56 protein-coding genes and 1 pseudogene (2 of these 57 cut by a window edge) are annotated in these 56,906 nt (G+C 52.0%); 27 read left to right on the top strand and 30 right to left on the bottom strand.

Annotation, left to right across the window (positions count from 1 at the left end; genetic code table 11):
* Positions 1-790, bottom strand: the 5' portion of a protein-coding gene (locus K5Y30_RS19345; RefSeq protein WP_255606725.1) for a hypothetical protein. It extends 536 nt beyond the left edge of the window; the window shows 790 of its 1,326 coding nt (coding positions 1-790); it begins with the start codon at positions 788-790; its stop codon lies beyond the left edge, outside the window.
* Between the two features lie 168 nt (positions 791-958).
* Positions 959-1,747 (bottom strand): sulfite exporter TauE/SafE family protein, encoded by a 789-nt coding sequence (locus K5Y30_RS19340; protein ID WP_222212928.1) that lies wholly within the window; start codon positions 1,745-1,747, stop codon positions 959-961.
* A gap of 117 nt (positions 1,748-1,864) precedes the next feature.
* Between K5Y30_RS19340 and K5Y30_RS19335 the strand changes: the two genes are divergently transcribed.
* Complete coding sequence (locus tag K5Y30_RS19335; protein WP_222183456.1) at positions 1,865-2,635, top strand: helix-turn-helix transcriptional regulator; 771 nt, start codon at positions 1,865-1,867, stop codon at positions 2,633-2,635.
* Between the two features lie 121 nt (positions 2,636-2,756).
* Here the strand turns inward: K5Y30_RS19335 and K5Y30_RS19330 are convergent, their stop codons facing one another.
* Positions 2,757-3,635, bottom strand: coding sequence for a LysR family transcriptional regulator (locus K5Y30_RS19330; protein WP_222183458.1), 879 nt, complete (start codon positions 3,633-3,635; stop codon positions 2,757-2,759).
* Positions 3,636-3,757: 122 nt separating this feature from the next.
* Here K5Y30_RS19330 and K5Y30_RS19325 point away from each other — a divergent pair, with 122 nt between their 5' ends.
* The 7 genes from K5Y30_RS19325 to yddG all read left to right on the top strand — a co-directional run bounded on the left by K5Y30_RS19325 (position 3,758) and on the right by yddG (position 11,781).
* A complete protein-coding gene (locus tag K5Y30_RS19325; protein WP_222212926.1) occupies positions 3,758-4,609 on the top strand; it encodes a Vmh family MBL fold metallo-hydrolase in 852 nt (283 codons plus the stop codon).
* 337 nt (positions 4,610-4,946) lie between these two features.
* Positions 4,947-6,485 (top strand): ABC transporter substrate-binding protein, encoded by a 1,539-nt coding sequence (locus tag K5Y30_RS19320; RefSeq protein WP_255606724.1) that lies wholly within the window; start codon positions 4,947-4,949, stop codon positions 6,483-6,485.
* Positions 6,482-7,207, top strand: coding sequence for an aspartate/glutamate racemase family protein (locus tag K5Y30_RS19315; RefSeq protein ID WP_222183461.1), 726 nt, complete (start codon positions 6,482-6,484; stop codon positions 7,205-7,207). The genes K5Y30_RS19320 and K5Y30_RS19315 overlap by 4 nt, the downstream gene beginning before the upstream one ends.
* Positions 7,207-8,241: an ABC transporter permease gene (locus K5Y30_RS19310; protein WP_255606723.1), complete on the top strand. Its 1,035-nt coding sequence runs from the start codon at positions 7,207-7,209 to the stop codon at positions 8,239-8,241. The genes K5Y30_RS19315 and K5Y30_RS19310 overlap by 1 nt, the downstream gene beginning before the upstream one ends.
* Positions 8,238-9,104 (top strand): ABC transporter permease, encoded by an 867-nt coding sequence (locus tag K5Y30_RS19305; protein ID WP_222212922.1) that lies wholly within the window; start codon positions 8,238-8,240, stop codon positions 9,102-9,104. The genes K5Y30_RS19310 and K5Y30_RS19305 overlap by 4 nt, the downstream gene beginning before the upstream one ends.
* On the top strand, positions 9,104-10,780 hold the full coding sequence (locus K5Y30_RS19300) for an ABC transporter ATP-binding protein (RefSeq protein ID WP_222212920.1): 1,677 nt from the start codon (positions 9,104-9,106) through the stop codon (positions 10,778-10,780). The genes K5Y30_RS19305 and K5Y30_RS19300 overlap by 1 nt, the downstream gene beginning before the upstream one ends.
* 113 nt (positions 10,781-10,893) lie before the next feature.
* The gene (yddG, locus tag K5Y30_RS19295) at positions 10,894-11,781 is read left to right on the top strand and encodes an aromatic amino acid DMT transporter YddG (RefSeq protein ID WP_222183464.1); all 888 of its coding nucleotides are present in this window, start codon (positions 10,894-10,896) and stop codon (positions 11,779-11,781) included.
* A 158-nt stretch (positions 11,782-11,939) separates the two neighbouring features.
* Here yddG and K5Y30_RS19290 read toward each other — a convergent pair whose 3' ends face one another.
* Positions 11,940-13,142 carry an FAD-dependent oxidoreductase gene (locus tag K5Y30_RS19290; RefSeq protein ID WP_222212918.1) on the bottom strand — a complete coding sequence of 401 codons (1,203 nt, stop codon included), beginning with the start codon at positions 13,140-13,142 and terminating at the stop codon, positions 11,940-11,942.
* Between the two features lie 54 nt (positions 13,143-13,196).
* The gene (locus K5Y30_RS19285) at positions 13,197-14,132 is read right to left on the bottom strand and encodes an AraC family transcriptional regulator (protein ID WP_222212915.1); all 936 of its coding nucleotides are present in this window, start codon (positions 14,130-14,132) and stop codon (positions 13,197-13,199) included.
* A gap of 111 nt (positions 14,133-14,243) precedes the next feature.
* Here K5Y30_RS19285 and K5Y30_RS19280 point away from each other — a divergent pair, with 111 nt between their 5' ends.
* On the top strand, positions 14,244-15,077 hold the full coding sequence (locus K5Y30_RS19280; RefSeq protein ID WP_222212913.1) for an oxidoreductase: 834 nt from the start codon (positions 14,244-14,246) through the stop codon (positions 15,075-15,077).
* 102 nt (positions 15,078-15,179) lie between these two features.
* Here K5Y30_RS19280 and K5Y30_RS19275 read toward each other — a convergent pair whose 3' ends face one another.
* Positions 15,180-15,506, bottom strand: coding sequence for a DNA-binding transcriptional regulator (locus K5Y30_RS19275; RefSeq protein ID WP_101761582.1), 327 nt, complete (start codon positions 15,504-15,506; stop codon positions 15,180-15,182).
* Positions 15,499-15,882 carry a type II toxin-antitoxin system RelE/ParE family toxin gene (locus tag K5Y30_RS19270; RefSeq protein ID WP_222183472.1) on the bottom strand — a complete coding sequence of 128 codons (384 nt, stop codon included), beginning with the start codon at positions 15,880-15,882 and terminating at the stop codon, positions 15,499-15,501. Before K5Y30_RS19270 ends, K5Y30_RS19275 begins: the two co-directional genes overlap by 8 nt.
* A 274-nt stretch (positions 15,883-16,156) precedes the next feature.
* On the opposite strand from K5Y30_RS19270, the gene ycgZ reads away from it, so the two are divergent.
* A complete protein-coding gene (ycgZ, locus tag K5Y30_RS19265; RefSeq protein ID WP_110866812.1) occupies positions 16,157-16,408 on the top strand; it encodes a regulatory protein YcgZ in 252 nt (83 codons plus the stop codon).
* A 117-nt stretch (positions 16,409-16,525) separates the two neighbouring features.
* Positions 16,526-16,816: a hypothetical protein gene (locus tag K5Y30_RS19260; RefSeq protein ID WP_101761585.1), complete on the top strand. Its 291-nt coding sequence runs from the start codon at positions 16,526-16,528 to the stop codon at positions 16,814-16,816.
* Between the two features lie 199 nt (positions 16,817-17,015).
* Here the strand turns inward: K5Y30_RS19260 and K5Y30_RS19255 are convergent, their stop codons facing one another.
* From K5Y30_RS19255 to K5Y30_RS19240, 4 genes are all read right to left on the bottom strand, one after another.
* Positions 17,016-17,366: a DUF3147 family protein gene (locus K5Y30_RS19255; RefSeq protein ID WP_210080402.1), complete on the bottom strand. Its 351-nt coding sequence runs from the start codon at positions 17,364-17,366 to the stop codon at positions 17,016-17,018.
* 26 nt (positions 17,367-17,392) lie between these two features.
* Positions 17,393-18,256 carry a substrate-binding domain-containing protein gene (locus tag K5Y30_RS19250; RefSeq protein ID WP_192413134.1) on the bottom strand — a complete coding sequence of 288 codons (864 nt, stop codon included), beginning with the start codon at positions 18,254-18,256 and terminating at the stop codon, positions 17,393-17,395.
* Positions 18,257-18,378: 122 nt separating this feature from the next.
* Positions 18,379-19,020 (bottom strand): LysE family translocator, encoded by a 642-nt coding sequence (locus K5Y30_RS19245; protein ID WP_101761587.1) that lies wholly within the window; start codon positions 19,018-19,020, stop codon positions 18,379-18,381.
* Positions 19,021-19,245: 225 nt separating this feature from the next.
* Positions 19,246-19,599 (bottom strand): DUF1428 domain-containing protein, encoded by a 354-nt coding sequence (locus tag K5Y30_RS19240; protein ID WP_222212911.1) that lies wholly within the window; start codon positions 19,597-19,599, stop codon positions 19,246-19,248.
* A gap of 178 nt (positions 19,600-19,777) precedes the next feature.
* On the opposite strand from K5Y30_RS19240, the gene K5Y30_RS19235 reads away from it, so the two are divergent.
* Entirely contained in the window at positions 19,778-20,464 is a 687-nt protein-coding gene (locus tag K5Y30_RS19235; protein ID WP_192235577.1) for a hypothetical protein, read from the top strand.
* A 38-nt stretch (positions 20,465-20,502) separates the two neighbouring features.
* Here the strand turns inward: K5Y30_RS19235 and K5Y30_RS19230 are convergent, their stop codons facing one another.
* The 6 genes from K5Y30_RS19230 to K5Y30_RS19205 all read right to left on the bottom strand — a co-directional run bounded on the left by K5Y30_RS19230 (position 20,503) and on the right by K5Y30_RS19205 (position 27,560).
* A complete protein-coding gene (locus tag K5Y30_RS19230; protein WP_222212909.1) occupies positions 20,503-21,936 on the bottom strand; it encodes a 6-phospho-beta-glucosidase in 1,434 nt (477 codons plus the stop codon).
* Positions 21,937-21,954: 18 nt separating this feature from the next.
* Entirely contained in the window at positions 21,955-23,463 is a 1,509-nt protein-coding gene (locus tag K5Y30_RS19225; RefSeq protein ID WP_222212907.1) for a PTS transporter subunit EIIC, read from the bottom strand.
* A 117-nt stretch (positions 23,464-23,580) separates the two neighbouring features.
* Complete coding sequence (locus K5Y30_RS19220) at positions 23,581-24,339, bottom strand: MurR/RpiR family transcriptional regulator (RefSeq protein ID WP_222212905.1); 759 nt, start codon at positions 24,337-24,339, stop codon at positions 23,581-23,583.
* A gap of 158 nt (positions 24,340-24,497) precedes the next feature.
* A complete protein-coding gene (locus tag K5Y30_RS19215; protein ID WP_222212904.1) occupies positions 24,498-24,980 on the bottom strand; it encodes a glutathione peroxidase in 483 nt (160 codons plus the stop codon).
* Positions 24,981-25,085: 105 nt separating this feature from the next.
* On the bottom strand, positions 25,086-26,267 hold the full coding sequence (locus K5Y30_RS19210) for an MFS transporter (RefSeq protein ID WP_222212902.1): 1,182 nt from the start codon (positions 26,265-26,267) through the stop codon (positions 25,086-25,088).
* 156 nt (positions 26,268-26,423) lie between these two features.
* Entirely contained in the window at positions 26,424-27,560 is a 1,137-nt protein-coding gene (locus K5Y30_RS19205) for an alpha/beta hydrolase (RefSeq protein ID WP_222183488.1), read from the bottom strand.
* 173 nt (positions 27,561-27,733) lie between these two features.
* Between K5Y30_RS19205 and K5Y30_RS19200 the strand changes: the two genes are divergently transcribed.
* The 3 genes from K5Y30_RS19200 to K5Y30_RS19190 all read left to right on the top strand — a co-directional run bounded on the left by K5Y30_RS19200 (position 27,734) and on the right by K5Y30_RS19190 (position 31,215).
* Entirely contained in the window at positions 27,734-28,618 is an 885-nt protein-coding gene (locus tag K5Y30_RS19200) for a LysR family transcriptional regulator (RefSeq protein WP_222213050.1), read from the top strand.
* A 305-nt stretch (positions 28,619-28,923) separates the two neighbouring features.
* Complete coding sequence (locus K5Y30_RS19195; RefSeq protein ID WP_222212900.1) at positions 28,924-30,099, top strand: glycosyltransferase family 4 protein; 1,176 nt, start codon at positions 28,924-28,926, stop codon at positions 30,097-30,099.
* Between the two features lie 210 nt (positions 30,100-30,309).
* A complete protein-coding gene (locus tag K5Y30_RS19190) occupies positions 30,310-31,215 on the top strand; it encodes an alpha/beta fold hydrolase (protein WP_222212897.1) in 906 nt (301 codons plus the stop codon).
* 45 nt (positions 31,216-31,260) lie between these two features.
* Here K5Y30_RS19190 and K5Y30_RS19185 read toward each other — a convergent pair whose 3' ends face one another.
* A complete protein-coding gene (locus K5Y30_RS19185) occupies positions 31,261-32,463 on the bottom strand; it encodes an MFS transporter (protein WP_222212895.1) in 1,203 nt (400 codons plus the stop codon).
* 66 nt (positions 32,464-32,529) lie between these two features.
* On the opposite strand from K5Y30_RS19185, the gene K5Y30_RS19180 reads away from it, so the two are divergent.
* Both K5Y30_RS19180 and K5Y30_RS19175 read left to right on the top strand, forming a co-directional pair.
* Entirely contained in the window at positions 32,530-33,552 is a 1,023-nt protein-coding gene (locus tag K5Y30_RS19180) for an AraC family transcriptional regulator (protein WP_222212893.1), read from the top strand.
* 241 nt (positions 33,553-33,793) lie between these two features.
* Positions 33,794-34,234: a GNAT family N-acetyltransferase gene (locus K5Y30_RS19175; RefSeq protein WP_222212892.1), complete on the top strand. Its 441-nt coding sequence runs from the start codon at positions 33,794-33,796 to the stop codon at positions 34,232-34,234.
* Positions 34,235-34,367: 133 nt separating this feature from the next.
* Here the strand turns inward: K5Y30_RS19175 and K5Y30_RS19170 are convergent, their stop codons facing one another.
* A complete protein-coding gene (locus K5Y30_RS19170; RefSeq protein ID WP_222212890.1) occupies positions 34,368-34,742 on the bottom strand; it encodes a VOC family protein in 375 nt (124 codons plus the stop codon).
* Between the two features lie 353 nt (positions 34,743-35,095).
* On the opposite strand from K5Y30_RS19170, the pseudogene K5Y30_RS19165 reads away from it, so the two are divergent.
* Both K5Y30_RS19165 and K5Y30_RS19160 read left to right on the top strand, forming a co-directional pair.
* A pseudogene (locus K5Y30_RS19165) lies at positions 35,096-35,443 on the top strand (cupin domain-containing protein).
* Between the two features lie 289 nt (positions 35,444-35,732).
* On the top strand, positions 35,733-35,948 hold the full coding sequence (locus tag K5Y30_RS19160) for a YdgH/BhsA/McbA-like domain containing protein (protein WP_008102115.1): 216 nt from the start codon (positions 35,733-35,735) through the stop codon (positions 35,946-35,948).
* A gap of 105 nt (positions 35,949-36,053) precedes the next feature.
* On the opposite strand, the gene K5Y30_RS19155 is transcribed toward K5Y30_RS19160, so the two are convergent.
* Together K5Y30_RS19155 and K5Y30_RS19150 are read right to left on the bottom strand one after the other, a co-directional pair.
* Complete coding sequence (locus tag K5Y30_RS19155) at positions 36,054-36,410, bottom strand: DUF4440 domain-containing protein (RefSeq protein ID WP_222212888.1); 357 nt, start codon at positions 36,408-36,410, stop codon at positions 36,054-36,056.
* Positions 36,411-36,500: 90 nt separating this feature from the next.
* Positions 36,501-36,971 (bottom strand): DUF1203 domain-containing protein, encoded by a 471-nt coding sequence (locus tag K5Y30_RS19150; RefSeq protein WP_222212885.1) that lies wholly within the window; start codon positions 36,969-36,971, stop codon positions 36,501-36,503.
* A gap of 327 nt (positions 36,972-37,298) precedes the next feature.
* On the opposite strand from K5Y30_RS19150, the gene K5Y30_RS19145 reads away from it, so the two are divergent.
* Positions 37,299-37,751, top strand: a complete 453-nt coding sequence (locus tag K5Y30_RS19145; protein ID WP_222212883.1) for a GNAT family N-acetyltransferase — start codon at positions 37,299-37,301, stop codon at positions 37,749-37,751.
* A gap of 242 nt (positions 37,752-37,993) precedes the next feature.
* On the opposite strand, the gene K5Y30_RS19140 is transcribed toward K5Y30_RS19145, so the two are convergent.
* Complete coding sequence (locus K5Y30_RS19140; RefSeq protein WP_222212881.1) at positions 37,994-39,589, bottom strand: bifunctional aspartate transaminase/aspartate 4-decarboxylase; 1,596 nt, start codon at positions 39,587-39,589, stop codon at positions 37,994-37,996.
* A gap of 34 nt (positions 39,590-39,623) precedes the next feature.
* Positions 39,624-41,315 carry an aspartate-alanine antiporter gene (gene aspT, locus K5Y30_RS19135; protein WP_222212879.1) on the bottom strand — a complete coding sequence of 564 codons (1,692 nt, stop codon included), beginning with the start codon at positions 41,313-41,315 and terminating at the stop codon, positions 39,624-39,626.
* A 511-nt stretch (positions 41,316-41,826) separates the two neighbouring features.
* Here aspT and K5Y30_RS19130 point away from each other — a divergent pair.
* Positions 41,827-42,351 carry a phenolic acid decarboxylase gene (locus K5Y30_RS19130; RefSeq protein WP_222212877.1) on the top strand — a complete coding sequence of 175 codons (525 nt, stop codon included), beginning with the start codon at positions 41,827-41,829 and terminating at the stop codon, positions 42,349-42,351.
* A 228-nt stretch (positions 42,352-42,579) separates the two neighbouring features.
* Here K5Y30_RS19130 and K5Y30_RS19125 read toward each other — a convergent pair whose 3' ends face one another.
* Complete coding sequence (locus tag K5Y30_RS19125; RefSeq protein WP_222212875.1) at positions 42,580-43,047, bottom strand: hypothetical protein; 468 nt, start codon at positions 43,045-43,047, stop codon at positions 42,580-42,582.
* A gap of 614 nt (positions 43,048-43,661) precedes the next feature.
* Here K5Y30_RS19125 and K5Y30_RS19120 point away from each other — a divergent pair.
* The 3 genes from K5Y30_RS19120 to K5Y30_RS19110 all read left to right on the top strand — a co-directional run bounded on the left by K5Y30_RS19120 (position 43,662) and on the right by K5Y30_RS19110 (position 48,731).
* Positions 43,662-45,362, top strand: a complete 1,701-nt coding sequence (locus K5Y30_RS19120) for an ABC-F family ATP-binding cassette domain-containing protein (RefSeq protein WP_222212873.1) — start codon at positions 43,662-43,664, stop codon at positions 45,360-45,362.
* Positions 45,363-45,624: 262 nt separating this feature from the next.
* Positions 45,625-46,797 carry an efflux RND transporter periplasmic adaptor subunit gene (locus K5Y30_RS19115; RefSeq protein WP_222212871.1) on the top strand — a complete coding sequence of 391 codons (1,173 nt, stop codon included), beginning with the start codon at positions 45,625-45,627 and terminating at the stop codon, positions 46,795-46,797.
* A complete protein-coding gene (locus tag K5Y30_RS19110; RefSeq protein WP_222212869.1) occupies positions 46,794-48,731 on the top strand; it encodes a MacB family efflux pump subunit in 1,938 nt (645 codons plus the stop codon). The genes K5Y30_RS19115 and K5Y30_RS19110 overlap by 4 nt, the downstream gene beginning before the upstream one ends.
* Before the next feature lie 56 nt (positions 48,732-48,787).
* Here the strand turns inward: K5Y30_RS19110 and K5Y30_RS19105 are convergent, their stop codons facing one another.
* Positions 48,788-49,615 (bottom strand): MurR/RpiR family transcriptional regulator, encoded by an 828-nt coding sequence (locus tag K5Y30_RS19105; protein ID WP_222212867.1) that lies wholly within the window; start codon positions 49,613-49,615, stop codon positions 48,788-48,790.
* 152 nt (positions 49,616-49,767) lie between these two features.
* Between K5Y30_RS19105 and K5Y30_RS19100 the strand changes: the two genes are divergently transcribed.
* Both K5Y30_RS19100 and K5Y30_RS19095 read left to right on the top strand, forming a co-directional pair.
* Positions 49,768-51,327, top strand: a complete 1,560-nt coding sequence (locus K5Y30_RS19100; RefSeq protein WP_222212865.1) for a PTS transporter subunit EIIC — start codon at positions 49,768-49,770, stop codon at positions 51,325-51,327.
* Positions 51,324-52,013, top strand: coding sequence for an N-acetylmannosamine-6-phosphate 2-epimerase (locus K5Y30_RS19095; RefSeq protein ID WP_222212863.1), 690 nt, complete (start codon positions 51,324-51,326; stop codon positions 52,011-52,013). The genes K5Y30_RS19100 and K5Y30_RS19095 overlap by 4 nt, the downstream gene beginning before the upstream one ends.
* A 202-nt stretch (positions 52,014-52,215) precedes the next feature.
* On the opposite strand, the gene K5Y30_RS19090 is transcribed toward K5Y30_RS19095, so the two are convergent.
* The 5 genes from K5Y30_RS19090 to K5Y30_RS19070 all read right to left on the bottom strand — a co-directional run bounded on the left by K5Y30_RS19090 (position 52,216) and on the right by K5Y30_RS19070 (position 55,516).
* Entirely contained in the window at positions 52,216-52,527 is a 312-nt protein-coding gene (locus K5Y30_RS19090; RefSeq protein ID WP_110866789.1) for a cupin domain-containing protein, read from the bottom strand.
* A gap of 142 nt (positions 52,528-52,669) precedes the next feature.
* Entirely contained in the window at positions 52,670-52,885 is a 216-nt protein-coding gene (locus K5Y30_RS19085) for a YdgH/BhsA/McbA-like domain containing protein (RefSeq protein WP_110866788.1), read from the bottom strand.
* Between the two features lie 195 nt (positions 52,886-53,080).
* Positions 53,081-53,296, bottom strand: a complete 216-nt coding sequence (locus K5Y30_RS19080) for a YdgH/BhsA/McbA-like domain containing protein (RefSeq protein WP_007890154.1) — start codon at positions 53,294-53,296, stop codon at positions 53,081-53,083.
* A gap of 121 nt (positions 53,297-53,417) precedes the next feature.
* Positions 53,418-54,311, bottom strand: coding sequence for a dihydrodipicolinate synthase family protein (locus K5Y30_RS19075; protein ID WP_222183526.1), 894 nt, complete (start codon positions 54,309-54,311; stop codon positions 53,418-53,420).
* Positions 54,312-54,427: 116 nt separating this feature from the next.
* Positions 54,428-55,516 (bottom strand): YncE family protein, encoded by a 1,089-nt coding sequence (locus tag K5Y30_RS19070; RefSeq protein ID WP_222212861.1) that lies wholly within the window; start codon positions 55,514-55,516, stop codon positions 54,428-54,430.
* Positions 55,517-55,967: 451 nt separating this feature from the next.
* Between K5Y30_RS19070 and fhuE the strand changes: the two genes are divergently transcribed.
* A protein-coding gene (fhuE, locus tag K5Y30_RS19065; RefSeq protein WP_222212859.1) for a ferric-rhodotorulic acid/ferric-coprogen receptor FhuE crosses the window boundary here: on the top strand, positions 55,968-56,906 show its start. The gene runs 1,215 nt beyond the window's last position; the window shows 939 of its 2,154 coding nt (coding positions 1-939); the start codon lies at positions 55,968-55,970; its stop codon lies off the right edge, out of view.

The raw sequence follows: 56,906 nt of genomic DNA, 5'->3' as shown, positions 1-56,906 counted from the left end.
TCTCCAGCGAAGTATGGCCGGTAGAGACTTCGCCGCGATGGTCAATTGCCGCCACCCAGCGATCAAACCACGGACGGCGTCCTGCCACATCACCCGAACCTACCGGCGTCCAGATGTAAACGTTAAGCGGCGTGCTCACCGCATGCTGACTCAGCGGCGGATGCACATACCCTAATCCGTGAGGCGCACGCAAACCGGAACGCGTAAACAGCGGCAATGCGGTGACGCTGGTGTTGACGGGCAAGGCGTGGATTTGTGCTGTCATCATTAACAGATTGATACCCCAACCCAACAGCAACAGGGCAAAACAGAGCGGCACAATGGCATGCGGTGATAACGGCCAGCTGGTGGCAATCATCACGCTGAACACCAGTTCGGTACAGCCAAGCGTTAATTTGCGCGTCCAGCGCCGACAGCGCATCAGGCAACATGAGATGATGCGGAATCCGCCATCGAGTAAAAACACCGCTGCGAATGCCAGTGAAAGGCAAACGCCGCTGTCGTGGGGGGCAAGAAACACCAGCGCGCCAAACATTAGCAATACGGTCGATTTCAGCAGTGACGGCCAGGCGATACCGGCAGGCGCATAGAACGCATTCAGCGCCTCCGCTCCGGCTTCTAACGTGAGAAACATCCCTAATAGCTGCAAGGGAAATGAAACCGTTCCATGTTGCAGCAGATCCATTACGATCCCGGCACTTGCCCCGACACACATCACACCTAACGCGGCGAGATACGGCCAGCCGGATCTCAGTGCCGGCCCACCCATCAGCAGAAACAGTAATCGCAACAAATGAACACTCCAGCGCTTAACTCAAAGCTCAGTACGCTCTGTAGACGCGGGCAATCTGCAGGAGTTCAGCGATCGCCCTCTAATTCTGACTTCGTTTACTGATGGTTGTAACAATGAAGGCAATGTACGTGGCGAAGCTTAGAATTGGCTTAACGATCGCTTTTTTTAAACTGCGATAGCCACCAGCACCATGCACAACAGCAGCACATAGATACGCGCATGCCAGACATCGGGCACCGCCGGAATACAGCGGCGGGCAAAAAGAAACCCTAAAAATCCAGCGACCACCAGCAGCAACAATATCTTCAGGCTGATAAAACCGAGATAACCGCTGGCGGGAATCTGCTGCCAGCCGCTGATGGCGTACGTCGTAGCACCCAAAATGGCCACCGGCAGCGACAGCGGATTGGCCGCGCTGACGCAGTCGCGCATGGCATAGCCATGACGACGCAGCAGCGGCACGGTCATCACGCTGCCGCCGACGCCGAGCATCGCAGCAATAACACCAATCATTGTGCCGCCCACGCTGGCGGTTAGGCGCGACAACCTTCGCGGTGCCGCGCGGCTGAAGAAACCTTTGCGCAGCAGGCAATCGGCGATGGTTACCACCATGTAAACCATAAACAGCCTGCGCACCCACGTATCGCTGATCATGCCTGCCAGCCAGGATCCAATCACCGCACCCAGCGCGATAAACCTGATTAGCGGCAGCAAAATGTCTGTATGCAATTTGCCCGCCCGCCAGTTTTGATAGCTGGCCCAACCGGCGTTGAAAATCATCACCGCCGTTGAGGTCGCCACCGCGATATGCATCGCCTGCGCCGCCAGTAATGGCTGCTGCGACAGCAGTTGATAGACAAACGGCACCACCACAAAACCACCGCCAAAGCCAAACAACACCGTGGTGATGCCGGTGGCAAACCCCGCCAGCCCAATTATTAACAGCTCGTTCATCGCCTTTCTCTACGTCATGAAAAGAGTGATGCAGCTTACGCAGCAACCTACCCGCTTCCCATTTGTGCAGCGCTCAATTACCCTTGCAAATCAGTCAATTTGCGGTGGATGCCGGGTATGCGTAATAGCCACATTGATAAATACGACAAGATTGATCGTGACGTGGTGGCGCTGGGGAATGACTATGCGCAGGGATTTGTGCTGCCAGCGCATCGCCATCGCCGCGCGCAGTTGCTGTATGGCGCGACGGGTTTGATGCACGTTTCGACCCAGGCGGGCGAATGGGTGGTTCCGCCGCAACATGCGGTGTGGATTCCGCCTGACACCGCGCACAGTGTGAAGTTTGTCGGCGTCTCAACGCGCAGTCTGTATATCGAGCCGGTTTGCGCGGCAGATTTGCGCGATAGCGATCGCTGCCGCGTCATCAGCGTCTCGCCGCTGCTGCGACAGCTATTGATTGAAGCCGTTGATTTACCGCTGTTATACGCATCGGATCGCGATCGATCGCTGGTGCAGTTGCTGCTGCTGGAGTTAGCGGCAATGCCTGTACGGGAATTTGATATTCCACTGCCGCAGCATCCGGCGCTGTTGGCGCAATGCCAGAACTTCTTGCAGGCGCCAACCATTCATGACGCGGCTGATCGCTGGGCCAGCGCACTGTTTATGAGCCTCAGCACCTTCCGCCGCCATTTCCTTCAGCAGACCGGTTTATCCTTCTCCGCCTGGCGACAACGCGCCTGCGTGGTAACGGCGCTGGCGCGGCTGGTGGCGGGCAAATCCGTCAACGACGTGGCGCTCTCGCTCGGCTATGACAGCAGTTCGGCCTTCTCCACCATGTTTCGCCGCGTAACCGGTCAGGTTCCGTCGTTCTATAGCGATCACAGCTGAGCAAAGTTTCACCACGTATTTGGCGATTTCAGGCTGAAAACCGGCTCTCTAAAGCTACCTTTACTTGCTTAACACACTGAATATGCTCTGATTACTTGCACACCAATTGCGTGTCGAACGTTTAGGCGGTTAACTGCTGTTGCACCGCATCGAGAAACGCCCGCAGCGCCGCCGGTTGCCGTTCCCGTGACATGTAGAGGCCATAGATCGCCAGCGTTTTTGGCTGATATGCCGGCAGCACGGTTTGCAGCTGTCCATTGTCGATGGCGTGGCGCGCTTCCATCTCCGGCACCATCGCTAAACCGCAACCGGCGACCGCCGCATCACACAACACCGACGAGATACCGGCGCTGAAATTGCCGTGTACCGCCGCTGAAATAGTTTCGCCCTGCGCATCGGAAAACTGCCAGCTCTGCCCGGCGAAACGGCTGTAATGCAGGCAGTTATACTGCGTAAGATCGGCAGGCGTTTGCGGCGCACCGCGCGCCTGCAAATAGTCTGGCGATGCGCACACTACCGAAACACACTCGCCTAAGCGGCGCGCAATGGCGCCAGATTCGGGATCGTCGGTAATCCGTACCGCCACATCAATGCGCTCGCCGATTAAACTCACCGGCTGATTGTTGATCTCCAGCTCGATGCGCACCGCCGGAAAACGGGCGAGAAATGCCGGAATCATCGGGCCAAGAATATGCGTGGCGGTGGAGTGCGCACAGGCGACGCGCAAGGTGCCGTGTGGTTCGCTATCCGCGCCCTGATCGGCAATCTCTTCAGCCAATCTCGCCAGCGCGCGCGATTTTTCGAGGATCTTCTCGCCAGCGGGCGTGATAGTTAGTTTGCGCGATGATCGGTGCAGTAAACGCGCACCGGCCCACTTCTCCATTTCATCCAGATAGCGGCTGACCATCGGCCGCGAAATATCCAGCGCACGCGCCGCAGCACTTAAGCTGCCTAGCTCGCAAATGCGGTTGAACACCGTTGACGCCGTGACTCTGTCCATGTTGGCTCCATCTGATCGTTTTATGAAACTGATCATATCCAGTTTCGGGAATTCTACCAGCCAGCAATTTCTCTACAATAAAGCCCTCAAAGACGGCAAGGTGCCGGATAAAGGAAAATTCGATGAAAATGAAAACGTTGACGCTGGCATTGGCCTTTGCCGCCCTGCCGGCCTTCGCTGCGCCGCTCAATTTAGAAGTGTATAACCCGCAGGAGAACGGCATTTTCCCGGTCTCTTCGACGCTGGTTTCTGGTCCGCACGAAGCGATACTGTTTGATGCGCAGTTCAGCACCAAAGACGGCGAGAAGCTGGTGCAGATGATCAAAGCCAGCGGCAAAAAGCTGACGCAGATCGTTATCACCTCTGGCGATCCTGACTTCTATTTTGGTCTGGAACCGATTGTAAAAGCGTTCCCTCAGGTGAAGATCGTGGCAACGCCGGAGGTGGTAAAACACATCGAAGCCAGCAAAGCCGCCAAGCTGGCGTATTGGGGTCCGCAGATGAAGGACGGCGCGCCAAAGCAGCTGTATGTTCCGCAGGTTACGCATGCCACCAGCTTTAAAGTCGACGGTGAAACGCTGGAACTGCGTCACGCCAATGATTACGCGGCTTACGTGTGGATCCCGGCGAATAAAGCGATTCTCGGCGGCACCGGCGTGGCTTCCGGCATTCACGTCTGGACTGCTGATACGCAAACGCCTGCCATTCGTCAGCAGTGGCGCAATGTGTTGAGCGAGATGCAAAAACTGCAGCCTAAGCAGGTGATTCCGGGGCATTATCTCGGCGAGCGCCCGACGGGTGATGCGGCAATTACGTTTACTTTGAACTATCTGCAAACCTTTGAGAAAGCGCTGCAGCAGCATAAAGGTTCGGCGCAGGTGATCGAAACCATGAAAGCCGCTTATCCGCATCTGCTGGAGGAGAGTTCGTTGGATTTGAGCGCCAAAGTGAATACCGGCGAGATGAAGTGGTAATTGATGTTCCAGTGAGTGAGGTCGCCATAAATGGCGACCCTACGAAAACCCGCACTAATCCGTTGTAGGGTCGCCATTTATGGCGACCGTTCGAAAACCCGTACCAATCCGTTGTAAGGTCGCCATTTATGGCGACCGTTATTCCAACCCGCACTAAACCCAACCTCCGCAAATATCCATATTCCAGCAATCCAAAGCCATTTTAGTTAATAGGAAAAACAGAATTCGCCTGTTAATTTCCCTGAGCCTGCATCGTTACTGATTATTCTCACAAAGGGTTATTACAATGAATTCATTACGGCTATTAGGTCGAATTTTATTATTTACACTATTGGGAATGCTTGTAATTAATTCTGCTAACGCAGAAATGCCGCAAAAAGGCGGTACGCTGACGCTGATTTTGCCAAGCGAACCTTCGGCGCTGGTGGCGCTGGCAACCGTGGCACAGCCGGTAATTGCTGCCAGCGCCAAGGTCAACGAAGGCCTGCTCACCTACGATTACAACCTCAAGCCGCTGCCGCAGCTGGCGACTTCATGGGAGATCAGCCCGGACGGTAAACGTTATACTTTCCATCTGCGTCAAGGCGTGAAGTGGCATGACGGCCAGCCCTTTACCTCAGCCGATGTGGCGTTCTCGATTGATTTATTAAAGAAAACTCACCCGCGTGCGAAATCGACTTTCGCCAACGTCGCCAGCATCGAAACGCCGGATGCGTTGACCGCCGTGCTGATATTAAGCCATCCCGCGCCCTATTTAATTACCGCTTTTGCGGCCGGTGAAACGCCAATTCTGCCGAAACATATTTATGAAAACAGCGATGTTTTGAAGAATCCCAATAATAATGCACCGATTGGCACCGGGCCTTATATTTTCGAAAAGTGGGAGCGCGGCAGCTATATCCTTTATAAGCGCAACCCGAATTACTGGGATGCACCAAAACCGTATATCGATCAATTGGTAGTGAAGTTCTCGACCGATCCCACCGTGCGATCTCTCGCGCTGCAAACCGGCCAGGCTGATATCGGCTATCGCACGCCGGTGGCGCTCAGCGAGCTGAAGCGTTTGCAGGAAAATCCAAAGCTGGTATTTGAAACCAAAGGGAATAATTACTCCTACAGCGTGGCTTCGATTCACTTCAATCTGGATGATCCGCTGTTCAAAGATTTGCGCGTACGTCAGGCGATTGCGCATGCCATCAACCGCCAAGCGTTGCTCAACGTGGTCTATTTCGGTTATGCCACGCCAACCGAAACGCCGGTCGCGCCAGGCCTGAAAGCTTTCCACAGCAACAAACTTTCGCCGTATCAGTACGATCTGGCGGCCGCCAATAAACTGTTGGACGAGACGGGCTACAAGAAAGGCGATGATGGCGTGCGTCTGCGCGTCACGCTTGATTACAACACCTTTGACGATACCTTCCGTCGCAACGCCGAGTTTGTGCGTTCGGCGCTGGCGCGCATCGGTATCGCCGCCACGCTGCGTTCGCAGGACTTGTCAACCTACGCCACGCGCGTCTTTACCCAGCGTGACTTCCAGTTCTCCATCGATCAGTACGCCAATCTCTACGATCCTACCGTCGGCGTGCAGCGTCTTTACTGGTCGAAGAACTACCGCCCGGGCGTGCCGTTTACCAATATTTCCCATTACCAGAATGCTGAGGTTGATCGCCTGCTCGAAGCGGCTCAAACCGAGAATGACAACAGTAAACGTCTGCAAGAGTTCCAGCAGTTCCAGGATATCGTGCAGCGTGACGTGCCGGATGTGAATCTCGCCTCACCGCAGTTCATCACCATCAGCAACAAACGCGTGCACGATCACTCGCCAACCGCCGATGGCCTCGAAGGCAATTTATCCAGCGTATGGGTGGAAAAATGAGTCGCGCCGCTTACCAGCCCGCCACCATTGGTATTCTGATGGTGAAAACCGCGTTTCGCCGCTATCAGGGCGATATTGGCAATCCGCAAACCTGGCCGTTCCCGGTACGTTATCAGGTGGTGGAAGAAGCCATCCCGCAGCGCATGGGACATCTCGGCGAACATCAATTGCTGGAACCGTTTAAGCGTGCGGCGCAGATCCTTATCGATCAAGGCGTCGATGGCTTGACCACCAGCTGCGGCTACTTATCGTGGTATCAGCAAGAGCTGGCGGCTTGGTCGCCGGTGCCGATTGTCACCAGCAGCTTGTTGCAATATGTCAGCCTGCGGCAAATTTTGCCTGCCGAAAAACCGCCGCTGATCCTCACTTTTGATGAGAGCACACTGAAAGCCGATTACCTGACGCGCGTCGGCATTCCCGCCGATGCCCAGGTTGCCGGCATGCCGCCCGAGTCAGAATTTGTGCGCTCGATTCGCACCGGTGACAGCAGCGTCAACTGGGAAACACTCGCCTACGAAGTGCTTGCGGCGACTGCTGCCGCGCTACAACGCTTCCCCAACAGCGGCGCGCTGCTGCTGGAGTGCACCAATCTGGCGCCGTTTAGCGCCCTGCTGCAACAGCGCTTTGGCTTGCCGGTTTACGACACGCTGACGCTGGTGAACAGCTTCCAGGCCGCGCTGCGCCCGTCGCACTGGGATCGAGGTGCGCAATGGACCCTTTGATGTCACGCAGCCATGCGGCGGAGCAGAAACCTGCGTTGCCGCTGTCGCGCACCAGCAAGCGCGTGCTGTACGCGCTGCGCAGTGCGCTGATTCAGGCGGTGCCCGCCGCGCTCGGCATTGTGCTGGTGGTGTTCGTGCTACTGCAACTGGTGCCGGGCGATGTGGTGGATGTGATGGCGAGCCAGTCGGGCAGCGCGTCGGCAGAAACCATGGCGTGGCTGCGTGCCGAGTACGGGCTGGATCAGCCGGTGCTGACGCAGTTCTGGAACTATTTATGGCATCTGGCGCACTTCAGCCTCGGCTATTCGCCGCGCTTTGGCACCGATGTCACGTCGCTGATTGTTGGGCGCTTGCCTGACACGCTGCTGCTGATGCTGTTGGCGCAAGCGGTGGCGCTGCTGGTCGGCATCGGGTTTGGTGTGATCATGGCGGTGTGGGCCAATAAATGGCCGGATCGCCTGTTAACGATGGTCAATCTGCTGCTCTATTCGCTACCGGGATTCTGGATCGGCTTGCTGGTGCTGCTGCTGTTTTCCGTGCAGTTGAACTGGCTGCCCAGCGGCGGCAATCAAACCATTGGCGCGAATTTGTCCGGCGGCGGCGCGCTGCTGGATAAACTGCGCCACGCGGTGTTGCCGGTGCTGGCGCTGAGCAGCTACTTCATCGCTATCTATGCGCGCCTTACGCGCAGCGCTCTGCTTGACGTCGCCGATGAGGATTTTATCCGCACCGCGCACGCCAAAGGCTTAGCGCCGTGGCGCATCGTGTCACGCCACATGCTGCGCTGCGCCCTAACGCCGGTGACCACCGTTGCCGGGCTCTACTTTGGCAACCTGCTCGGCGGCGCAGCGGTGATTGAAACTGTGTTCAGCTGGCCGGGATTGGGCAGCCTGGCGATGGAAGCGATCATCGCGCGCGACTTCAACGTGGTGCTGGGTATTTTGCTGTTGTCGGCCTTTATGGTGGTGATCGTTAACGTGCTGGTCGATCTGCTGCAAAGCCTGATCGATCCGCGCATGGAGGGCCGCGCATGAAGAGCTTAGCGTTACATTCCTCACCAGTGCGGCCGCGCTGGCATCGTCTGTTTCGTTCGCTTGAAGCGATGGTCGGCAGCGTGCTGCTGGCCGCCGTGCTGCTGATGGCGTTGCTCGCCGATTGGCTATTCCCCGGCGATCCGCTGGAGATGATCGCGCAGCCTTTTCTCTGGCCCGGCGATGACGCGCAATTCCCGCTCGGCACCGATTCGCTCGGGCGCGACGTGGCCGCCGGGATTTTCCACGGGGCGCGCGTCTCACTGCAAATCGGCGCGACGGCGGTGCTGGTAAGCCTGGTCATCGGCCTGCTTGCCGGAGCCAGCGCCGGCTATTTCGGCGGCAAAACCGACCGCATCGTCACGCGCATCAGCGAGCTGTTTCAAACCTTTCCGGCGTTTCTGCTGGTGGTGGTGTTAGTGGCGATCGGTCATCCCACGGTGAATTACATCGCCTGCGCCATTGGCGTAGCGAGCTGGCCGATGATTGCGCGGCTGGTGCGCGCCGAATGTCGTCTGCTGCGCCATCAGGAGTTTGTACTGGCCGCGCAAACGCTCGGTTATAGCCCGCTGCGGATTCTGCTGCGTGAGCTACTGCCCAATTTGCTGCCGACGCTGATCGTCACACTGTCGGTGATGATGGCGAGCGCCATTCTCACTGAATCCTCGCTGGGTTTTCTCGGCTTCAGCGATCCCAATCGCATCAGTTGGGGCGGCATGATTGGCGATGGTCGACAATCGCTGCAAAACGCCTGGTTCCTCGCGGTGCTGCCCGGTAGCGCACTGGCCGCCACCATTCTGGCGTTGAATCTGCTGGGCGACGCGCTGAATGACTGGCTCAATCCCCGCCGCAAAGGAGCAGCATAATGAGCGCGATTCTCGAGTTCCGTCACTTTAGTGCGCATTTCGGCGATCGCCATGCGGTGCAGGATCTAGATCTCAGCTTGCAGCCCGGCGAAATGCTGGCGCTGGTGGGCGAATCCGGCAGCGGTAAATCGATCACCGCGCTTGCCGCGCTGCGCCTGACACCATCAGCCGCCACGCTCGCCGGAGAAATCCGTTATCAGGGTCTGGATTTACTGGCGCAGCCGGAAGCGACGCTGCGCCGTTTGCGTGGCAAATCCATCGCCATGATCTTTCAGGATCCGATGACGTCACTCAATCCGGTGCTTACTGTCGGCCAGCAACTTGCCGAAACCGTGCAGCTGCATCTTGGGCTGCCTGCGCGGGAAGCGCGTCAGCGCGCGATTGCTTTGCTGGAGCAGGTGAATATTCCCCACGCGCTGCAACGTATTGATGATTATCCGCACCATTTTTCCGGCGGGCAGCGCCAGCGCATTATGATTGCCATGGCGATTGCCTGCGAGCCGCAGCTGCTGATTGCCGATGAACCAACCACCGCGCTGGATGCCACAGTGCAAAAACAGATCCTCGAACTGCTGGATCGCCTGCGCCATCAACTCGGCATGAGCGTTCTGTTTATCACCCACGATTTAGGACTGGTGGAGCAATACGCCGATCGCGTGGCCGTGCTATATCGCGGAATCAAAGTCGAGGAGAGCAGCAAAGCCGCGCTGTTCGCTCAGCCGCAGCATCCTTACACGCGTGGCTTGCTGGCCGCCTCGCTGCACGCTGGCGAAACGCCGCATTATCGCCAGCGACGCTTGACGGAGATCGTGCATCATCCGGATGGACCGCCGCGCCTGATGACGCCGGAGGCGTTAGCGCTGCCGGAGATTGATGCGCAATCTGCCCCGCTGCTGTCGCTGGATCAGCTGCATTTTCGTTATCCCGCGATGCCGCCGGGCAGCGCCTCGGTACGCGGTGTGTCGCTGCATATCCGACAAGGTGAAACGCTTGGATTGGTAGGCGAATCGGGCTGCGGGAAATCCACGCTATCGCGCCTGATCCTCGGCCTGCTGAAACCCGACGGCGGCGAGATTCAGTTTGCCGGGCAGCGCATCGATCACCTGCGCAACGGCCAGCGCGCGCTGCTGCGTCCGCGTATCCAGATGATTTTTCAGGATCCGTTTTCGTCGCTTAATCCACGTCACTCGGTGGAGGAGATTTTGCGCACGCCGCTGCGTGTACACGGACGCGGATCACGTGCTGAGCAGCAGCGCGCGGTGCGTGACATCCTTGATCAGGTGGGTTTGCCGGAGCATGCGTTGCAACGCTATCCGCACGAGTTTTCCGGCGGCCAGCGCCAGCGCATCGGCATTGCGCGCGCGCTGATTCTCGATCCTGATTTGCTGATTTGTGATGAGCCGGTGTCGGCGCTGGATGTGTCGGTGCAGGCGCAGATCCTCAATTTGCTGGTGAGCCTGAAGCAGCAGCGCAATCTTTCGCTGCTGTTTATCTCGCACGATCTGGCGGTGGTGCGTTACATCGCCGACCGCGTGATGGTGATGTATCAGGGCGAGATGGTGGAGCAAGGCGATCATCAGCAGATTTGGCAGCGCCCGGTGCATGCGTATACCCAACAGTTGCTGGCGTCGGTGCGTAAGCCTGCGGTTCAGTCGCTGATGACGGGAACGGGTTAACTTTGCGGTCACTATAAATGGCGACCATCATCCCAGAAGGAAATCCAGCAAATACAAAGCACGTTTGATTTGATAGGATTTTGGCCCGAATTTGCGAAATAAGGTGGCGGGTCATGCCCCAAAAGAAGGCGACGCTGATTGGCTTGCTGGCCATTCTGCTGTGGAGCGCGATTGTAGGACTGATTAAAAATGTCAGCGAAGGATTCGGCCCGGTGGGCGGCGCGGCGCTTATCTATAGCGCCAGCGCTATTTTGCTGATTTTCACCGTAGGCTTGCCAAAGCTGCGCGCTTTCCCGCGCAGTTATTTGATTATCGGCAGCGTGCTGTTCGTCTGTTATGAACTCTGCCTGTCACTCTCATTAGGCTTTACCCACAGCGGTCGCCAGGCGATTGAAGTTGGCATGGTCAATTATCTGTGGCCAAGTTTGACCATTGTTTTCGCGGTGATAGTCAATCGACAAAAAACCCATCCGCTGATTGTTCCGGGTTTGTTGCTGGCGGTTGCCGGCATTTGTCGCGTGTTGGGCGGCGACCAAGGTTTTTCATTCAGCGAAATCACCCATAACGTGATGGATAATCCGTTGAGTTACGGCCTGGCGTTGAGCGGCGCGGTTATCTGGGCGGTGTACTGTGTGGTAACCAAAAAAATTGCTGACGGCAACAATGGGATAACGCTGTTCTTTATCCTGACTGCGCTGACGCTGTGGCTGAAGTTTTTGCTCTCGCCGCAGCCGCCGTTTATGCTATCCGCTGAGGTTTGCATCAGTCTGGCGCTTGCTGCGATGGCGATGGGCTTTGGCTATGCCGCATGGAATGTCGGCATTTTGCATGGCAACGTGACCCTTTTGGCCGCCGCGTCCTACTTCATTCCGATCATCTCTTCGATTCTCGCCGCCTTTATTCTGCGCTCGCATTTGACCGTCGCCTTCTGGCAAGGCACCGCGATGGTCAGCCTGGGATCGCTGATGTGCTGGTGGTCAACGCGGGTGCAGCAAGCATAATGCTTATCCTTAGAACAAAATTAACTCGTTGATCCTTTCCTGCACAGATGGCGATCTGTTGCTATTATAGCGACGCAACACACAGCAATGCGTTGCTACGAGAATTTTAGATTGGTAACCTTTACCTGGCCCGCGCTTAGCGGGCTTTTTTTTGCCGGTTATAAATAACGCGGCTTTTCGGTGCGGAAGCCGAGGCCAATCAAGCGGCCAAACAGATGGCGCAGGAACGGAAAGCGGCTGATGATCTGCGGCACTTTACTTGGTGTGCTGCGTTTGCGCTTGTTGCTGCTCATTTTGATTTGCAGGAATTGGGTGGCGACGGTTGGGAACTGGCGGCGCTGCTGCACTTTTTGCAGATCGTGCAAGGCTACATTGCCATGCTGCAGCGGTTTGGTCAGCATATTGGCTGCGGCCACCGCATCCTGAATCGCCAGGTTAACCCCCACGCCGCCAATCGGCGACATCGCATGCGCAGCATCGCCGATACAAAGTACGCCAGGTTTCATCCAGCGATCGAGTCGGTCAATGCGAATCGACAACAGCTTCAGTTTGTCCCAACCATCGACCTCCGCCATGCGCTCTGCACTGAACGGAGCCACCTGAGCCATGGTGCTTTTCAGCGCATCCAATCCCGCCAGTTTTAACTCGTCTAACTGATTTTTCTGAATGGTGTAGCCGCACTGCCAGTAATCACCGCGATCAATGACGATAAAGTTTTGCTTCGGACCTTTATGACCCATGCCGAGTTGCGGATCGTCGGGATGTTTCTCAAGCCGAAACCACAATACATCGCGTGGCGCACCAAAGCTTTTTCCGGTTAATCCGGCTTTGGCTTTGACCTGCGAATTGCGGCCATCCGCACCTACCACTAAAGCGGTGCGTATGATGTGACACTCGTTACCCTGTAACGTTTTTACGCCACTGATTACGCCATTTTCATAAATAAAGTCATTAAATTCGGTGGATTGCAGCAGGGTAAACCCCGGAAATTCGGCGGCTTTTTTAGCGAGAAAATTGAGGAAATCCCACTGCGGCATAAAGGCGATAAAGCGGCACTCAACCGGTAGACGTGAGAAATCGGCCATGGTGATCTCTTCACCCGCCACTTCCGCCTGCAGCTTCTCCGCGCGCTGGTGCGGCAAGGTGAGCAGCTCATCGAGCAATCCCAGCTGGCGCATGATCTCCAGCGTTGAGGGATGAATGGTGTCGCCACGAAAATCGCGCAGGAAGTCGGGGTGTTTTTCAATAACCACGGCGCGTAAGCCCGCGCGCGCCAGTAAATAGCCCAGCATTAATCCCGCCGGGCCGCCGCCAACGATACAACAATCCGCGCTTATCGCGTTTTCCTGTGCTACCTGCATCCTCTGCCTCACGCCAAAAATGATAATCGTTATCATTTATAGCATAACCTTGCGCTAATGTGATGAAACGAACGTCGAGGCCTGATGCGCCGGCGGCACGGCAAAGTTACGCTGCATGCGTTTGATCTCCTCGGCCGGCGGTAAACCGAACAGGCGTTTGAACTCACGATTAAACTGCGAGGCGCTTTCATAGCCCACCACATGACAGGCCGCAGCCGCCGTCATCTCCTGACGCACCATCAACATGCGCGCCTGATGCAATCGCACCGACTTCACATACTGCATCGGCGGCTGATTGGTGATGCTTTTAAAATGGGTGTGAAAAGTGGGCACGCTCATGCCCGCCAGCGACGCGAGTTGTCCCAGCGTTAGCGGCTGCGCATAGTGCGCGTGAATGTGGCTCAGCGCTTTGCCCACTTTGCCAAATTGCCCTTGCAAGGTTAGCGCCGCTCGCAGCGCGCTGCCCTGCGCACCGGTCAGCACGCGATAATAGAGTTCACGCACCAGCGCTGGGCCGAGCATCCTCGCATCCAGCGGATGATTTAGCGTTGTGAGAAAACGCAACACCGTCTCGCGCAACGTCTGGTCCATTGGGCTCGACATCATGCTCTGCGCCGCCTGGCTCTCAAGGGCCACATCTTGCTGCTCCAGCTGCAACAGCAATTCCGTCGCCACGCTGAAATCGAGATGCAGGTAAATCGCCAGCAGCGGATGTTCCGCCGATGCCGCGGTTTCCATGGTAAAAGGCACCGGCACCGCAACCGCCAGATAGTGCTGCTCATCGTAGAGATAAACCTGATCGCCAAAGAAGCCGCGTTTCGATCCCTGACAAACAATCACGATGCCCGGATCGTACAGCACCGGCGTACGCGCCAGCGGCCGATCGGAACGCAGGATGCGCACGTCCGGCAGCGCGGTGAGGTTGTAACCTTCATGCGGCGCTAACGTTTTAAGCAGTTTTACGGTTTGCTGCTGGAGCGTTTCTTTCATCGGATAACATCACATTCATAATATTAGGCAAGGATTAAACAAGATAAGGCCTTATGGCCGTTTCAGCGCCAGAATATTATGCATCCTCTACTTTTTGAGGAGAAACCGCAAATGTCCAACGTTAAAACATTATTCATCACTGGTGTCAGCAGCGGATTTGGCCGCGCGCTGGCACAGGTTGCGTTAAATCGTGGCTATCGCGTAGTCGGTACGGTGCGCAATGCTACGGCAAAAGCCGAGTTTGAAAATTTGCATGCGGAAAATGCCTTCGCCTATGAATTGGATGTCACCCATTTCGCCGCCATTGAGGCGTTAATTGCCGATGTTGAAACCCAGCTTGGCCCGATTGATGTGCTGGTGAATAACGCCGGTTACGGCCATGAAGGCGTGATGGAGGAATCACCGCTGGACGAGATGCGCCGCCAGTTTGACGTCAACGTGTTTGGCGCGGTGGCGATGATTAAAGCGCTGCTGCCCTTTATGCGCCAGCGCCGTCAGGGCCACATTATTAATATCACCTCGATGGGCGGTTTTATCACCATGCCCGGCATCAGCTATTACTGCGGCAGCAAGTTTGCGCTGGAAGGGATTTCAGAAACCCTGAGCAAAGAGCTGGCGCCGTTCAATATCCATGTGACCGCCGTCGCACCCGGATCGTTTCGCACCGATTGGGCCGGGCGTTCGATGGTGCGCAGCGCACGCAGCATCGCCGATTATGATGCGCTGTTCGACCCGATTCGGCAGGCGCGTGAGGAGAAGAGTGGCAAACAGTTGGGCGATCCGCATAAAGCCGCCAGCGCGATGCTCAATGTGATCGAAAGCAGCAATCCACCGGCGCATCTGTTGCTGGGCAGCGATGCTTTGGCATTAGTACGTCAAAAGATGGAATCATTTAGCGCGGAGATTGATCGCTGGGAAGCGCTGACGCTATCGACGGATGGCTGATGGAATAATTGCGGTGATATTCAGGTGCGCATGAATGCGCACCCTATAAAATCTCGCCACGCTGACATTCATGGCGACCGATTTACCCTCAACTGACAGGCATTATTGCAGCACTTCCAACCCCTTTCGCTCGATAAGATTGAGCAATCGCAGTGCTGCTCCGTTAGGTTTTTTCTCTTCTCGTTCCCACTTCACTACCGTCCCCACTGACATGCCGACGTAGGCGGCCAGCATCGCCTGGCTCAGATTATAACGTTGACGTAACTGATTTATTTCATCTCCCGACATCATGTGCAGGACAGGTAGCGAAGCGCGCAATTCACGCAATCTCACACGAGAATCAATTTTTTCTTTTAGCTCATCGGTGACCACGCCAATTTCATTAAAATCCTTGGCGATCTCTTGTAAATCTTTCAGATGATTAACCATCACATTTTACCTCACGCATCTTGCCAGTCTTGATGGCTACTTTTGCTTGTTCTGATGTCATTTCAAATAGTTGTTTGGCCACTTCCTTGTAGAGAGCGAGATCAGATTCAGATATCTCTCGACCACTACTTTTGAATGCGGATTTAGCATAGCCGTTGACGAAAAAAAGATGTTTTTCAGTTTTAAAGGCTACAACCGCCCGGGCCCCGCCACTTTTTCCAACAACTAAAGGAATGCGCTTCTTGTAAACTCCCCCGCCGAAACTGGCTTCATAAATCCCTGCCATGACTTCCAGCGCCGCTTTGCATAATTTTGCACTATCGATAGCGTCACCTTTGGTGTTTCTATCGAATGGCTTTAAGACATAAATTGCCATGTGTTCCCTCCGTTCTTAATGAGGACTCTCCTTGTCCTGGCATGAAAACCTATTGTACTAAGTGCAATACATATACTCAAGAACAGCCTTCATCACTAAGCATTGTATGAAATACACTCAGCCTCCCTGACCTGTTCCTTAAGTGATTGTTAACAATAAATTAGCACTTTTGGCCAAATGACTAGGCAACTGATTCGCCATATTCCTGTACATATTAATTAAACTTGTATAAGTTTGATGGCTAAAGTTATACGTCAACCTTGAGGATGGAACCATGCGTCAGGATCGTAACTTTTCCACAGCGTCGGAAGCAATTGCACGCTACTTCAAAGAAGCCTCTTTGCCTTCGCAGCAGGAAACGCTGGGGCAGATTGTGGTTGAAATCTTACGTTCAGGACGGACGTTAAGCCGTAAAACACTATGCACCAAGCTGCTGTGCCGTATGGAGCAAGCACGCGGTACTGAAGCGGAAATTCACTATCAGCAATTAATCGGCCTGATGTTTTCCGTAGAACGAGAAGCCTAAATCAGGCGCCGCTGGCCTGAGAATTAACCAAGTGGTTTCCGCCTCATTCAGCTACTGGTTAGACTGAATCCACTTCGTTATTTGCCGCAGGTCTGCCGCGGTAATCAGAGAGAATATATGTACAGAAGTGATGAAGAACGGCTCACCGACATCATCATGGGCGATGCGATTTTACAGTTGCTGAAAAAATCCGGCCCGGTTTCTACTCGCGCGCTGCTTGATAAATTGCGCGTGATGGCTTCGATTGAACGCGATCCGCCGCGCCAGCAAGCGCTGAGCCGTGCGATGTCGGAAGTGATGAATCATATCGAAACCCCGCAGCAGAGCGGAATAGCGATCAAAAACACCGATAACGTGACGCATATTTTCCGCAATCGTGACGGTTCAGGTAATGGAACCAAGCACTAAACGTTGGGCGAATGCTGGTTGATCCGCGTTCGCCCTTTTGTTTTTCAATGTAAACACATCACGCTTGTTTTCTTCGCGCACCACACTGGACCGGAAGGATCGCCTTTCGCCGAGAGCGGCCTGTTGACTCAGCTTATTCCTGAAATGCAGATGGATGCATTGCAAGATCGGATATTGGTGAAGCGTTATCCTAATAAACTTACACCAACTCAATACCAAAACGCTTGAGCAGCGTGGCCCAAAGCAGAAATAGCAAGATGGTGAGCACGCAACTCGCGAACAACGTCGGCCAGAATCCGAGGCGTTGATAGAGAAATGGAAAGGCGACAAACATCGGCAAGGTCGGCACCACATACCAGAAGGTGTACCACGCGTGACTGGCAATTTTGGCCTGACTTTGGCCTTCCAGCTTCATCCAGATCAGCACCAGCACCGTCACCAAAGGCAGTGCGGCAATCAGCCCGCCAAGGCGATCGCTACGCTTAGCCACTTCAGATATCAGGACTACCATGCCAGCGGTTATGGCGTATTTGGCGATGAGCCAGAGCATCCGATTATCCTTCCTGCTTCAGGCGATTAATGCCGAATCGCACATCCGCACTGCGACATTTCGCCCGGCACATGTTTGCCGTGATGTGAATGGCGCACCTGCATTTCGCCCTGCTGCCAGGCGTTACTGGTATCGGCACGGTTTTCCAGTAAACGATTCAGCGCTTCGGCCACCAGCAAATCCCGTCGCTGCGCCCAACTGGTGAGATGCCAGGTTGACGCGCGCGCCTCATCGACATCATCAAAACCCACCACCGCAACATGTGCGCCTTGCGCGAAGTCGCGCACCGCTTGTAACGCGCCGAACGCCAGCACATCACTTTCGCAAAACAGCGCATTGATGCGCTCGGCAGCGCGCGTTTTCTTCAAGTACGCCATCATTGCCTGATAAGCCAGTTCGCGATCGTTGCCACCGGCAGAGAGCTCGATATTCAGTTCTTTCTGTTCAGCTTGCAGGCTAGCGACAAAACCGTCCATCTGTCGCGCGGGCGCGCTATTTTCCTGACTGTGCATAAAGCCGAAACGTTGATGACCTTGCGACAGCAGCAGCAGTCCCATCTCTTCGCCTGCGTCATAACCATCCGCAATCACAACGTTAGCATCCGCGCTGGCGCTGTGGCTGAGATGAACCGTTGCCGTCTGCGGCAGAATCTCGGCCGACACACTCAATTCATCGCTAAACAGCGAAGTCAGAAAAACCAAGCCGCCGACAGGAAGTTGCGCCGCATTACGCAGCGCGCTTTGAAAACTTTCGCGGGAATTCGCATTCAGCAGCAGCGTAATAAAACCACGCTCATTCAACTGGCGTGTGACTTCATTAAGCAGCTTTACGGTGTTGGGATTGATGAACTCATCGCTGACAATGCCGACGATATTAGAATTAACGGCCATGAAATGACTCTCCTGCAACTTAGCGTGCGGTAATTATTTGTAGGTAACAAAGTTAAGCATTCCACGTTACCCGAATAATCCGCGAGCGCCAATCGCTGGCCGTTGTTCCTAAGATGAATTTGTTAACGACGCGTCAGCGCCAGGCGCACGCCTAAACCGATAAAGGTGATGCCCACCACACGATCAAGCAATTTCTGCAACATCACATTGCGCGACACCGCGCTAGCCGCGCTGCCAGCAACCAGAGCAAATATCACGTCAGTCATTAAACCCACAACCGCATACGTCAGGCCGAGCAACAGAAACGAGCTGGCATGATGATCGCCATCAACTACCACGAATTGTGGAAAGAAGGAGATGAAAAACAGCAATACTTTTGGATTGGTAATCGATGTAATAAAACCGCGAATTAATAAGCTGCGCGTATTAGAGCGTGGAATTTCAGCCTGCGGTGTTTTCTCTTCTTCACGGCTAAAAAAAGTTCCCCACACCATTTTACTGCCCAGATAAATTAAATACGCCGCACCGATATATTTAATCACCGTAAATAACAGTGGCGAAGCGGTAATTAGCGCCGTCAAACCGACGGCGCTGGCAATGGCATGCGTGCAACTTCCTAGCGCTACGCCACTCGCTGATATCACACCGCTACGTCGTCCATTCGCTACGCTTTGTCCTACGACATAAGCTAAATCCGGTCCCGGTGTAATACACAGCAGAAATACGGATGCGAGGAAAAGCGGAAAGTGCGTGATATCCAGCATAGTGACTCCTTGTGAAAGGTGAATAATTCCAGCGCCTATCGTAGCGGCGCAATTAATTGCACACAATAGAAGTAAGAGACACACAATGATTAAAAAAATAGCGCAATAAATCGCGTAAGGCCGATCAATTTAGTACCGCATCAAATCACCGTACATTTTGTAGCGGCGCGAATTACCGCGCAATAAATTGCGCCGCTACGGTTCACTGCAGTTGCAAATACTCAACTACGCCTCCAGCAAAATCGCGAATCCACCATAGATCATACGATTACCATCGAACGGCATATTCTCGCCCATCTCTTTCATACGCGGATCGGACATCATTTTGGCATTGGCGGCGTCACGTACTTCCTGCGATGGGTATTCGATCCAGCTGAACACCACCGTTTCGCCCTCTTCAGCTTTTACCGCGCGATAAAAATCGGTCTGCGCGCCTTCGGGAACATCGTCTGCCCAGCACTCGACAACACGCGTGGCGCCAAACTCTTCAAACAGCGGTGCGGCTTTAGCCGCCATGGCACGATAATCCTCCTTATTAGCCTCCGGCACCGCTACAACAAAACCATCTACATACGACATAGCTCGTTACTCCGTCGTCATTTGCGCGGTCAGTAATAACCGCGCATTAATTGTATAAATGATGTGCAAGCTGAGCCGAAACAGAGATGAAAATTTGCGCGCTTACTCGCAGATTCTGCGCGCGCCAGACGATTTACGTTACACTGACGCCTTTGATCGTTACGTCACCGAGAAATCTATGCGCATCACCATTGAACCGGCCGATCAGCCGTTTATTCACCGTTTGTTGGGTGAAGAGATTGAGAGTATTGACACTGCATCCACCGATGCCACGCTATTACAGCAGGCGCTGCACAGCGCACGACAGCAGAAGAATCACGAAGCCGACCTCGACTGGCGCCGCAACGCGCTGTTTCTGCTACTTTTTGTATTTTTATATGCCGCACTCGGCGCGTCGTTAACGCTGGACCTCACGCCGCAGGCATCGAGCCATAAAAGCCTCGCTTATGCGCTGGAAGCGGTGCCGGTACTGATTGCTTTTTCTGGTTTATTCGTCTCGCTGCTGTACGTATTTCTGACTCGCAGCGGCGCTCGACGCTTGCGTAACTGGGAACAGGGAATATTTGTGCTGGAGAAATACAGCGGCGCGAATTTCAGTCGGCAAATTAATGAAATGGGATCACGCACCACGAATTATTCGCAATCGGCAATTAACGTTGCGCTAGCGCTGTTTATTTGTGTGACCTGGGTGGTGATGTATAACTATTTCACGTTCACCACCAGCGGCGTGATTGGCAGCGTGATTTCACTGTTCATCACCACCATGACCTACGTGATTCTGGATATTCAGCTGCTGAAATCTAATTCATCCATCGCTATTGATGAACCGCTGATTCCAGTTGAAGACGAAAAAGAGAAGCCATAAGGATCTCAATGTGCGACATCCCTGTCGCACATATTTCGCTAGAGTTCTTTGCCGTTGCTGGCGATGACCCGACGATACCAGTCAAAACTCTTCTTCTTTGAGCGAGAAAAATCTCCGCTACCATCGTCATTTTTATTTACGTAAATAAAGCCATAGCGCTTGCTGTATTGCCCGGTCGTGAAAGATACGCAGTCAATACATCCCCAAGGGGTATATCCCATAAGATCGACGCCATCTTCGGTTACGGCTTTCTTCATCTGTTCAATATGCGCACGCAGATAATCGATGCGGTATTCATCATTGATCTCGCCGTTTTCATCGATTTTGTCGATGGCGCCAAAACCGTTTTCCACCACGAAAAGCTGCTTTTCGTAACGCTCGTAGAGAATATTCAGGACATAACGCAGGCCAACCGGATCGATCTGCCAGCCCCAATCGGAGGCTTTAACGTGCGGATTCGGTACGCTGCCCTCGAAGCCTGAAAGCGCCGTTCCGCTGCCGGCATTTTCTTTACTGACCGCATTACTCATGTAATAGCTCAGCCCGATATAATCGGCACAGCCTTCCCGCAGAATCTGCGCATCATCGGCTTCCATTGCAATATGGTATCCCTTGCGTTGCCATTCATTGAGAATATAAGCCGGATAATGACCGCGCATATGAACGTCACTGAACAGGAATCGCTCCCTCATTGCTTCCTGTGCATACATCACATCATCCGGATGACAGGAAAACGGATACAGCGGCACCATAGCAATCATGCAGCCAATTTGTAGTGCAGGATTAATTTCATGTCCCAATTTCACCACTTGAGCACTTGCCACAAATTGATGGTGCAGAACCTGATACATGCACTCTTCAGGATTAGGTTCGTGGGTGAAAATAACGCCCGAGCAGCAATAACCAAACAGCGGGGTTTTCCAGTTGCGCTGATTATTAATTTCGTTAAACGTCATCCAGTATTTTACTTTTTGCTGGAAACGATTAATGACCACCGAGCTGAAGCGGACAAAGAAGTCCAAAACTTTTCTGTTTTTCCAGCCGCCATATTCGGTGACCAGGAAATTGGGCATTTCAAAATGGGAGAGCGTAATAACGGGTTCAATACCGTATTTCAACAGCTCATCAAATAATGCATCGTAAAAATGCAGCCCCTCTTCGTTCGGCTCGACTTCATCGCCGCGCGGAAAAATACGCGACCATGCGATCGATGTACGGAAGCAGCGGAAGCCCATTTCGGCCAGCAGCGCGACATCCTCAGGATAGCGATGGTAAAAGTCTGATGCCTCGTGATTGGCATAAAAGCAGTCATCCTGAATGCCGGAAGTGATGACGCGATCAACACCGTGCGCCCCGCTGGTCAGGACATCGACAATGCTCGGCCCTTTGCCGCCTTTATCCCAGGCTCCTTCGACCTGATGAGCCGCAACAGCGCCGCCCCACATGAAATTTTCTGGAAATGACTTATTCATAATCTGTATCTCAATTTATCAGAGGGTGCCAGGCTGTGGCACAGAGCGAACGTCAGGTTGGCTCTCTTCTTTGAATCCCGCGACCCAGGAGAAAACCATGCCCAATATGAAGGCGACGAATATGGATGCCAGGAAGCCGAGGAACTGCGTCATGTGCCCCTCTTTAAAGAACACCGGCAGGACGGCAATGCCTGGAATGCAGTAACTCCATGAAACCGCGTTGAAAGCCCCGGCGATCATGCCGCCGGCAGCGCCCGCCAGACAGCCACAAATCATTGGTAGTTTAAGACGCAGTGCCACACCGTAAATGGCGGGTTCAGTGATGCCGAACAGCGCCGTTACACCCGCCGAGAGCGCCATACGTTTAAGCTCGGCGTCTTTCGCCTTCAGGTATACGCCCAGCACCGCGCCCGCCATACCAAATACCGCGGAGGCTTGCAGTCCGGTAAAAGTGTCGTAGCCCAGGGTGGCATAGTTACCGACGGTCACTGGCGTGATGCCCCAATGCACGCCCAAGGTAACCAGTGGCATCCACAAGGCACCGACCACAAATCCGGCAATGGTGGGGCTGAGATGATAAAGGGTGTTGTAAACGCCTCCGATGGCGCCGCCAATCATATTGCCGATCGGACCGAATGCCAGAAGCGTGAGCGGAACCATGATGGCGAGGCAGAACATCGGCGTGAATAGGTTGCGTATCACCAACGGAAGCATGCGCTCAAAGAAACGCTGAACATACGACATGCCCCACACCATCAAAATAATGGGGATCACCGACGAGGTGTAACTCAAATACTCTACCGGCAGCCCCATAAAGGTCAGCGGCGCGGCATCAAGCGGAATGCCAGCAATCCCCACCATCACCTTTGAAATTTCAGGATTTTCAACCGCGCTCTTCATCAAAGCTTGTACGGCCGGATCGGCTGAGTTGGCGGTAAGAATTTTGTTGGCCGTCAACATATTCAGATAATCCGGCGACACCAGCGCGCAGGCAGAGATAACCGCCGTGAACGGATTGACGTTGAATTTTTTGGCGGCGGTAAACGCAACCATCACGGGCAGGAAGGTAAAGCCGGTCCACGATACGAAGTTAAGGATGCGATAAGTGCCGCTTGCCGGATCCATTAGATCGATGGCGGTCAGCAGCGAAATGATGCCCTGCAGCACACCGCAGGCTGCCAGCGGATAGAGAAAAGGCGCAAAGATACTGGAGATGATATCCATAATGCGGCTAACAATACCGACGTTAGGCGGCGTTACCGCTGCACTTTCGTCGATAGTGAGTAGATTCTGCACTTCGCGGTAAGCGTCACCGACGTGATTACCAATCACCACCTGCATCTGGCCGCTGGCCAGCATCGCGGTAATAACACCTTTTACCCGCTTTAAGGTTTCAACCTCGACCAGAGAATAATCTTTCAGCACAAATCTCAGACGCGTAGCGCAATGCGTGACACTTATCACATTATTATCGCTACCTATCAGTCTTACGATCTCTTTCGCAGAATCCGCATAATCTATTGCCATGGTTTTCTTCCATTGCCAGAGGGAATTCAGCCCGTCAGGAGCGGACTAATTCCGGCAATGTTAGAAAATCATCCCGGCAATGTCACGAGGTCACAATATGTTATAACGGGTCGCTAATTACAAAAATGTCACACCGCGTGACATTTCACTGATATTATTCACCACCAGCTTTCTGCCTATCGATTCAAGAATAAAAATGACCGGAACCTGAGTGGTAATATCGTATTCGCTTTCAATCAAAATGCGAGAAACATGGTAAGGAACAATAAAGTCAGAAAGTTTTGCCAGTGTTGAATCCGGGTTGCAGGTAATAGAAATCACTTTGCACTTGTGAATAACAAACTGCCTGGCAAGCTTCAATATTTCGGGAGTTTCGCCAGAGACAGAAAGCACGATAGCCACTGAACTCTGCACCATATCGGTACTCACCGGATAATAGGGATCATCAATGTGATTACTGAACTTGCCTACATTAGAGAAGAAACGCGCACCATACCTGCCAAGCGTGCCAGAGCTGCCTGCGCCAGCAAAGAACACCCGTTCGGCATCACGAATGTATTGAGCCGCCTGATTGATCATCTCATCAAATTCATCGTTTCTGATGCTTTTAAAAAAGGTCAATATTTCCTCAGCGCCATGAGGAATCAATAATGTGCTATTTTTATTCAGGTGCAACTTCATACTCGCTTTGAGTTCTGAGTAACCTTTGAAATCCATTTTTTTACAGAATCTCAGAACAGTCGCGGTAGACACGCCAGAATTATCAGCAAGCTCTCTGATCGTCATATAAATAACGGCATTGATATTTTTGATAATGTAATTGTGCACGCTGCTTTCGAGGGCATTTAGGGTCGATAGTTTTCTGGCGTTAAACATGTATTTAAACATCCTGATGACTCAGTTATGACGCTTATCATGTCACAAACCGTGACATACGAGGGATGTTTAACGAGGAAACAGGCGCAGCGAACAAAAAGAAATTCTGTTAATTGTGATAGCTCGCACAATTTGGATCAAGCATGGCGGAATGCATATTAGTTTTCCAGCGCAGCAAGGATCGTCGCTTCCATTTTTTCTGGTTTGGTGATCGGTGCAAATCGCTTGAGCGGTTTGCCGTCGCGTCCGATCAGAAACTTAGTGAAGTTCCATTTAATCCGCCCGCCCAACACACCGGGTAATTCGGCTTTCAGGTAGCGAAATACGGGGTGCGTTGCGGCGCCGTTAACCTCGACTTTCTCGAACATCGGGAAGCTCACACCGTAGTTGATGAGGCAGGTCTGCGCGATATCATCGGCACCGCCGGGTTCCTGCTTGCCAAACTGATTACAGGGGAAACCCAATATTATCAGCCCCTTGTCGCCGTAATTCTTGTAAAGCGCTTCAAGGCCTGCATATTGTGGTGTGAATCCACAATGGCTGGCGGTATTCACTACCAGAACCAGCTTACCGGCGTAATCGGCCATAGCGATGGGCTGGCCACGCAGGCTGATGGCATTGAGTTGATGAAAGGTGGTCATGTATAAATCCTCAGAGCAGAATCAGTTCGGCGTTAAAGACGGTGCTTTCGTCTGTTACAGGATAGCCGCCTCTGCTCCTTATTCTATGATTAAACCGCCTGCGATTCATGTTTGACGTGATGTGTGAAACGTCATTACTACCGCACTAAGAAGTAATAAAGCACTCAAGCCGAAAGCACTTTCCCAACCTAAACTGTCGAAAATCAAACCCCCAACGGTTGAACCCAGCGCAATGGAGAGTTGGATGACAGCAACCATCAGACCACCACCTGCCTCTGCATCTTCGGGAAGCGTCCGCGCGAGCCATGTCCACCATCCGGTTGGCGCGGCTGTCGCAAGCATTCCCCACAGACTCAGCAAAACGGCAACAATCCACATGCTGTGGCCAAATAAAAGTAACGTACCGGCAATCGCTGACATAAGCAGTGGTATCAAGATTAATGTCGGATAAAACCTTGAGTTCAGGAAGGTCGAAACAATCGTTGTGCCGATAAAACCTGCTGCGCCTATAGCAAGCAAAATCCAGGACAGGCCTGGCGCGCTCACTTTGGTCACGTTCTCCAGAAACGGTCGCACGTAGGTAAATAAGGCAAATTGTCCCATAAAGAAGAGTCCGCAAGCCAGCAGCCCCGTTGATACGATAGAGACTCTGAACAGACGAAGCATCGATCCCTGTGGCTTGCGCTCATTATCGCTTTCCATCGAAGGCAGGCTGAGGCATTGCCAGATGAACGCCACTATCGCAAGCGGTACGAGACATAAAAAGGCGCCCCGCCATCCGACAGTCGCCCCGAGGTAGCTACCCAGCGGTGCCGCCACAACGGTGGCCAGCGCGTTCCCGCCGTTAAAAATCGCCAGCGCGCGGGGAACATGATGCTGAGGCACCAAACGAATGGCTGTAGCCGCCGACATTGACCAGAATCCACCAATGACGATCCCAATCAGCGCCCTCCCCAGCATATAAACCGGATAACTGGCCGCCAGCGCGACAATGATTCCAGATACCGCCATTAAAATCGTCAGTTCCAGCAGAAGATATTTACGATTCAGATCCCCGGTAATGCGGGAGATTGTCAGGCTGGTAATGACCGCCAGCGCGCCAGAAATGGCTATTCCCTGTCCTGCCAGCCCTTCCGTGACGTGCAAGTCGCGGGCAATAGGGGTTAGCAGACTAACCGGCATAAATTCAGAAGCGATCAACACAAAAACGCAGAGCGTCATGGCAAATACGCCGCCCCAATACGACTGGGTTTTATAGTAAGAGGGTTTAATATTTACTGTGGACATTATCAACTTCTCTTAAATCGATCCGACCTGCTTCAGGCGAAGCAGGGAGATGCGCTTTTCAGGAAATAACATCATCATTTCACTGGGTCACATCAGGCAAGTTAATGCCACCCGTGAAATAAGGGTGGCATGGTAAATGCAAATTATTTCAGAAAGTTACCTTAAATTTGATTTGAAAAATTGTTCAAATTTAGCAAACGGAATCTTTCCTGCAACGTTGTCATATAAGTCCACATGGTTTGCCCCAGGAATAATCACCAGCTCTTTCTCGTTACTCCCGATCGCTTTAAAAGCGTCTTCAGCAAAATAACGTGAATGGGCTTTTTCACCGGTCACCACAAGCGCAGGGATGGTGATTTCATTTGCATAACTCAGCAGCGGCATATTCATAAATGACAGTGGCATAGTTGCATTCCATGCGCCGGTTGAATTGATCGAACGCGCATGGAAACCACGCGGCATGCGGTAATAATCAAAGAATTCCTTCAAGACGGGATTCGGATTAGCGGGTAACGTTTCCGGCAGAATACGCTCAGAAGCGCTGACTTTCCCTTTTTCGTCAACATAGATGTCGTGACCACCGGGCGCGGAAGTGCCGTTTTCCGCATCCTTCCAGCGCTGCGCGTTCAGATACTGCAGCACAGCACGACGATTGGCGGTGGTGTAACGGTCTTTGCCATCGCCCACGCCATGGCCCATTGCGCGGCTCATGTCATACATCACGCTGGTTGCCACGGCTTTAACCCGTGTATCCATAGCGGCGTCGTTTAAGGCCATGCCGCCCAGGCCGCAAATACCGAGCAGCCCGATACGGTTGCGGTCCACCTCTTTTTGCAGACCTAAGAAATCTATTGCCGCGCTGAAATCCTCGGTATTGATATCCGGAGACGCCACATTACGTGGGTAGCCGCCACTTTCGCCCGTATATGAAGGGTCAAATGCGAGGGTGACAAATCCCTGTTCAGCTAAAGTTTGCGCGTACAGGCCGCTGGATTGTTCTTTGACTGCACCGAAAGGCCCGCTGATGGCAACGGCTGCCAGCTTGCGCTCGCCGCGATCCTTTGGAAGATAGAGATCCCCAACTAAGGTGATCCCATAACGGTTCTTAAAGGTAACCTTACGGTGATCAACTTTGGTACTTTCAGGAAAGGTTTTATCCCACTTTTTGACCAGCGAAATGGGTGCATTCGGATTGGTGGTATCAGCATAACTCATCGTTGAAACTCCACTTAATGATGCGCATAGCAGCATTGCAGGTAACACCGCTGTCAATTTTTTAGTGAAAACAGTCATTAAAATCCCCCAGAAAAAACATCAAAGAGTCAGGTTTCATACCGACAACACTGCTGTGCTTTATTGCAATGCGCACAGTTTAGCCAGCAGCTGGTGTTCTGATTAGAGGGGAATTTTTGCTAGGATTAATATCTAATTGTTATAAATAGCGATGCAGTCACGAGGGTGGAATGATGGCAAAACGGGAAAATTACAACGATCTCTACTTGTTCATGCTGGTGGTGCGCGAGGGAAGTTTTACCGCCGCAGCGCAACGCCTTGGACTGGCACAATCAGGTATCAGTCGTTCAGTACGTGAACTTGAAGAAAGGCTGGGCGTTCAACTCATTGTTCGTACTACGCGCAGGTTATCGCTCACTCATGCTGGTGAGCAGCTCTATCAAACCGTTGAGTCAGGATTCGATGCTTTAGATATGGGACTCGCCACGCTGGCCCATTATCGCCAGACGCCATCCGGTACGGTGCGCATCAATGCCAGCCAGCACGCGATAGATAAAGTACTCCTGCCGAAACTTGCGGTATTCAAACAACGCTACCCGGATATCAGGCTGGAACTCATCAGCGAAAGCCGGTTTGTGAATATTATTGCGGAGAGATTCGATGCGGGTATACGTCTGGGGCCGGAAGTTGGCAGCGGCATGATCGCTATACGCATTTCGCCCGACATGGAGATGGCTGTTGTCGGTACGCCAGAACACTTTCGTCGCTACGGTTTCCCGCAGACCCCCGCAGAATTGGCCGTTCATCCCTGCATCGCTTATCAGTTTGGCGATGGCAGCCTTTATGCCTGGGAACTTCATCAGGATGGCAAAAAAATCACCCATCGACCGCAAGGCCAATGGGTTTTTGCTGACAGCTATATGGAAGCTAAAGCCGCCACTCTGGGGCTCGGGCTGGCTTATGTCCCGGAAGAATTGGTTAGTGAGGATCTGGAACAAGGGAAGCTGATCAGGGTGCTGCAACGTCACAGCCAACGTCTGGAAGCTTCATTTCTCTATTATCCGCATCGCAATGTGTCACCCGCTTTGCGCGCGGTTATTGATACATTGAGAATTTAAGCGATAAAAAGGCTTATTACTTCATTTAGCATTGGTACTTTCTCTCCCGAAGTTTTCCGGAAAGCCATAAAAGACCTACAAATATACGCATTTTGCATGCCTGCCCGTGCATAATTAGACATGTCGGGAAGCGGTTGCAAAAGGCAGATTTTGCGCTGGTATTAACAGCCTGGGTAACCATGACGCATTCAGGTCTTATCTGGAAAACCATAACCTCATATTAAGCCAAACACTTTTTATCCTCGTAATTACAAGGATACTTAAATTTATCCTGTTATTTTTTGCACTCGCCAGCAGGGGGAAGAATGAAAATTATCGTGGGTGGTAACGGCTACCCGGAAAAGAGAAACATCATTACAGACCCTTCACATCGCTATCTTGATTACCGGCCCAGAAACATCTGGACCTGGATTAACGTCATAAGGCAGCGCTTATTTCATAAAAATAAACTTTTTATTTTCCGCCCACTGCCGCTGATGTCTTCAGTAGATGCAGACATTATACACCTTTTTAACGAAGTTTCTTCGGGGCCAGGCGACTGGGTAGCGACCTTTGAAACCGAACTGCCCCGTGTTCTTCCCGTTGAGGGAATACCCAAATTTGCCAACCCCGAGCTGGCGCGGGAACTCCGGTACGTCTGCTCTCCGCGCTGCAAAGGTATCATCGCTATCTCAGAAGCCACACGTCAGATCCAACTGCGGCTGCTGGAACATTTCCCCAGGGAGCAGGCTATCATCGGGCCCAAACTGCACGTACTGCATCCCCCGCAGCCGGTACTGCAGGAAAAAAATGCTCTGGTTGAAAGAGGTCCGCTGAATTTTACCTTCGTGGGCAAGGAGTTCTATCGCAAAGGAGGGGCAGAAGTTGTGCTAGCCTTTAGCCAGTTATTAAGGGAAAACCTGATAAGTGTGAACGAAGTACGCGTAAATCTGGTTGGTGATCCTGGCAAAACGCATAACGTGGCTCACCAGGCGTTCCAGGATGATGACGCATTTAGAAGAAGCGTGGAGGACACACTTCGTGAATGCCCTCTATTCCAGCACCATACGTCGCTGACCAACGACGCGGTACTGGCGTTGATTAAGACCTCTGATGTCGGGCTGCTGCCCACATGGCAGGAGACATACGGCTTTTCCGTTCTGGAAATGCAGGCCTGCGGCTGCCCGGTAATAACGACGAATGTCAGAGCCTTGCCTGAAATCAATCCGGAAAATGCCGGCTGGCTGATTCGCTGCCCCCTGAATCCGATGTTGGAGCTGACGGTGGCATCAGTAAGTGACAAAACCTCTCTGAGAAGTGCCATCATATCTCAGCTTAAAACCTATATATTGCAAATTATTAGCGATAGAAAAATCGTATCAGAGCGCGCTAAAAATTCATTAGCGCGAATATGTCTGGAACACGATCCAAAATTATTCAGAAAGCGACTCAATACGATATATATGGGTTTTGAGACCGATAAAAATAAAACGTTTTTCTAATCGGAAGCAGTCCATATTGCTTATGGCGGGTGAATTGTTCACTTTTATTCAACTCAAAATACTACCAGTTACCCACATTTTTGACACGAAACTGTAACCGGAACATTAAAAAAACTTTGTATCCACCCCTTAATAATTTTACCTTTTATGACATACTCTTATGTCAGCCAAACCCGGTTTATCAGGGCTAAAATATAAAGGACTAAATTCATGCCTAGCGCAAATACACGTGCCACGCTCGGAGGGGCGCTTCTATTGATGTCCGTTTTAGTTTCAGCGTCAGAAATTCAGCCGATACCTGCAGTGCATTCGAACTCGCAACGCATCTCTGTAGAGACGCAAGGCTCAGGACCGGATGTCATATTGATTCCGGGGCTGGCGTCGTCTCGCGAAGTTTGGACTGATTTAGCAGCAACTTTACGTAAAAGCCACCGAGTTCATCTTGTTGAACTTGCTGGCTTTGCAAGCACACCTGCCCTTTCGAATCCAGATGGCAAGGTCATCGCTCCGGCAGTTGACGCCATCGCTGATTACATTCAAACCCAGCACATTGAAGCACCGGCGATCATTGGCCATTCTCTTGGTGGTGAGATTGCCCTGATGATGGGGGTCCGTCATCCCGACCAGGTCAGTCGTTTGATGATCGTCGATGCCTTGCCATTCTATACGTTGATGATTGATCCTGCGGCGACCACCGAGAGTGCTGCACGGCATGCCACAGCGACGCGGGATTGGCTACTAGGACAGTCGCCGCAGCAATTCAAAGAGTTTCAGAAAACATCCATCATCCGTTTAGTGAAGACTGAGGCGGTGAGACCAGCTTTGGTGACTGCGGGACTCAATTCTGATCGCAAAACAGTTTCGGATGCCGTGTATGAACTGATGATTACCGATCTGCGCCCCGAACTCGCCCGCATCAAGGCGCCGATGGAGATCGTGTACGCGTATGACGCTTTATTCGGCGTTCCTGCAGCCAGCGTGGATACCATGTACCGTCAAGCCTATGCATCTGCATCCGATATCCATTTCACGCGAATCGATGACAGCTTTCACTTTGTCATGCTTGATCAGCCAGAACGGTTTTCCCGCGCGGTAACGTCATTCTTAAATCAATAAAGGATGTAGCTGGCCTTCATTTGACGCGTTGTTGTAGGGAAATATTCAGGTCAGCGTGTCCCTCACCTTTAATCCAATAACAAACGTTGCAAAAAACATTATGCAACCCGCGGTAATGAAAACACCGGTTACGCCGCTGATACCAAAGAGTAAACCTCCCAACGCAGCACCCGCAGCAATTGAGGACTGAACGGCTGCGACTACCATGCCGCCAGCAGTTTCAGCCTGATCGGGAACGGAACGCGCTACCCAGTTTGACCACGCAACGGGTACGCCACCAAATGCCATTCCCCACAACGCGACGAACAACATCAATCCTGTTTCCTCAAGTGGCAGCAAAATCATGCTTAATGCAGCTAAACCAACAAGCGCGGGCATCAGTATCAAGGTAAGACGCAGGCTTTTCTCCATCAGCCACCCGGCCAGCAGCGTACCGATAAAATTAGCGACGCCAAATCCAAGCAGAATTAAAGACAAACGATCCACATCAAGTTGAACGATATTTTCAAGAGCCGGACGAATATAGGTAAACAGCGCATACTGACCCGTATGGGCAATAACACATCCCGTCATTCCCATCGCAATGCCTGGGCGGCGGAGTAAATCCATTACAGATGCCGTTATCATCATTTTACGCGGAGCCATCCCGGGAAGGGTAAACAGCTGGAAGAGCAGTGTCAGCCCGCCTACTGCGGTTGCAGCGATAAAAGCACTACGCCAGCCATAAAGCCCACCTAAATAGCTTCCCAGCGGGATCGAAACCACGGTACCGACAGCAATACCGCTAAAAATAATGGAGAGAGCACGCGGAACGCTTTTAGCAGGTACCAGCCGCATAGCGACGGCAGCAGCCATACTCCAGAAGCCTCCCAGCGCGATGCCCAGCAAAATACGCATGACTAATAGAACAGCCAGACTGGAGGAGAGTGCGACAAGCAGGTTGGAGGCGATCATCAACACGGTGAAACCCAGCAAAACAGTTCGGCGATCATAATTACGCGTCAGGCGGGGAACCATCAGACCCGCAAACAGGGCCACCACAGCCGTTACCGTCACAGCCTGACCAGCAAGCGCTTCGGTCACACCGAGATCGGCGGCCATGGGTGTCAACAGGCTGGCTGGAAGATATTCCGCAGTCAGCAAGCCAAACACGCCCATCGTCAGTGAAATTACGGCCATCCATGCGGATTCTTTGGGTTCCGAACTGTTCAAACTAACGGATACAGCTTCAGTTGCTTCATTTCTCATAACACACTCTTTTTTTTGGAGAAAAAATGATAACTCCAAGTCTAGAGTTGAGCTGCTGGACGATCTATGATGGTACATCCTGATTTTTTACCCGAAACTCCGATTATGCATGTGAATAACCATTTTGCCCTGTCATCCGAACTCATCAGCGAATTGCTGCTGGAGATGCGCCTGCGTGGCGTGCAGTATCGTCGTTTACAGACGGGTTCTGAGTTTGGCGTCGGTTTTAACAACAGGCCGGGCCACGCCTATTTTCATTACATCGCCGTGGGTACTGCTCTGCTTCGCACAAGCGATGGTACGTTGCACGAACTGAAAGCCGGAAGCATGGTATTCATGCCGCAGGGTGAAGAGCATCAGCTTTTATCGGATGTCAGCTGTTCATTTCAACATATCGACACGTTCGGCACTGCTCCTTTAGGCGAGGCCGTCAGCGGAATTGATACTTGCCCGAGTTCGCACCCGACACCCAGCACGGTCCTGTTTTATGGTTGTATGGAGTTCGATCTCGGTGGAATGCAGGGCCTTGGTAAACTAATGCCGCACGCGATAGTGGTTGAGGCAAATGAACAGATTTATCCGGGGCTGGTTCCCATTATGGGCGCGATGAAAGCTGAAATCTGTTCTGGACGCGCTGGCTTCGCGGGCATTCTGGCACGCCTCGCAGAAGTCGCGGCTGCCATGATTGTGCGTGGATGGATCGAAAACAGCAGCGAGAACGCCGCAGGCCTGATCGCTGCGTTACGTGATCCACGACTTGCCCGGGCTATTCTTTCCATTCATCGCGATACGAGTCGCGAGTGGTCTGTGGCTGAGCTTGCGGCCCAGTCGCATGTGTCGCGTTCTGTTTTTGCTGAACGCTTCAAATCAATCATCGGCATACCTCCTCTGCGCTATGTAAGGGAAGTACGAATGCGCATTGCAGGTCACTGGATTATGCACGATAAGATCTCAATCGATACCGTTGCTCTGCGCCTCGGTTATGCCTCACAGGCAGCGTTTAGTAGGGCTTTTAAGCGCATCAATGGCTATTCGCCGGGCGCTATGCGTCAGCGACCAGAGAGAGGCTTTAATGCTGTAAATGAGTGAATGTCATTTTTATCATATGCTGGGTTAACTTTAGGGGGCCGTTCTCTACATTAAAAACTGAGCGGTTCAATAAGTGTGTTGCATCCATCGGTTGAACTCACATCACAAAGCGGCCAAACCCGAGGAAAACGACGTCTGCTGTGAGCGAAAAGCTGACATAATTAGCCGCCTTAAATTTTATATTCCGTTGACTTTTTTACATTATTATCAAAATTATTTCGTCATACATTGAGTAAGACTAATGAGTATCTACATAAGAACAGCTCGACTTTCTAATATCGAGGGTATGTTCGACGTCAGAACATCGGTAATCGATAACCACCTGAGCCGTGAAGAGATGCGGCAGATGGGTATTACCGAAAGCGTCCTAGGCGATATGGTTGAAAAAAGTCTTTCCGCATGGGTTGCGACAGAAAATAATAAAATCATTGGCTTCTCCATAATATTTCCGGATGAAGGCTGTCTGTTTGCGGCCTTTGTTCTGCCTGAATATGAAGGCAAAGGAATAGGTCGCAGGCTTGTTATGCTCGCCGAGCAGGAGTTATTCCAACATCATGAAATTGCCTGGTTAGAAACCGATAAGAATAGTCGCTCGGCGAAATTTTATATGCATCTAGGTTGGGGTAATGAAACAGATCTCAATGGCACTGACATCAAATTAGAGAAATCTCGTGACGTTTAATTCACAGAATTTTCATCGATTTCCGCTCATGGCACTAAGCGGACAACTAATTTGAACACCGTCCGCTGTGAGCGACGAGCAGACCGTCAGGTTTGCCGCAAGACGGCCAGTGAACTTGCAATAATAATTTAAATTATACCCATGCCTTATTTTGGATAACCACTCTGTATCCATCTGGGTCAACAAATGTCCTTCCGTTGATATCCCAGTAAGGATTAAATGAATTCGTCATGTTGAATCCGGCTTCTATCATCCTTGCACAGGCATCTATCCACGAATTTTCATCTGAATAATAAAGAACGAGTAAATCCTCCTCAGTTTGCAAAGGTTGAATGGGATGACTAAGGCAAAAGGTGAATTCAATGTGCCAGTCTAAGCCCTTCCGCCCTAACATCAGTCCATTGAAACCGTCATGATCATTGAATTCAGCTATTTTGTGTAAATCCAGTCCCTGACTGTACATCAGAAAAGATCGTTCAAGATTGGAGACGGGTTTGGCAATACGCATATGAGTAAACAATTGGATGTTCTCCGCTGAAGCTTTTTTCTTGAGCGTTAAAATTCAGCTCAAGTTTACACATGATCATATTTTCAATTTATCCAGGAGAGCTTACAAAATGTCGTTATTGACGCGAAGCGACCTGTGCGCTGCACGGTCTGCAATGAGCGAAGGACGGACGTTACGGTCCTGCCTGGACACTGCTATACCATTTCATTCATGACGGCCAGATAAGTTGAATGATGCAGTTCCGGACTTAAAGGAATTAACAAAAAGCATAACCTATTGTGAAGCTAAAGAATTTCTCGGTATAACCTCCTTAAGGTATAGAGAGACGCACACAGGTATAGAGGAGAAGGATAATGATTTCAAAGGATAATGCAGAGCATTATGTCTGGGGCGACGATTGCGACGGTTGGTATCTGTTAAACCGCCCGGACATGCTGGTTAATCATGAACAAATGCCGCCGGCCACTTTTGGAAAAAGACACTTTCACTCCGTTTCAAGGCAGTTTTTCTTTGTTATTACTGGCATTCTTTCCATGGAGTTGGAAGGTGAAATTCATAATATTAAGGCTCTGTAGGGCCTGGAAATCCCACCGGGTTCAAAGCATCAAGCCAAAAATGACACTGGGTCTCCCGTAGAGTTTATTGTAATTTCGCATCCGACAACACGAGGGGATCGTTCTGACCTTCCTTCACCCTACTGACAGCTCGCGAGTATTTGCCAGTCCGCTACTGGCACGAAGCGGTTATCTGACAGACCTGAAGGTCCACTGTGAGCGAATAGCGGACGTCAAAATGATAGCTACAGGGATGTTCTCCACATCAAACATAATAACCCAGCGCCGAACCCATCATCGAGTAAACCTATTGCCGTAATAGTTAGCATAATCACAATATCGGCACTTATTGTTAATTTACTAATAGTAACCTTGGTTATCATTATCTCATCGAAAGCAAACTTGCTTTCAACCATAAAAACCAAGGATAAAGACCATGAAAACCATCAAAGCTATGTCTATCGCCGCCGTTGCCGCTCTTTCACTCATGTCAGCCGCCAGCTTCGCGCAGAGCGTTACCGCAACGTCCCTGACTATGGACGGTGCCGAGGCCAAAATCGCCGCGCAAGCCCAGCAGCAGGGCGCGCAGTACAAAATCATTGAGGCCAGCAACGGCAACGTCGTTCACATGACCGCTGAGCTGTACAAATAACGGATGGTCGCAAAAGGAAGTGCCAGGAAAGGTCGCCCACGGGCGGCCTTTTTTGTATCTGAACCGTTATAGAGGCAAATTGAACAGAACTTCTCAGCAGCGAACCTAAGCAGTGCCTTTAGCTGGCGTTCCCTGGTGAAAAACCAAAGTCCAGTGTCCTTTATCCGAAAACAGCCAGCAGGAAGAACGCAATGCAGGACGACTGCCGTCTGCATAAGACGTCCGGTAGTGAAGCATGGCGCAGCCTCCCCCCATTTCGGTGAGCCGGAAATGACTGCTGATAATAGGCGATGCAGTTTTCTCGTTTAATAGCGACGTAATCGTCTCTGAACGATTAACCATCACGCCTGAACGTGTGATTTCCAGAAATGCAGGGTGGAGAAGCCGCTCAAGCCACTCCCGATCTTTTCGCCTGTCATCGTGAAGGCTGCATTCCAGCAACCTGAGCTTTTCCAGAAGCATTCTGCTTGTCCTCAAGTGATCCTACCGGATGATCTCTTCTAACATAAAAGTGCTTCACTGAACCGCTGTAGGCTCTTCTATTTTGTAATTTCATTCAAAACGCTCAGCCAAACATGCGTAGCATCCCTGTTTCGTATTGTGTATCTGGATATAGCTAATCTGCGGGTCGGCAAAGAAAATCTCTATGAAATTTTCTACAGCTTGGCCCTCGCAAATATCTGCCTTTATTAGAAAGTGCTTTTCGTTATATGCTCGTAATGAAAGGACTCTGCCATTCATAACTTCAGGTAATTCGTTGATATAAATTCCTTGCTCGGTACATCCCTCCCAAATATATATTGCATTAGAGCCGCGATAGGGTGTATCTGCTGGCTGATAAATGTGGTTGATAAGCAGAGCGGTTTCGCCAACAGGTATATCGCATAATGAGATCCTGTCGGGATAACCGGGGTAACTAGTGACAATTTGTCTTACTGCTCCGTATCTTCTCAGATAGCCATCACTACGCCCAAAAAGATGAGTAAACTTCTCGGTTCTAAGGCCAGAAATTCTACATTTCATGATGCCTCCAGTAGTATCAGCATCACCTTAGTGGTTTTTCTAAGAAGAAACTCGCTGTTTCCGGTCAGGGAAATATTGGTTATTTGCGAGTATGTAATTTTCGCATAATGGCCGCTCCCCATTGCTCAACACAGATTGTTATTAGCTACTTCAGCTCCTGGCACGAAGCGGACGCGGACGCGCATGCCACGTCTACTATGAGCGAAGAGCGGACATTGCATCCCCGATAAAGTCAGGGATCAGTGTTGTCCCATTATCTGTTCTGAAATGGTGATTTTTCAGACAGCGTACTTTATTCTGGTTGAACTCCCTTTACAGGATCTAACCATGATAACCGTAGAGAAATCAGATCCATTTTCTTCAGAATCCCATCGCTTAATCGAAATGCTGTCAGCTGAACTTGCCGCTATTACTGGCGATAATGGCAAAACCAACTTCAACGTTCAAGCTATGAACAATGACAAAGCATTATGGGTATTGGCAAAAAATGCATATGGCGATGCGATAGGATGCGGTGCAATCCGCCCATTAACACAAAACATAGCCGAGCTTAAAAGAATGTTTTCAGACCGAAGCGAGCCAGGAGTAGGTCGTGCTTTACTCACTTTTCTGGAAACTTCCGCAAAACAAATGGGATATCGTGAACTAAAGCTGGAAACACGATATATCAATCATCGGGCCATCAGTTTTTACGAGAGAAATGGATACATCCAAATTGAGAATTATGGCCCATACGTAGGTAGAGAAGAGGCTATCTGCTTCTCAAAGGTATTGTGCTGATTATATTTATCAGACCTCACTTCCGCTTCTGGCACAGGGCTGCTGTTGCAGCCCTCATGAATTAGACTTCATTCGATTCAGATATCTCAAGGGCATCATCGACTTCAATGCCAAGGTCACAAATAAGGGCTGCAATGCAACCCTTTGAAAGTGAAATTTTAGGTTTAAGTTTCTGCTTTATCTGAAAAATTACAGTGTATTTTCATCCCTGAAAACAAAAGCGCCTTAACTTAATTAACTATTTATTTTCTCTTCGCTCCGGAACGGTATTTTTCATAATATTGCTCCATCAATTTTCTTAATGACTTACCGATGGCGGCGTACTCATATTCATTTAAGTTAGCCAGAGATATGCGCCCCGCGGGCTTCAGACTGCCGAATCCGGTTCCCGGAAGCATGACTATTCCCGTCTCTTCGGCAATTCGGAACAGGATATCGGTCGGATTGAGCGTTTTATTCACCCAGCCTGCGAACTCGTCGCCGTAAACCTGTCGGGATATCGCCTCGAGATCCAGCAATGTGTAATAATCTACGGCTTCTTCAGTATCGATATGCGTTATACCCAGCTCGCGATACAGCACAGCCTGACGGCGACGAATAATTTCTGACACCGCAGCTTTATATCCATTCGCCCCATCCATAAGGGCAAAAAGACTGAACAACACCATCTGCACCTGTTGCGGGGTGGATAATCCGGCGGTGTGATTTAGTGCCACGCTTCTGCTGTCGGCCACCACCCGGTCAAGAAAGCGTAATCCGGGTACATCCGGAGTCAGCGAACCGTAGCGCTGGTCAAGACGCTTTTTTTCCACATCACTGATTTTACCCAGTTTCTCATCAAGGACATTGAGCTGATGAGTCGCGATTACACCCAGACGCCAGCCCGTTGCTCCAAAATACTTCGAAAAGGAGTATACCAGAATCGTGTTCTGCGGACAGGTGGCGAACAGTGATTTGAAGTCGTTGGCGAAAGTTCCATATACATCATCGGTAATAATAATGAGATCTGGACGCTGCTCAACAATGCTGACCATTTTCTCGAGCGTACGCTCATCCATTTTGACTGAAGCAGGGTTGCTCGGATTAACACAGAAAAAGATTTTTATCGCAGGATCCAGCAACTTATTCAGCTCTTCATCGGGATACTGCCAGTTATCATCCGGGGACGCATTAATCATTACGCTTTCCAGACGGTAGTCTTCCAGCTGCGGAATTTCGATGTACGGGGTAAATATTGGTGCTCCCATTGCCACTTTATCACCGGCAGTGACCAGGCCATTCGTACGCAGCGTGTTAAAGAGGTAGGTCATGGCGGCTGTGCCCCCTTCAACTGCGAACAGGTCGACATCTTCAGCTGAAATCAGGCCACCGATCATCTCTTTAACGATATATTCACGCGTGATTTTTTCACTGAGAGCCAGCATTCGCGGCGGAACCGGATAATTAGAACCGAGAATGCCTTCCACCATTTCATGTAAAAAATCCGAAGCGGAAAGTCCTAACTGGTCCCGTACATAGCTTACTGCTCGTGATAAAAAAGCCACGCCCGGCTGCTCATGGCCACGTGCCAGGAATGCATCAAAACGCGCCTCGATCCCCTCAATGTGCGGTAACCCTCCAATCCCATGCGGCAGGTAAGAGTAAGAACGCTCCGCCTCTTCGGTAGCAAACAATCCAAGGCGCCAGAAAGCACGGCGTGGCAAGGTGGCAAGAAAGTTGGGATTTCCTCTGCCGGCATTCAGCATCAGGCGGTCGGGTTTGCCCGAAGCTAACTTAATCAGGGCGTCTTTAAGTTCGAAGGGACTAAGTGATGCATATTGTTCGTAAGGATTTGACATAGAAAACATCTCCAGATGATGAAGCATTTAAACGTCATACCAGGGCGACGATCAGCGGGCCCAGCAGGGTAAGAAACACATTTGCCAGACCGTAGGTCACAGCAAATGGCGCAGTCGGAATGGCATTACCAGCTTTATCAAGAATTTCGCCAAAAGCAGGATTGGCGCTGCGGGTACCAGACAACGCACCGGCAAATATCGCCGTATTGTCATAGCGCAGCAGGTAGCGGCCGATCAATAAGGTGATCATCAGGGGGACAACAGTAACCACAATGCCGATCAGGAAAATAGAAATACCGTTGTTCCTGACGGTCTCTACGGCCTGCAGGCCAGACTGTAAACCAACCACGGCAACGAATCCTGCCAGGCCCAGATCGCGAAGCAGGCCAGAGGCTGGCAAAGGCATATTTCCTGTCAGGGGCTTCCGCGCTTGATACCATCCAAACAGCAAGCCAGAAAGCAATGCACCGCCGCCACTGCCGAGCGTCAAAGGAACAGAACCGATGCGAAGTACCAGTAATCCCAGCAGCAGACCAAACGCAAGGCCAAAACCGTGGAACATCAAATCCGTTTTGGGGCTTTTTAGCAGCACCGGTCCTGCCAGCGCAACTGCGCGCTGGATATCCTGCTCGCTGCCATAGAGCGTCACAACGTCATTGCGCTCGATTACGAAGTCATCTTTAAAAGGCAGCACTGTCTCACCGCGCTTAAGCGCGGTCACATAGATACCGTGACGTACATCGCCCGAAATTTGGTTACGCAGTTCATCCACCCTTTTGCCCGTCAGCGCGGGATTGGTCAGTAAGACTTCGGATGTCTTCATCGTCATTTCCGGCCCATCCTCCGCATTCAGCTCTTTTCCAAGGGAGGGTGCGAGGGCCACAATACCTTTGCGGCGGCCTACAAGGAGCAGCACGTCGTTATCATTAAGCGGCATGTCAGGCGTAACGGCGATGACTTTATCGCCGCGTTTAATGCGTTCAACGGTAACCGGGAAAAGTGGATTAGCTAACGCTTCAATCTGAGCAACGCTTCTGCCTGCTGCCGGTCCTACCAGAAACACCCTTCCTACCAGTTCAGGTAAAGCAGGCATCTGACCTGGCGCCAGTATGATTGCGCCATGCATCAGTTCCTGTTCAGCTTTTATTGCGTCTTCACGAATAGAGCGCCCCATAATTTTGGGAAGAATGTTAACGCAGATAATGATGGCACCCAGGGAGCCGAAGATGTATGTCACCGCATATCCCACCGCGACATTCCCCTGCATCTGCTGGAGCTGTGCTGGATCAAGATTCAGTTTTGCGATGGCGGCACTGGCAGTACCGATAATCGCTGACTGGGTTAACGCACCAGCGGCGATGCCGGCCGCAATTCCCTTGTCCAGCGCAAATATTTTTGCCATCACGACAAGAGTGGCTAAGGAAGATACAACCAGAACCAACGCAAGGGCGATCTCACGCAATGTCCGCCGGCCCAGAGAGGAGAAAAATTTGGGGCCACTTTCGAAGCCCACAGCGTAAATAAAAACGGCAAATAGAACGTTTTTAATGCCGCTGTCGATGGTGATACCAACCTGGCTTATCAGCACGGCAATGAGCAATGCTCCGGCGACGCCACCAAGCTGGAAAGCGCCCAGTTTAAATTTACCGATCCACGTGCCTACAGCGAGAGAAAGAAAAAGCGCCAGCTCCGGTGATAATCGAAAAACTTCATGAATCAAATCCATAGAAATATATCCCGCAGAGAAAATTCTTAGGGCTCAGGCATATTTTTCTGCCTGAAGAGTGATTATTCAGTTAGAAGAAACGTCAGCGTTTGATGCTTATCTCAGGGTAGCTTTATAATTTACTTTCGCAAATTTAAACCCTAAGAATCAGGTTTAAGGTAGTGCAAAATACTGATAAATAGTCTAATTTTAATCGTTACATTGTGAAGGCGAACCGGCAATTTATTACATACGGTTAACCTTTTTATTCATTTTGCGACTGAGTCAAACTATTTAGCATTATAAAATGGTTAATCATTATGGAAAATTCATGCAAAGTGGCTATATTATCCCTAAGCAAATGACCTGTATCTGTCATCTAAGTGCTAATATTATGTAAATAATTGATATGCAAATGCTTGCGCATTGTTTCATAAAATGCTCACCACGTGACGCTACAGTATTTAGATTACGCGGGTGCAGCAAGTAACACTCCACACTTCGCCACTCTATCGGAAAATATGAGGTCGTTATGTCAAGTGAAACAGTTAATGATATATCAAAAGACTTATCCGCCTTTGTAGGGACGCATTTTGTCTATACCTATGATAATGGATGGAAATATGAATGGTATGCGCGTAATGACAATACGTGTGATTACAGGATTCATCAGGGGTTGGTAGGTGGTCGATGGGTGACAAATCAAAAAATGAATGCCGTGCAGTTCGCACCTGGCATTTATAAAGTCGACTGGCATGAGCCGACAGGAACCTGTGTGAGCCTGTTATTTGACATTGAAAGAAGAATCATTCATGGCACCATTTTCTTTCCTCAATGGATTGCAGGTGAAAATCAACATCCTGAAAAAACAATTTGTTATCAAAACGAGTTTACTGAGGATATGCATCGCTTCCGCGATGAAGGACCGGCATATCCCTATGTTGTGATACCCGAATTTGCCAGGGTCACGTATATGAAAAATGAAGGGCCTGATAATGATGCTGTTATTAATATGCCCCCAGGTCAACTTCCGGATGATTTCTTCGATGGGAAGTAATTAATTACCGCGCCAGGGAAGGTGCCTGTACAGAAAAAATTGCAAAACGCAGCTTGTAATTTTCATATTGTAGCAGTCAAAGGTGACAATATTTTAAGAAGATTTTTTATTTTTGCTTTTAATGGTTCTTCTGCTGTTTATAAATTACCATGCGCCAATATTGCTATCTGCTCATGGAACAAAAGGATAGCTGGGAAGGCACCGTCCGCTAAGAGCGAGAAGCTGAAGTTAAACTGATGGTGAATTTCGAGTCGATTTTAATTCCCGAACAACAGAATGCGGTAAGCAACGTCCAGATACTATGGATGAGTAATCTCGGTCAGTATCATCAGTTATCTTACAGGTGCATTGAAAAGGTTCGCCTGAGTTGGTGTCTTCGTACAATTTTGCATGTTTCGCATTAACGTTAAAGTCGATCATAATGACCGCGTTGCTTACCCAGAGGCTAGGTAATTTCTGTTTAAATAAAAGGTTTTTGAGCATTTCAGCGTAGCGGTGAACCGTGTAGATTTGCAAATTAGATGCAGGGTTGGTCATAGGAAAGGTGAGAGGAAAAGTTATTGAAGTAAGGCCGTTATCAAGAGCGAACGATCTAATCTGTCCTATTGACCAGTATCCATTAAAGTCGTTGTTTCTGCTAACAAAACTCTCATTAATACTATTAGCTATACCTTTTAATTCACTACGACGTGCCATAAGTTACTTCCTGATACTGCCCATAATCATTTTGAGCAACTTTAACGTTCATTAACATGAGGGCACAACCTCTAAGGCTTCCTTATGAGCTTAGGAGGATTATCAGCAATTACCACTGGCGATTAATTAAGTCCGCTCTTGGCACAAAGCGGCCTTCCACACTTTCTTTTGGTCTGCCATCTAATAAGAAAACCCAAGCTTAAAAGGCAGAATATTTTTCGACCAGTTTTGCTGGAGTTTTGCAGAAGACCTCTGACGTCCATTTTCACCGAGCTGGCTCATTATCGATGCCAGCACCCGACCCGGCACGTCATAGCGATCGCTGCCACATCTCTGGCATTTATCACTGGAAAGTGCCGCTTTTCGCCACTATTATCAGCTTACTTATTCACCCACTGATAACTAAGGAGGATTACTATGCTGCTGTGTGAATTGTTTCTTTACTCACACTTCTATAGTAATTGGCCGCGTTCAGGCATTTCCGCACTCGTGCTGCGATAATCCGTCCTGAGCGAAGTTTACTGAAAATCTAATCCCTTCCTCCGGCTTACCGGGTTGTCGTCAGCGATTTCTGATGTCGGGCCTTTTTGCGCCTGCAACTTATGAGTAAGCACATGAGCACATTATTATCCGCCCACGCTGTCGGCTTCGATAATGCCTTCGGCACGCTGTTTCACGATATTCATTTCAGCCTGAAAAAAGGCGATCGCATCGGTTTGCTGGGTGATAACGGCACCGGTAAAAGCACCTTATTGAAAATTCTCAGTGGTGAACTGGAAGCCAGCCACGGCAGCGTTACGCCGGCTAATCACTGTTTACTGGCGCGCATCGAGCAGCATCTGCCAACAGAACTGCATAATGATTCGCTGTTGGATGGCGTAATGGCGCGCCTGCCGGAACAAGCCGATCGCTGGCGCGCCGAAGCGCTGCTGGGTAGCTTGGGTTTCTCGGCTGATCAACAAACGCAAACCGCCGCGACCTTAAGTGGTGGCCAGCATATGCGCCTGCTGCTGGCGCGCGCGCTGATCCTGCAACCTGATCTGCTGCTGCTCGATGAACCCAGCAACCACCTCGATTTGCCAACGCTGTTATGGCTGGAGAATTTCCTTAACGGCTGGAGCGGCAGCTTCGTTCTGGTTTCCCATGACAGCACTTTGCTCGATCGGGTTACCAACTGCAGCTGGATTCTGCGCGATCGCGGTCTGCAATTCTTCCGTCTGCCCTGCAGCGCGGCGCGTCTGGCGCTGGATGAGCAGGATGAAGCGGATGCGCAGCGCTATCAGGCTGAGCAGAAGGAGATCGAGCGCGTCGAGAAGAGCGCCAAACGACTGGCGATTTGGGGTCGCACCTACGATAACGAAGGTTTATCGCGCAAGGCGCAGCAGATGGAGAAGCGCGCCGGCTGGTTGAAAGAGGCACAAACCACGCTGAGCGAAGGATCGCTGTGGCAGCTGCAACTGCAAGGTGAAGCGCTGGATGCCGATCGCGTAATGGCATTGCCGGAGATGTCGATTCATCCAGCCGATGACGCGCCTGCACTGTTTTCATTGCCGACGCTGCAGGTGAAAAGTGGCGATCGCGTGGCGATTGTTGGCCGCAACGGTTGCGGTAAGTCGTCGCTGCTGCGGCACTTATGGCGTGAATATCAACAAGCCGATAGTGCGCTGTTTCATCCCCGCGTGCGCCTCGGTTATTACGATCAAAGTCTGCATCAGCTGCACGATGCGGAAACGCTAAGTGACGCGCTGGCGCATTTTGCGCCGCTCAGCGATGAGCAGCGCAAGATGGCACTGATCGGTGCGGGTTTTCCGTATCTGCGTCATCAGCAGCTGATTGGATCACTCAGCGGCGGCGAGCGCTCGCGCTTATTGTTTGTCGGGCTGACGCTGGCGCGCTATTCGCTGCTATTGCTTGATGAACCTACCAACCATCTGGATATGGTAGGTAAAGAGGAGCTGGCGGAGGCGCTGAATCAGTTCGAGGGCGCGGTGTTGCTGGTGTCGCACGATCGTCAGTTAATCGCCAACAGCTGCAATCGTTTCTGGCTGATAGAGGACGAGCAACTCAGCCAGTGGCACGATTTTGACGCGGTGACCGAGCGCCTGCGTGCTGAGCAGGTGATATCCATGTCTGAGGTTGTTGCACCTGCGGCGACGGAAAACGCGTTGGACGAAGATGCTTTATTGCTGGCGTTGCTGGAGGTGGAAAGCAAGCTGGATGAGGATCTGGCGCGCAAGCCGAAGCATCAGAAACCGGCGTTGCAGTCGCAGTGGCGTGAGGAGATCGCGAAGCTGAAAACCCAGCTCGATCTATAGTGAAACGGTCGCCATAAATGGCGACCCTACCGCGCGTTTCTTAAGGTGGTCAATTATGACCACCTATTTTCCGGTGGCCATTCATGGCCACCCTACGCCCAAACAGTGACTCAGATACGCAGTAAACGACTCAGCCGCCATTTCAAATCGGAAAAATTTAATCATTTTTCAACCAGCGCGCATTACCCAGATAAATCCGGCGAATTTTCTCCAGTTTGTTCCCTTTAGTGATTATGATTCTCACTTCATAAAAGGGACGCTTATGCTCAATATCTCAAAAAAGTGGCTACTCGCCACGCTCGCTGCTGTCATTCTCCTGCTGTTGATCTGGCATTTCGCCGGTTCACGCCATAAACCTAACGCGGTGGTCACCGCCGAAGTGCGTCAGGGAAATATCGAAAACGTGATTGCTGCCACCGGCAAAATGGATGCGGTTGAACGCGTCAACGTCGGTGCGCAGGTTTCTGGTCAGGTGAAAAAGCTCTATATCAAAGCCGGCGATAGCGTCAGCAAAGGCCAGCTAATCGCCGAAATTGACGATCAACCACAGCGCAGCGATTTGCGTAACGCGCAGGCGGCGCTCAGCGTGGCGCAGGCCGATCTGGAAACCCGCGAAGCCGCGCTGGTGCGACAGCAAGCGCAATATCAGCGCTTGCAGCAGATGATTAAAACCAATGCGATCTCGCGTCAGGATTTTGATACCGCCGAACAAGACTGGCGCAGTGCACGCGCCGAGCTAACCGCGCAAAAAGCGCGCGTGATTCAGGCGCAGATTGAGGTGGATAAGAAGCAGCTCGATCTCGGCTATACCCGCATCATGGCGCCAATGGACGGCACGGTCATCGCCATCGTCACTAAGCAAGGTCAAACGGTGAATGCGGTACAAACCGCGCCGACCATCGCTAAGCTGGCGCAGCTCGGCACCATGACGATTAAAGTGCAGATCTCCGAAGCCGACATCAACAACGTGCAGCCCGGCCAGCAAGCGTGGTTCACCACCTTCTCCAATCCAGACAAGCGCTACAACGCGACTCTGCGCAGCCTCGAACTGGCACCGGAATCGGTGATGAAAGATGACGCGCTGATGGGCAATAGCGAAAGCACACCGAGCAGCAGCAACGCCGCGGTCTATTACAACGCGCTGCTGGATGTGCCAAACCCCGACAACGCGCTGCGCATCTCCATGACGGCGCAGGTCAATCTGCTGCGTGATTCCGCCAAAGAGGCATTGCTGGTGCCGGTGCAGGCGACGAAGAAAGATGCGGATGGCAAAACCTATGTGGAAATCCCCGATCAGGATAATCAGCCGGTGAAACGCATCATCACCACTGGCATCACTGACAGCGTTGATATTCAGGTACTGAGCGGATTAAAAGTCGGCGAGAAAGTGATCCTTGCCACGCAGACGGCGGGCGCCGACAAGGTGGTGATGTGAATATCATCGAACTGAAAAACATTCAGCGCAGCTATGTTAACGGTTCGCAATCTCTGCATGTGCTGAAAGACATAAATCTGAGTATCGCCAGCGGTGAACTGGTGGCGATTATCGGGCCGTCCGGTTCGGGTAAATCAACGCTGCTGAATATTCTCGGCTGCCTTGATGCGCCGGATAGCGGCGACTATTTCATTAGTGGCCAGAACACCGCCACGCTGTCGCCGGATGCATTGGCGAAAGTGCGCCGCGAGCATATCGGCTTTATCTTCCAGCGTTATCATCTGATGCCGGATCTCAGCGCCTTGAGCAACGTCGAGATTCCGTCGATCTACGCCAATCTGCAGGGCAAAGCGCGGCTGCAGCGCGCGGCGGATCTGCTGGCGCGTTTAGGTTTGCAGGGCCGCGAGCATCACAAGCCGGGCGAGCTGTCCGGCGGCCAGCAGCAGCGCGTCAGTATTGCGCGCGCGCTGATTAACGGTGCCGAAATCATTCTTGCCGATGAACCGACCGGCGCGCTGGATTCGCACTCCGGCGAAGAGGTGCTGCGCATCCTGCACGATCTCAATCGCGAAGGTCACACGGTGATCATCGTGACGCACGACATGAAAGTGGCGCAGCACGCCGATCGCATCATTGAGATTCAGGACGGCGAGATTTTTGCCGATAGCGGCCGCAAACAGGATGCAACGCGCGCGCAATATGCACCCGCCGCGCGTAAAAGTCAGAGCAAGCTGCGCGGGTTTCTCGATCGCTTACGTGAATCATTGCGCATGGCGCTGAATGCGATGAACGCGCATCGACTGCGCACTGCGCTGACCATGACCGGGATTATTTTTGGCATCGCGGCGGTGGTCACGGTGGTGGCGCTCGGCCAGGGCGCGCGGCAAAAAACGCTAGAGAGTATTTCCGGGCTCGGCACCAACGTGGTGTCGATCTATGCCGGCGGTGATTTCGTCGAGGATGAAGCGCATCCGGTATTGACGCTGGTGATGGCGGATGCCGACGTGATTGGGCGTCAGCAGTTTGTCGCGGCGGTCAGCCCGGAGATGATCGCCAATCAGCCGATTCGCTATCTCTCCAACGCCTCCAAAACCTCGGTGTACGGCGTCGGTAAGGAGTATTTCCAGATTCAGGGCATTAAATTGCTGGAAGGCAGCAACTTCAGCGATGAACGTCACGCGCGTCAGGAGATCATTATCGATACCAACACGCGCAACAAACTGTTTGGCGAACACGGGGAAAGCCCAATTGGCAAGATGGTCGTGCTGGGTTCGGTGCCGGTGCGCGTGATTGGCGTGGCGGATAATAACGATGGCATGTCGCCCAATCGCCTCAGCGTGTGGCTGCCGTGGAGCACCGTGATGTACCGCATCAGCGGGCAAACCGCGCTAACCAGCATCAGCATTAAGCTGAAGGACGATGTGGTGAGCGGCCCGGCGGTGGAATCGCTGACGCAACTGCTAACCGCGCGTCACGGCAGCAAAGATTTCCTGGTGTTCAACCGCGACAAATACCGCAAAGCGATTGAAGATGCTGCCGCGACATTAACGCTGTTGATTCTGCTGGTCGCCTCGATTGCGCTGATGATTGGCAGCATCGGCGTGATGAATATCATGCTGGTCTCGGTAACGGAGCGTACCCATGAAATCGGCGTGCGCATGGCGGTGGGCGCACGGCGCGGCGACATCATGCAGCAGTTTATGATCGAAGCGGTTTTGGTCTGTCTGGTGGGCGGATCGCTCGGCGTCGCGCTAGCGCTAGTGATTGGACCGATTATCAGCCTGCTGGCGGGCGGCATGATCACGGCGATCTTCTCGTGGCAGTCCGCGGGCGCGGCCTTTGCCTGCTCCACCATCATCGGCATGATTTTTGGTTATTTGCCCGCGCGCAAAGCAGCACGCATGGATCCGGTAGCGGCACTAGCTAGCGAATAATATTTTTTTCTCCGTAGGGTCGCCATTCATGGCGACCTCCCCCCATCCCACTCAAATCACATCAACATCGGCAAGGTCGCCGTTGCCGTTTGCTGGCTCGCCGCCAGATAACTGGCATCATGCGTCATTAACTCGTTAATCAACACTTCCACCAGCAGCATCGCGCCCACTTTACCGCTCAGCGCGCCGGCGTTGAACGGGCCTTCCGGCCGCGCAGCCACCAGCAGCATATCGGCTAAACTGCCCATCGGGCTGCGTAGCGTGTTGCTCAACATCAGCACGCGCGCGTTTTGCTTCTTCGCCACCTTCACCACATGCATCACATCTTTGGTCGAACCGGAAGCAGAGATGGCGATCACCAAATCGCCCTCTCTTAGCGTCGAGGCATTCATCGCCGCGCGATGCATATCCCCAAACAGCTGCGCCGATTTACCCAGGCGCAACAGGCGATAGTGCAGATATTCACCGGTAATCGCGCTGGCCGCCACGCCGTAGATCTGGATGGTTTTAGCCTGATGCAGCGCTTCCACGGCCTGCTGTAACACTTCGCGGTTAATGAATTTCCCGGTATCCCGCAGCGCCTGCACCGTCTCCTCCACCAGCATGTCGATGCTGTCACCGCTAGCAACGGCCGCGGGCTGATTGTGTTGCACATCCAGCGCCAGCGCCATTTTGAATTCGGTATAGCCTTTGCAGCCGAGATGACGACACAGCCGCGTGACGCTCGCTTCGCTGGTGTCGGTCTCGCGCGCCAGTTCAGTGATGGTGAGATACAGCACTTTCTGCGGGTTGGTGAGAATGAAATCGCCCAGCTTTTGCAGCGTCGGACTGTAGCCCGGCAAGCCCTGGCGCAGGTGCAGCAAGATGTTTTCGTTGTCCGTCATGGCGGCCTCTTCTTCACGACATTAATGGCGCACAGTGTGCAGCAGATTAGGGCATAAGTGAAAGCTATCACAATAATGATGGAAATTTTCATCTTATGAATTAGATTGTGATAATAATTTTTACCACAACATCACTTCAGGGATAAAAATTTATGTCATCACTGTTCAGCGGTGCCTCTTCAGGGGGTTGGTTTGAAAAAGCCCAGCGGTTTGGTAAGTCGTTCATGTTACCGATCGCCGTGCTACCGGCGGCCGGTTTGCTGCTGGGCATTGGCGGCGCACTCTCCAATCCCAACACCGTCAAAGCCTATCCATTCCTCGATGTCGCCTGGCTGCAAGGCATGTTCACCATCATGGCGAGCGCCGGATCGGTGGTGTTCGCCAACCTCGCGGTGCTATTTGCGGTTGGCGTAGCGGTAGGATTGGCCAAAAGCGACAAAGGCACCGCCGGATTGGCCTCGCTGCTGGCTTATCTGGTAATGAACGCCACCATCAATGCGCTGCTGACGCTGACCGGCGTGCTGGCGCAGGGCAACCTTAGCGCAGTGGGACAAGGCATGGCGCTCGGCATTCAGACGCTGGAAACCGGCGTATTTGGTGGCGTGGTGATCGGGCTGGTGACGGCCATGCTGCATAACCGTTACAACAAAATCGCCCTGCCGCAGTTCCTTGGCTTCTTCGGTGGCTCGCGCTTTGTGCCGATTATCAGCTCCTTCGTCGCCATTCTGGTGGGCGCGGCGATGACCATCGTCTGGCCGCATTTCCAGAAGCTGATTTTTGGTATGGGCGGATTGGTGGATGCCACCGGTTATTTCGGCACCTTTATTTACGGCTTCGTACTGCGCATGCTCGGCCCGTTCGGCCTGCATCACATCTTCTATCTGCCGTTCTGGACCACCGCACTCGGCGGCAGCGAAGTGATCAACGGACATCTGGTGGAAGGCACGCAGCGCATCTTCTTCGCCCAGCTTGCCGATCCCCACACGCAACAATTCTACATTGGCACCGCGCGCTATATGTCCGGGCGCTTCATCACCATGATGTTTGGCCTGATCGGCGCGTGTCTGGCGATGTACCACACTGCTAAGCCGGAAAACCGTCAACGCGTGGCCGGATTGCTGATGTCGGCGGCGCTGACTTCTTTCCTTACCGGCATCACCGAACCGATTGAGTTCTCGTTCCTGTTTGTCGCGCCGGTGCTGTATGTCATCCACGCGCTGTTTGATGGGCTGGCGTTTATGATCGCCCACATCCTGCACATCACCATCGGCCAAACCTTCTCGGGCGGCCTGATTGATTTCATTCTGTTCGGCATATTACAGGGCGAAGCGAAAACCCATTGGTGGTATGTCCCGCTGGTTGGCGTGCCGTGGTTCCTGCTCTATTACTTTACTTTTCGCTTGCTGATCACCCGCTTCAATTTCATAACGCCGGGGCGCGAAGACGCCAGCGTTGAAACTGCGCCGATGGTCGCTGGAGAACGTCCACTACAGGTGATTGCGGCTTTAGGCGGCAAGCAGAACATCGCCGAACTGGATTGCTGCGCCACCCGTCTGCGCATCACGCTCATCGACAGCAGCAAACTCGATGAAAACGCATTGAAAGCTACCGGCGCACGCGCCGTGATCCAACGTGGCAAAGGCGTGCAGGTGATTTATGGCCCGCACGTCACCATTATCAAAAATGAAGTAGAGGAGTTACTCGCGCTATGAAAGCACCGATGCTGGCCCAGATTCAGGGAAAACTGGTGGTCTCGTGTCAGGCTCTGGAAGATGAGCCGTTACACAGCCCGTTTATTATGTCGCGCATGGCGTTAGCGGCGATGGAAGGCGGTGCGGCGGCGATTCGCGCCAACAGCCTGATCGACGTGCAGCAGATTATGCAAACCGTGGATTTGCCGATTATCGCCATTATTAAGCGCGACTATCCCGGCAGCGATGTGTATATCACCGCGACGCTGCGGGAAGTGGATGAGTTGATGGTGGCGAATCCGGCGATGATTGCGCTGGATGCCACGTTACACACACGTCCCGGCGATTTGCAGCTGCCGGCGTTGGTGGCAGCGATTCGCCAACGCTATCCGCAACTGTTGCTGATGGCGGACATCGCCACGGTGGAAGAAGCGCGTCAGGCGGCGCAATTAGCTTTCGATTGTGTCGGCACCACGCTGCACGGCTACACCGCAGAAACGCAAGGCTGCTATTTGGCCGCCGATGATTGCCGCTTCCTGCACGACGTATTGGCTGCGGTAAAGGTGCCGGTGATTGCCGAGGGGAATGTTGAAACGCCGGAAATGGCGGCGCATTGTCTGGCGCTGGGCGCGCATGCGGTGGTGGTCGGCGGCGCGATTACGCGTCCACAGCAGATAACGCGCCGCTTTGTGAATGCCATCAATTAATTTTTGAGGTGCCCATTAGGCACCTCGCCTAAGGTTATCCACAATCCCCGTGCGTAGAGTCGCCGTTAACCTGTGGATAAAACTCGCCTCGCACCACACCGCGCCCGATGCGCGCAGGCGGTTACTTTTCGCACGATTGTGAATCTCAAACACGCTAAAACACTTGATGCGTTAGCGTGTTTAGGTGAGTCAGTATCCGGCGTTAAACCGAATCTTCTTTTTCGATCACTAATACGCGCGCTTCGCCTTGCGGGTGCGCAACATGCTCGGTGCCGATGCTGGCGTAAAAAATGTCGCCGCTATTCAGCAGCACTTTCTTGACCTCGCCCGCTTCGCGGTAATGCATTTCTACCGCACCATCCAGCACTGCAAACACTTCTTCGCCATCATTGATGTGCCACTTGTAAGGTTGATTGGTCCAGTGCAGACGCACACTGGTGCCGGCGAAGTTGGCGATGTCTAACGCTTCCCAGGCTATGGCAGGAGAGAAGTTTTTGCTGACGTAGGTTTTCATGCGATATCCGTGTGGGGGAGAACTGCGTTGATGATACACACAGCCCGGGCGTGCGGCGGGACATGCGTAGGCCATTTACGGACATTCAGATACAACAAAGCCGCCCGAAGGCGGCCTTAACACAACTGCTTGTGCAAATAACTTATTTGTATAACTCGGCAGTCATGTGTACGCGGTTGTTAGTGTTGGCTTCAGTAATTTTGTACTGAGCGCCCTGCTCTTGTGCCTGCGCAGCGATTTTCGCCTCTGCACCATCCAGAGTAGAAGACTCAACAGATATACTCTGTGCAAAGCTAGCAGCAGACATCATTGAAAGAGCAGCAACAGCGGCGATAGACAGTGTTTTGATAGTTTTCATGGTCATAATCCTTAATGGTTTAACGAGAAGGCTGTGTGCCTTCGATGAGAATAATAATAACCCAGGTTATCGTTTCAATATTAACCATTAGTGCGATCACGATAACTTACGTAACTATACAGTTTCTGCGGTTATATCGACAAAAAAGGCCGCCCGTAGGCGACCTGTTCTGGCACATCCGTATGCAACCATCCGTTACTTGTAAAGTTCTGCGGTCATATGTACGACGTTGCCGTTGCTCGCTTCTAAAATTTTGTATTGCTCACCGTTCTGTTTTGCCTGCGCAGCGATTTTCGCTTCAGCACCATCCAGAGTCAGCGAGGTTGCTGAAACGGTCTGTGCGAAGCTGGCAGCAGACATCAGTGAAAGAGCGGCAGCAGCGGCGATAGTCAGAGTTTTGATAGTTTTCATGGTCGTATTCCTTTGGTTGTTTGATTTGAAGGCTATGCGCCTTCGATGGAAACAATGATAACCATTGAAACTATTATCATATTAACTATTAGTGCGATCACAGTTAATCAACTCATTATCACTACGCCAGATCGAGCTCTGTAATGACCCTTTTGACTTCTGCCACATCCGCCGCCGACAGCGAACGTAACGGGCGCGGCAGGGAATCGATCTCTACAAGGCCCAGCGCGCTGGCCGCTGCAGAGATAACGCGGATACTGCCGCCATGTTGGGTAAACAGCGCCCAAAGTGGTTCCAGCCGCTGCGACTGTTCAGCCACCGATGCAAAATCCCCTGCCATCGCAGCATCCGTTAGCGCTTTAGCGGTGCGCGGGAACAGTCCGCCGCACACGGAATACCACACTTCACAACCGGCGTTTAGGCCCACTGCGGCAAAGGCATCACCGCTGACACCAATAGTGACGTCTTCTGGCAATTGAGCGCGCAAAGCGCTGACCCGTTGCGTAGCTGCGGTGATATCGGCAGGCACGCCGGGAATTTTTATCGAGGCGATATGCGGCAGCGTGGCAATACGCGCATGCAGCGCATCGGAGAACACAAAGTGGCTGGTGCCTGGATTGTCATAAATACACACCGGCAGCGAAACGTGGCGCGTGACATCCTGATACAGGCCAAACACCTCGTCATCGTTAAGCTTCTGATAGGAAACCGCAGGCAGCAGCAATGCGCTGGCACCGGCCTGTTGCGCATCCTCGGCAAGTCGTAGCACTTCATCGGTGCTCACCGCGCCAATGCTGACCATAACCGGAATCGCCTCCGCATGCTGCACCGCCAGCGTCGTGATGCGCTTGCGCTGTTCGCGCGTGAAATAGGCGTAGCTACCGGTGGATCCCAGCACGCCAAGCGAATCCACTTTTGCTTCAGTGAGCCTCACGAGGAGAGTGAGAAAAGCGTGCTCGTCGATACCAGAAGCATTCAGCGGGGTCAGGGGAAACGCACTCAATCCTTTAAACATAGCCAGCGCCTTATTCATTATTAACAGAGGAAAACAGCTTAACCTGCACTGTTATAAGCCATCAGAAACAAAAATGCCCTCTTACGAGGGCATGGATTATCGCTACAGGTCGGGGATTATTTCAGTGCGATCCGCGTAATCTGATCCTGGCCTTTGGTTGAGGAGTCTTTATTGAACTCCGCTTTCAACGTGACATACAGCGTGTTGTTGTCCGGGCCAATCAGCAGGCTGTTTGGATTGTTATCAAACGACCAGCTGTTTTTCACTGCGTAAGTGGTGGCATCCAGCTGCAGCACTTTCTTCGATTCGCGCTGGCTGATGTAGATCTCATTACGCTTAGCGTTGAATTTAATCGCTAGCGCATCACCTTCAATACGCTTGATCACTTTACCTGTGCGCTCATCAAACACCAGCGTGGCTTTGCCTTTCGAATCATCGGTTACGAACAGGCGGCCGGTAGCCGGATCTTCCGCCATGTTCAGGAACAGATACTCTTTACCGTCGCCGGCGGTCCAGCGCTTCTCAATTTTGTGGGTGCGTGGATTGATCACCAGAATCTCGCCCGCGCCGTTGGTCGCGTAAATGCGCTCAGTCAGCGGGGAATAGATGATGCCGGTTACCCATTTGCCTGCATTCTTGATGGTGGCTTTCAGCTTGAAGGTTTTCTCATCAACCACCGAGATGTAACCCGGATCGGCTACGCGACCGACATACAGTTCGTTGCCGTGCCACAGCACTTCACGCGCGCCCGCCGGATAACCTTCTTTATCTTTCTTACCTGGGAAGACTAAACGCTCCAGCACTTTGCCGCTCTGCGCATCCACTTTAGAGATAGCGCCATCCAGCGAGTTGGTGGTGTAGAACACGTTGCCCGCTTCATCGATCGCCGTACCAAAGTTTTTCAAATCGGTATGCGTAACGCCTTTGGTTTCCAGTGTGGTTGGGTCGAGACGATAAATCACACCACCGTTAACGTCTTTAAAACTCTGCGCGCTGGCAACGTATAACGCTTTCGCAGCAGGCGAGTACGCCATTTCATACAGGCCATCGCCCAGCGTGCGCTGGGTCAAAGAAGTATCAACTGGCTTGGCAGCGGTGGCTGGCGCTTCGGCTTTTTTCGCCGGAGCCTGGCAAGCGGCCAGGCTGAATGCAGCGACGATCGCTGCCGCTACGGCGGCTTTGCGCGGGCTAAATAACGATTTCATGCTCAACTCCATCAATGGATGAACGGCTCCGTTACGCGCGAACGCATACGGAAAACTCAAGAAGAATGAGAATCATACGCATTAGCATGAACTTAGCAACTTTCTCGACGATCTTGCTTACGTTGCCGAAAATCGATTCCAGCAAGCCGCGCACCTTTCTTTACTAAAAACGTCCAAATATCGCCTTAAAAATAGGAAAACGTTAGCAATTAACAGGTTAATTTAAATTGTAACCATCTGATTAATATCTAAATTACATATTATTACAATTACAGTTGCAACCTTCCGCAGATTATTTAAAGCAAATGATTATCATTGGCTTTCTCAATAAATACGCAGTGGCGGTTTGCGTGCCTTCTCTTCTGCCCTTTTGGGCGGATGAGTTACACCGTAAACGATAAAAAACGAAGCAAAACAGCTTCCTATAACGCGCGTTTCAACAGGAAATTTTATGTCTGGCATCAGGAAAACCTCTAACGTCTCACTGCTGGCGGTGACGATTCATGCCCTGCTTACGCCAAGCCTGGCGCAGGCAGCAAGCGATTCGCAGCAGGATTTGGTGGTCGATGCATCTGCAAGCGGCGAGAGCGGTAACAATGAAAAGCAGGATTACGCGGTAAAAACCACGCGAGCAGGCACTAAGCTGTTGCTGACGCCACGCGATGTACCGCAGTCGATGAGCGTGGTAACGCAACAGCGCATGCAGGATCAGAACCTGCAATCGGTGAACGATGTGCTGACCAACGCCACCGGCATCTCGACCAATCTGATCGACAGTGAGCGCTCGGAATATTATTCGCGCGGCTTCAAAGTCACCAACTTCTCGTTCGACGGCATCCCAACGTCGGTTAATGACGCCTGGAACTACGGTGATGCCGCTTCTGATACCGCCATTTACGAGCGTATTGAGATCGTACGCGGCGCCACCGGATTGATGACCGGTGCGGGCAGCCCGTCAGCCTCGATCAACATGGTACGTAAACACGCCGACAGTAAAACCTTCACCGGTACGGTCAGCGCCAGCTACGGTAGCTGGAACAAACAGCGTTATGTTGCGGATCTCTCTGCACCGCTAAACCAGGATGGCAGCCTGCGCGGCCGCGTGGTAACCGGTTACAGCGATGAAGACAGCTGGCTCGATCGCTACCACAAAACCAAAAAATTCCTCTACGGCGTGATTGATGCCGACATCACCGAGCACACCACGCTGTCGCTGGGCTACGACTACGAAGATGCTAACACCGGCAATCCAACGTGGGGCGGCTTGCCGATGTTCTACAGCAACAACGCCACCACGCATTACGATCGCAGCCTCAACTCCGCCGCCAACTGGGCGCGCTACAACACTAATTCGCGCAAAATATTCGCCGACATCGATCATAACTTCGAT

Origin of the sequence: Pantoea sp. DY-5, assembly GCF_019795955.1 — a bacterium.
In the GTDB taxonomy this organism is placed as follows: domain Bacteria; phylum Pseudomonadota; class Gammaproteobacteria; order Enterobacterales; family Enterobacteriaceae; genus Pantoea; species Pantoea leporis.
The sequence above is the reverse complement of the archived record's forward strand: the minus strand, read 5'-3'. Positions and strand labels throughout refer to the sequence as shown.

Coding starts and splice junctions, on each gene's coding strand:
- K5Y30_RS19320 (WP_255606724.1), top strand. CDS start 4,947: ATGCTTGTAATTAATTCTGCTAACGCAGAAATGCCGCAAAAAGGCGGT.
- K5Y30_RS19075 (WP_222183526.1), bottom strand. CDS start 54,311: ATGTTTAAAGGATTGAGTGCGTTTCCCCTGACCCCGCTGAATGCTTCT.
- K5Y30_RS19205 (WP_222183488.1), bottom strand. CDS start 27,560: ATGACTGTTTTCACTAAAAAATTGACAGCGGTGTTACCTGCAATGCTG.
- K5Y30_RS19235 (WP_192235577.1), top strand. CDS start 19,778: ATGCGCATCACCATTGAACCGGCCGATCAGCCGTTTATTCACCGTTTG.
- K5Y30_RS19170 (WP_222212890.1), bottom strand. CDS start 34,742: ATGCGTATTGCCAAACCCGTCTCCAATCTTGAACGATCTTTTCTGATG.
- K5Y30_RS19275 (WP_101761582.1), bottom strand. CDS start 15,506: ATGGTTAATCATCTGAAAGATTTACAAGAGATCGCCAAGGATTTTAAT.
- K5Y30_RS19090 (WP_110866789.1), bottom strand. CDS start 52,527: ATGAAAACCTACGTCAGCAAAAACTTCTCTCCTGCCATAGCCTGGGAA.
- K5Y30_RS19180 (WP_222212893.1), top strand. CDS start 32,530: ATGATGGTACATCCTGATTTTTTACCCGAAACTCCGATTATGCATGTG.
- K5Y30_RS19175 (WP_222212892.1), top strand. CDS start 33,794: ATGAGTATCTACATAAGAACAGCTCGACTTTCTAATATCGAGGGTATG.
- K5Y30_RS19145 (WP_222212883.1), top strand. CDS start 37,299: ATGATAACCGTAGAGAAATCAGATCCATTTTCTTCAGAATCCCATCGC.
- K5Y30_RS19210 (WP_222212902.1), bottom strand. CDS start 26,267: ATGTCCACAGTAAATATTAAACCCTCTTACTATAAAACCCAGTCGTAT.
- K5Y30_RS19240 (WP_222212911.1), bottom strand. CDS start 19,599: ATGTCGTATGTAGATGGTTTTGTTGTAGCGGTGCCGGAGGCTAATAAG.
- K5Y30_RS19250 (WP_192413134.1), bottom strand. CDS start 18,256: ATGGCCGTTAATTCTAATATCGTCGGCATTGTCAGCGATGAGTTCATC.
- K5Y30_RS19095 (WP_222212863.1), top strand. CDS start 51,324: ATGAAAGCACCGATGCTGGCCCAGATTCAGGGAAAACTGGTGGTCTCG.
- K5Y30_RS19315 (WP_222183461.1), top strand. CDS start 6,482: ATGAGTCGCGCCGCTTACCAGCCCGCCACCATTGGTATTCTGATGGTG.
- K5Y30_RS19100 (WP_222212865.1), top strand. CDS start 49,768: ATGTCATCACTGTTCAGCGGTGCCTCTTCAGGGGGTTGGTTTGAAAAA.
- K5Y30_RS19140 (WP_222212881.1), bottom strand. CDS start 39,589: ATGTCAAATCCTTACGAACAATATGCATCACTTAGTCCCTTCGAACTT.
- K5Y30_RS19260 (WP_101761585.1), top strand. CDS start 16,526: ATGTACAGAAGTGATGAAGAACGGCTCACCGACATCATCATGGGCGAT.
- K5Y30_RS19125 (WP_222212875.1), bottom strand. CDS start 43,047: ATGGCACGTCGTAGTGAATTAAAAGGTATAGCTAATAGTATTAATGAG.
- K5Y30_RS19280 (WP_222212913.1), top strand. CDS start 14,244: ATGTCCAACGTTAAAACATTATTCATCACTGGTGTCAGCAGCGGATTT.
- ycgZ (WP_110866812.1), top strand. CDS start 16,157: ATGCGTCAGGATCGTAACTTTTCCACAGCGTCGGAAGCAATTGCACGC.
- K5Y30_RS19185 (WP_222212895.1), bottom strand. CDS start 32,463: ATGAGAAATGAAGCAACTGAAGCTGTATCCGTTAGTTTGAACAGTTCG.
- K5Y30_RS19215 (WP_222212904.1), bottom strand. CDS start 24,980: ATGACCACCTTTCATCAACTCAATGCCATCAGCCTGCGTGGCCAGCCC.
- K5Y30_RS19340 (WP_222212928.1), bottom strand. CDS start 1,747: ATGAACGAGCTGTTAATAATTGGGCTGGCGGGGTTTGCCACCGGCATC.
- K5Y30_RS19300 (WP_222212920.1), top strand. CDS start 9,104: ATGAGCGCGATTCTCGAGTTCCGTCACTTTAGTGCGCATTTCGGCGAT.
- K5Y30_RS19230 (WP_222212909.1), bottom strand. CDS start 21,936: ATGAATAAGTCATTTCCAGAAAATTTCATGTGGGGCGGCGCTGTTGCG.
- K5Y30_RS19305 (WP_222212922.1), top strand. CDS start 8,238: ATGAAGAGCTTAGCGTTACATTCCTCACCAGTGCGGCCGCGCTGGCAT.
- aspT (WP_222212879.1), bottom strand. CDS start 41,315: ATGGATTTGATTCATGAAGTTTTTCGATTATCACCGGAGCTGGCGCTT.
- K5Y30_RS19335 (WP_222183456.1), top strand. CDS start 1,865: ATGCGTAATAGCCACATTGATAAATACGACAAGATTGATCGTGACGTG.
- K5Y30_RS19085 (WP_110866788.1), bottom strand. CDS start 52,885: ATGAAAACTATCAAAACACTGTCTATCGCCGCTGTTGCTGCTCTTTCA.
- K5Y30_RS19200 (WP_222213050.1), top strand. CDS start 27,734: ATGGCAAAACGGGAAAATTACAACGATCTCTACTTGTTCATGCTGGTG.
- K5Y30_RS19150 (WP_222212885.1), bottom strand. CDS start 36,971: ATGAAATGTAGAATTTCTGGCCTTAGAACCGAGAAGTTTACTCATCTT.
- K5Y30_RS19190 (WP_222212897.1), top strand. CDS start 30,310: ATGCCTAGCGCAAATACACGTGCCACGCTCGGAGGGGCGCTTCTATTG.
- K5Y30_RS19220 (WP_222212905.1), bottom strand. CDS start 24,339: ATGTTTAACGCCAGAAAACTATCGACCCTAAATGCCCTCGAAAGCAGC.
- K5Y30_RS19310 (WP_255606723.1), top strand. CDS start 7,207: ATGTCACGCAGCCATGCGGCGGAGCAGAAACCTGCGTTGCCGCTGTCG.
- K5Y30_RS19130 (WP_222212877.1), top strand. CDS start 41,827: ATGTCAAGTGAAACAGTTAATGATATATCAAAAGACTTATCCGCCTTT.
- K5Y30_RS19155 (WP_222212888.1), bottom strand. CDS start 36,410: ATGCTTCTGGAAAAGCTCAGGTTGCTGGAATGCAGCCTTCACGATGAC.
- K5Y30_RS19115 (WP_222212871.1), top strand. CDS start 45,625: ATGCTCAATATCTCAAAAAAGTGGCTACTCGCCACGCTCGCTGCTGTC.
- K5Y30_RS19080 (WP_007890154.1), bottom strand. CDS start 53,296: ATGAAAACTATCAAAACTCTGACTATCGCCGCTGCTGCCGCTCTTTCA.
- yddG (WP_222183464.1), top strand. CDS start 10,894: ATGCCCCAAAAGAAGGCGACGCTGATTGGCTTGCTGGCCATTCTGCTG.
- K5Y30_RS19160 (WP_008102115.1), top strand. CDS start 35,733: ATGAAAACCATCAAAGCTATGTCTATCGCCGCCGTTGCCGCTCTTTCA.
- K5Y30_RS19255 (WP_210080402.1), bottom strand. CDS start 17,366: ATGCTCTGGCTCATCGCCAAATACGCCATAACCGCTGGCATGGTAGTC.
- K5Y30_RS19105 (WP_222212867.1), bottom strand. CDS start 49,615: ATGACGGACAACGAAAACATCTTGCTGCACCTGCGCCAGGGCTTGCCG.
- K5Y30_RS19245 (WP_101761587.1), bottom strand. CDS start 19,020: ATGCTGGATATCACGCACTTTCCGCTTTTCCTCGCATCCGTATTTCTG.
- K5Y30_RS19270 (WP_222183472.1), bottom strand. CDS start 15,882: ATGGCAATTTATGTCTTAAAGCCATTCGATAGAAACACCAAAGGTGAC.
- K5Y30_RS19330 (WP_222183458.1), bottom strand. CDS start 3,635: ATGGACAGAGTCACGGCGTCAACGGTGTTCAACCGCATTTGCGAGCTA.
- K5Y30_RS19285 (WP_222212915.1), bottom strand. CDS start 14,132: ATGAAAGAAACGCTCCAGCAGCAAACCGTAAAACTGCTTAAAACGTTA.
- K5Y30_RS19120 (WP_222212873.1), top strand. CDS start 43,662: ATGAGCACATTATTATCCGCCCACGCTGTCGGCTTCGATAATGCCTTC.
- K5Y30_RS19325 (WP_222212926.1), top strand. CDS start 3,758: ATGAAAATGAAAACGTTGACGCTGGCATTGGCCTTTGCCGCCCTGCCG.
- K5Y30_RS19225 (WP_222212907.1), bottom strand. CDS start 23,463: ATGGCAATAGATTATGCGGATTCTGCGAAAGAGATCGTAAGACTGATA.
- K5Y30_RS19070 (WP_222212861.1), bottom strand. CDS start 55,516: ATGAAATCGTTATTTAGCCCGCGCAAAGCCGCCGTAGCGGCAGCGATC.
- K5Y30_RS19290 (WP_222212918.1), bottom strand. CDS start 13,142: ATGCAGGTAGCACAGGAAAACGCGATAAGCGCGGATTGTTGTATCGTT.
- K5Y30_RS19195 (WP_222212900.1), top strand. CDS start 28,924: ATGAAAATTATCGTGGGTGGTAACGGCTACCCGGAAAAGAGAAACATC.